This window comes from Salmonella sp. 2020_1395, assembly GCF_043848115.1.
In the GTDB taxonomy this organism is placed as follows: Bacteria; Pseudomonadota; Gammaproteobacteria; order Enterobacterales; family Enterobacteriaceae; genus Salmonella; species Salmonella enterica.
In genome coordinates this window covers 1-56183 of record NZ_JBCMFH010000006.1, presented here as the reverse complement: position 1 = coordinate 56183, position 56183 = coordinate 1, and the positions used below count along the sequence as shown (strand labels likewise).

Sequence of the window (56183 nt, the reverse complement as noted above, 5' to 3'; positions counted from 1 at the left end):
CTGACGGTCTTGACCGTTGGCATATTGGTGCAATGGCAGGTTATGCCAACAGCCAGAACCGCACGCTGTCGTCCGTGAGTGACTATCATTCCCGTGGTCAAGTCACCGGTTACAGCGTCGGCCTTTACGGCACCTGGTATGCTAACAATATCGATCGGTCTGGGGCTTATGTGGATACCTGGATGCTGTACAACTGGTTTGATAACAAGGTCATGGGTCAGGATCAGGCCGCTGAGAAATATAAATCCAAAGGAATTACCGCCTCGGTTGAAGCCGGTTACAGCTTCAGGTTAGGTGAAAGCGCGCATCAAAGCTACTGGTTGCAGCCCAAAGCGCAGGTGGTATGGATGGGCGTGCAGGCTGACGACAATCGCGAAGCCAATGGTACCCTCGTCAAGGATGATACCGCCGGTAATCTGCTAACCCGCATGGGCGTAAAAGCCTATATTAACGGCCACAATGCTATTGATGACAATAAATCTCGAGAGTTCCAGCCGTTCGTGGAGGCGAACTGGATCCATAATACGCAGCCTGCCAGCGTGAAGATGGACGATGTCAGCAGCGATATGCGTGGTACAAAAAATATTGGTGAACTGAAAGTGGGTATTGAAGGGCAAATTACCCCGCGCCTGAACGTATGGGGTAACGTGGCGCAGCAGATAGGTGACCAGGGCTATAGTAATACCCAAGGCCTACTGGGGGTTAAATACAGTTTTTGATTCAGGTAACAACAGAGCCGCTGATCTTCAGCGGCTTTTACCCGGAAACGCTTTCATTTGGCTGATAGGTTTCATGAACGGCTCCAAAAAAGCTTAATGTGTACAGAAAAATATCGGGCGTTTCCCGATGGTGAACATAAAGCCACGATGGCCCTGAGTCAGGATGGTGTAACTGATACTTTTCCCTGGATAGACATAAAAATCGGGTAAAACCGTCTCGATAACCGCATCGGACAGTGTTTCGTCACGCGTGACTTTGTTGATATCCGTCGATATAAAATGGGTGCTGTCTTTATTTTCACTCCATACATAGGAAACATCACGGCGGATCACGCCGCTCATTTTATTATCGACGTAATACGTTCCGCTGATGGAAACCACCCCAGTGCGTTTTTTCAGCGAATACATAAAGTCCAGCGTCAGGTTAGCCTGAGTGTTGTTATAAAACACAATCACAGGCGCCGTACATTTCTCTGGATCCCGGTTCTTTTCCGTATATAAATGAAAAAGATGCCCAAGCCCTACACCCAGAAACAGTAGCGTCAGGCAGGCTAACATCAGTGCCTTTTTACCCATGTGTCACCCCGCGGAAAAAAAGCGTCACGCAGCCTGTATCACCGCGCGTTTTATAAGGTTGCTGACAAATCAATGCCGTAACCGCTGGGGTGCGACTGCTGGAAGGGAAATAGACCCATGGGTATTTCTGACAATCCATACCGGTTTTTAGAATCATTGACTTATAGCTTGCAAAGCGGCTGCCGCTTTCGATATCTTCATTTCGCGAGAAAAAATGACAGCCCTGAGTTGTTTCAACCAGCGTGTAGCGATCGTAAAAATCCTTATCGGGAACGGTTTGCCAGCTGATAGTGCCAAGCAAATACCGACAGCAAATGTCCCGGTCATCCAAAGTACAGGTACATAATGTTTAAACCAACGCCCTGACGTACGCGGCGGCGTCTCACCCTTTTTTTCTATTGTCTGAGCGAAGTCTTTGCGGATGGTCATGAGGCTCACGCCAGGCTCAATCTGAAAGCCTCTACGCGGAACCGTGATTATCAGCGTATCTTCATTTTCGCCAACGGTACGTAATCCGCGGCGAATAATGGAGATATTCTGATAAAGCGTATTTGCCGACACCACCATGCCGTCTTCTTCCCACACTTTTTGAAAGAATGTTTGTTGTGAGACGACGGAGGGGGCGTTTTCCAGCAGAAGGCGCAAGCAGCGGCTGGCGGGCGTTGTCAGAATAATGTTGAGATCTGGCCTCGATAATGACGCCAGGCGATTCATTTCTGGATTAAATTCAATATTATCGTTAATTATCCATAACATCGCATTGTTACCATGCCAAAACATAACGTAGTTGGAGAGGGTTAATAGACACCACTGAGTATAGTCTGATGCTGTGGCTGCGTAGCAGGACATGGATTGTCCCCTGCACATACCGATCATATAGAAGAGCGAGAGGCATAAGACATTAACAGGTAAGCGTAGACACCGCTTTTCTCATTATAGCAGACTCAGGAGTGAAAGTACGTTTGGTTTTCTTGTTCATTAAGTCTCCTGTTTTGTATTGAGGTGAGAATATCACCTTTAATCAAGTGGCCAAATTTACTGTGCCACTACGCTTTAATATCTCATAGATAAATCATGAGAAAAAATATCCTGATAATCTACCCCACATGAAAGACAAGGTTTTATTCAATGTGTTCCTATAATGGCTTGTAATATCCCAAAAAGCAGCACTCGTTATATAGGGATGGTTTCCAATTTATTAAGAGTTACAGTAGCCATACTTAATAAAAGCACGCGTCCCACTTAATATTTAAGCTGTGCTTTATGTTATTTAAATATAAATAAGTTAATCCTTAACCCACATATTTCAAATTTATACCAAATAATTTTAAAACTATCTATCAGAAACAATTTGCAGGGACATAGTTTGCTTTTTCAATCAATAATCCTCTCTGACATGTAAAATAGAAACATTTATTCATAATATGAATATTGTTGTGATAACAAATTCGCGTGAAAGTAAATCGACTGAAGGTGATGCCGATGAATATTCCTTCAGAAAGAACTCAACAGGGTAATCCAGAATCGGCAACGGATTACTGTCATCAGCTTAAAAACGGAAATCGCCCCGGCGATTAATGACTTTAACACTGATAGTGACTATCAGTGAAAGGCAACAACAAGGAATGAATTATGTCTACACCCGCGAATTTTAACGGTCAACGCCCTGCCATTGATGCTAACGACGCAGTAATGCTGCTGATTGATCACCAAAGTGGCCTGTTTCAGACCGTCGGCGACATGCCGATGCCGGAATTACGCGCGCGCGCCGCGGCGCTGGCTAAGATCGCTACCTTATGCAATATGCCGGTCATTACTACCGCATCCGTACCACAGGGACCGAATGGTCCGCTGATTCCGGAAATCCATGCGAATGCGCCCCACGCGCAATATGTCGCGCGTAAAGGGGAAATTAATGCCTGGGATAATGCCGATTTTGTACAAGCGGTAAAAGCGACAGGCCGTAAAACGCTGATCATCGCCGGTACTATTACCAGTGTCTGCATGGCTTTTCCAGCCATCAGCGCCGTCGCGGAAGGGTACAAGGTATTTGCGGTAATTGATGCCTCCGGCACGTACAGTAAAATGGCGCAGGAAATTACGATGGCCCGCGTGGTGCAGGCGGGCGTAGTACCAATGGATACCGCGGCGGTAGCCTCTGAGCTGCAACGTACCTGGAATAGGGAAGATGCCGCAGAATGGGCGGATGTATATACCAAAATATTCCCGGCCTATCAGCTACTGATTGAAAGTTATACCAAAGCGCAGGAAGTAGTAAAAAATAATGAACTGCTGGATTCTCAACGCGCATAAATAACGCCCTGAAGCGGCTAAATAGCCCCATTTAATGGGGCTATTTTACTTGCCATTTTGGACCTGGGCAGTGCTCGCCAAAACGCGTTAGCGTTTTGAACGCCGCTTGCGGCGGCCCGAAGGGCGAGCGTAGCGAGTCAAACCTCACGTACTACGTGTACTCTCCGGTTTTTGCGCGCTGTCCGTGTCCAAACTGGCTGCGCCAATAACGCCTGGTGGGATAGGCTCTTAATCAAATACGCCATTAATAATCGCCGTGACCACCGCGGTACTGAGCGCGATCAGCACCAGATTATCCCCAACGATTTTCCACTCATAGCCCGGATAATAAGGTAATTGTCCCAGCATAGACGCTGGCACCGTTTTTTTAGCGATTCCCGGCGGTAGCGGTTTTCCTCTCGCCAGATTTTTCGCAATCCCCGGAGGTAAAGACTGATAACCCGTCAGCCCTAAATTCACTGCCAGTTGCCTGGCGACAGCATAGCTAATGTCCGACTCGACGTGATCCGGTTTACCGCCATTTTTACGGTGTTCCGTTTTTTGCCCGGCATTTCCTTTATGTCCGTTACCGTTATTACCCTGATTAGCCGCGTTATTACCCTGATTAGCCGCGTTATTACCATGTCCGCCGCCATTGCCATTTCCCGGATTCGCCAGCACAGGCGTAGCGCTCAGGGAAAACGTAATCAACGTCGCCAGGACGGCGGTTAAACCACGACGATTATTCATGATATTGCCCTTCTGATGTGGGATACCATGAAAATAGCGCCCCGCCATAAAAAGAACAACTACATCGATTCTTATTTTAAGCGGGGCTCGCCAACAGCAGCTTATCGTATCCAGATAGTCAGTAAAATCAGGATGATTGCTATCAGGACAACCTGATAAAAAATTTTGTCCAACCCTCTTTTTTGCATGGCGTCACCTCGTTATAAAACGATTTGCCAGAGGGCTAAACACAACACCAACAGGCTAATCAGTAAAAATATCAGCGCGATGATTTTATCGGGTGAGCGATTCATCTGGGCGATCCTCAAACATCATTAAAACCACTGGCCAAAGCGTTTGATATAAAAGCGCTTCATGCCTTGCGCCACCAGACAGTAGCTCAATAATGTCGCCACCAACCACGGGAAGTAGCTCAGTGGCAGCGGCTCCAGTCCAACCATCGCGCCCAGAGGTGAGAATGGAATATAAATGCCTATCGCCATAATCAAGCCGGTCGTCAATAATACCGGCAACGTCGCCCGACTTTGGATAAACGGTATTTTCTGCGTCCTTAGCATATGCACGACCAGTGTCTGCGAGAGCAGCCCCTCAATAAACCAGCCGGACTGAAAGAGCGCCTGCGCCTCTACGTTATTAGCCGCAAAAACGTACCACATCAGCGCAAAGGTTGTGATATCGAAAATAGAAGACGTTGGGCCAATCCATAGCATAAAACGACCAATATTTTTCGCGTCCCATTTCCGCGGCTTACGCAGGAACTCTTTATCCATTTTGTCCCACGGCAACGACAACTGCGAAATATCGTACATCAAATTCTGGATCAACAGATGAATCGCCAGCATCGGCAGAAACGGAATAAACGCGCTGGCTACCAGTACCGAAAAAACATTGCCGAAATTAGAGCTGGCGGTCATATTCAGATATTTAATGATATTGCCAAAGGTTTCCCGCCCTTTGATAACGCCTTCCTCAAGCACCATGAGATCTTTTTCCAGCAGAATAATATCTGATGACTCTTTAGCAATATCGGCGGCGCTATCGACGGAAATTCCCACATCCGCATCACGAAGCGCGGGCGCGTCGTTGATCCCATCTCCAAGAAAACCAACGGTATGACCATTTTTCTGTAGCGCTTGCAAAATACGCGTTTTTTGTAACGGCGTCAGCCGGGCGAATACTGCGCGTTTCTCCACCTCAGGCGCCAGTTCGGCATCTGACATCGCCTCAACCTGGGTTCCGGTCAGGATATCGTGCGTATCAATACCCACTTCCAGACAGATACGCGCCGTCACAACCGGATTATCGCCGGTGAGGACTTTGACCGCCACGCCGTTATCCCGCAACGCGGCAATCGCTTTTCCGGCGCTTTCTTTCGGCGGATCGAGAAAAGTGAGCATCCCTTCGATGGTAAGTTCGGTCTCATCCTCCACACTTAATGTCGGATTGTTCCCGGAACCATCCAGCTTACGTGTCGCTATCAGCAATACACGGAATCCCTGCGCATTGTAATCTTCGGTTTTCGCCAGCAGTAGCTCGCGGCGTGTTTCCGTCAGCGCCACCACACGATCGCCTTCGCGAAGATGGGTGGCTACCATCATCATCTCTTCAACGGCGCCTTTGCAGATCAGGCATCTGTCTCCATGCTGCGCATCCTCCACCAGGACCGATACCCGGCGACGTACAAAGTCGAATGGCAGTTCATCGCGTTTAATGAAGCGCGCTTTTGTCGATGGTGCGATTCGACCCTCGCCAAAACGCAGTATGGCGCGATCCATCACATTCCGGGCGCCGCTCTGGCTGCTACTATTCAGCCAGGCCAGCATCAATACCCGGCCGCTTTTTACACCGCTCACATCCAGATGATGCTCCAGAAAAATATTGTCCTGGGTTAAGGTACCGGTTTTATCTGTACACAGCACATCCATCGCGCCGAAGTTTTGAATAGCGTTCAGGCGTTTGACGATCACTTTGCGCCGCGACATCGCAATCGCGCCTTTTGCCAGGTTGGAACTGACAATCATGGGCAACATTTCCGGCGTCAACCCCACCGCAACCGCCAGCGCGAACAGCGAAGCCTCTACCCAGTCTCCCTTACTGAAACCATTGATCAGCAGGACAACCGGCACCATGATCAGCATAAAGCGTATCAACAGCCAGCTCACGCTGTTGACTCCGCGATCGAAAGCCGTCTGGGTACGCGTACCCACAATGGATTTCGCCAGCGAGCCGAACCAGGTACGGCTTCCCGTCGCAACCACGACCGCTTGCGCTCTGCCGCTGGTTACATTGGTTCCCATCAGACAGATATTGCCCAAATCTAACAGGCTTTTATCTTTGTCAGGCAATTGCTCGCTGTCTTTACCTGCCACATCAGCCATAACATCGTATTTTTCTACGGGTAATGATTCACCACTAAGAATTGACTGACTGATAAAGAGATCGCGCGACGCCAGCAGTCGGACGTCGGCGGGCACCAGATCGCCTGCGGCCAGAAAAACCACATCGCCCGGCACCAGTTCTTCAATGGGAATCTCTTCCTGCACCGCGCCTATATTGCCCGGCCCACGACGCAACACCGTGGCGGTGGTGCGCACCATCTTTTTCAGCGCCTGTGCTGCTCTGTTAGTGCGAAACTCCTGCCAGAAACGCAATAACCCGCTCAAACTGACCATCGTCAGGATAATCAGCACGCCGGTGAGATCGGTCTCTTCACCACGGCGTAACGGGAGCCAGTAATCCGTGATGAAACTGACCCCTGCCAGTGCCATCAGAACGTAAATAAACGGGTTATTGAATGCCTGCAGAAGCTGAACCAGCACCGGAGGAACTTGCTCATGCGCCACTTCATTGCGCCCATACACTTTCAACCGTTCGCTGGCCTCCTCCGTCGTGAGGCCCTGACGATGGCTGTTCAGCCGCGCCAGTGTCTCCTCCGGGCTATGAAAAGCTTCCGCTTCGATCGGAAATACTTTTTTATGCTGCTTATCATTTTCTGACGCCGGGCGATTGAGTTTCCGGTTTTCAATGTTCATGTCAGTCATGATGAATCCCCAAAATTAAGGTGTAGTGTTTCCTGCATATCACGCCCAGGGAATAGTAAACTCACGATTTGAAGGTGAATGCCCCGGGAGAATTATCTATGCATAAAAAAGAGTTATTGCTTACTCACTATTTTGAGTGGGTTTTATTTTATCGACTCGGGAATATCCATCATTCCCTCCTTATACGCCTGGCGTAATGTTGCAATTGAATAAAAACTATTATTGACTATCAATGCTCCAGTGAATTGCGGTGATATTATCGTTATCACCTATTCTGGATATAATCAGTTCTCGCGTTTTACGATAATCAGCATGATCCACGAGCTCGGCACGAATTTCTTTATAGCCCTGTTCCTGAGCGGGGACCGAACCTAACCCTTGTAAACAGATCGCGGCCTCTTTTACGATATTCAGTAACCACTGACGAACCGCGCTCTCATCTTCTTTATTACAGGTTACTTTCAGGATATAACGTTTTTCTCCCTCGGCGGATACCGGGAGTTGATTTATACGCTGCGCCGCTTCACGCAATAAAATATTGGCACAAAGAATAATGATCGTCGCCGCCAGCGCATTTTTGAACTGCCCTAAGCCGCATAACACGCCGATGCCCGCCGAACACCATAGCGTTGCCGCAGTGTTCAGTCCGCGCACATTCATCCCTTCGCGCATGATGACGCCCGCCCCCAGAAAGCCAATACCAGAGACAATCTGCGCCGCAATTCTCCCGGGGCTGTCTGGCGATGTCGTCATGGAACTCAGAATAAAAACGGCGGCGCCTGTCGCCACCAGCGCATTAGTGCGTAATCCCGCCATACGTTGACGCCATTGTCTTTCCGCGCCAATCAGCGCGCCCAACAGCATAGCGGCCAGTAAATTCAAAATATAAGGAAACATTAACATACGTTCCTCCATTTTTTCTGGAAGAATAAGTACGTGCTATATTTAGCACACGACAAATTTCTGCCCTGAGGCAATTAGCGTCGTGTTGACGGCGGAGGAAATAAAGCGTGTTTAAACATGAACATGACGATTACCTCGCGACAATGCGCGTGTTGTAACATTATTGGGATGACAATCGTCACAAGGGGAGATTGCTGCCCACCGGTTCGGCAAGCAGCGCAGGAATAGCGTGCGTTAACTTGCCAGATGATTTACGTAAAAGTGACTGTCCAACATATTACTCCTGCATGAATTTGCGCTTATTATAGTCAGTCAATATGTTCTGTAAAGTGCAAAGGCGGGGATAGTGACGATTTGTTTAAGTTTGTTTGATATTTCCTATGGCAAAAAAATGACAATATTATGTCAATAACAGGCTCGTCTGAAATCATTAAACAATAAATTCCTGCTTAATACCGACGATAGCTCTGTTATGATGCCTGCACGTAAAAAAATAAAACAACATGACGAGGAAAAAATGGGTTCCACCAGAAAAGGGATGCTAAACGTCCTGATTGCCGCCGTATTGTGGGGGAGTTCAGGCGTTTGCGCGCAGTACATCATGGAGCAAAGCCGTATGTCGTCACAGTTCCTGACGATGATACGTTTGTTATTCGCCGGGCTGATACTGGTGACATTCTCCTTTATGCACGGCGATAAGATATTTTCAATTCTTAAAAACCGCAAAGATGCCCTGAGTCTGCTGATTTTCTCCGTGGTGGGCGCGCTCACCGTTCAGCTAACCTTCCTGCTCACGATTGAAAAATCCAATGCCGCCACCGCGACAGTGCTGCAATTTTTATCGCCGACCATTATTGTAGCGTGGTTTGCATTAGCGCGAAGAACACGACCAGGCATTCTGGTCTTAACCGCCATTCTTACATCGCTTATCGGCACCTTTTTACTGGTGACTCACGGCAATCCAACATCGCTGTCGATCTCTTCAGGCGCGCTGTTCTGGGGTATCGCCTCCGCATTTGCCGCCGCCTTTTATACGACCTGGCCTTCCAGGCTAATCGCCCAATACGGCACGCTGCCAGTGGTCGGCTGGAGTATGTCCTTTGGCGGCCTTATTCTGCTGCCCTTCTACGCTAAAGAAGGAACGCACTTTGCGGTGAGCGGCAGTCTGATTCTGGCCTTTTTCTACCTTGTGGTGATCGGTACGTCGCTGACGTTCAGCCTCTATTTGAAAGGCGCGCAACTGATTGGTGGCCCCAAAGCCAGCATTTTAAGCTGCGCGGAACCGTTAAGTAGCGCCCTGCTGTCGCTACTGCTGTTGGGGATTAGTTTTACCTTGCCGGACTGGCTGGGCACGCTGCTCATTCTCTCGTCAGTGATTCTGATCTCCCTCGATTCCCGTCGACGCGCGCGGGCCGCTTAACGCCGTTGATAATCACGATGACCGGGCGGAAGAGGGAAAAGTTTAATGGCGCTTTGCCTTAATCTCTTCGTCAGAAAGCCCGGTAATCATCAGCACCATCTCTCGCTCGATCCCCTGTTCCAGCATCGTATGCGCAATACGCAAGGCTTCCTCCTGCTTACCTTGATGTATACCTTGCTGTATGCCTTGTTGCACGCCTTCACGCTTACCTTTTCTGCGCCCCGATTCACGTATTCTGTCTACGATCGTCATTAATCTCTCCTTGTGTTGGGGAACACGACGCGCCACCTCGCGGATAAACTTGCCAAAACGAGGCGTGCTGCCATGCTGTATTAGCAAATAATTAAACAGCGCTTTTAGCTGACTGTCATTAGCGTTTCCCGTAATCAGAAGTACCGCTAAGCGCTCGACCAATCCCATCAGGTCGCGCTGACGTATATGCTTTTGTACCAGCTCCAGCATCGCGATACGTCGATGCTGCATAATCTCGTTATCCGGCACCACCGTAATGTCTACCAGTGGAAATGCCGTCGCATAAAGCTGACGCGCCAGTGCAGGATCGTCAAACTCATCCAGCCAGCACAGCGAAAAGGGATACGGGCTTTTCGCGCCATGGTAAAACAGCATGGGAATCACCAGCGGTAACGTTTTATGGCCAGCATCCAGATGGCGCTGCATCGCGGCAGTCGCGTAACGCATTAACCGGAACGCCATATGCGCGTCTGGCGTACTCTGATGCTCTATAACGACATAGATATAACCGTCGCCTTCACACGTTTTTAGTGACCAAAGGACATCGGAATAAAACGCGCGTAAATTTTTCTCGATAAAACTGTCCGGCGCCAGTTTCAACGTCGTCAGATCGCAACGTATTCTTAGCGAATGGGGAAGATGAATATTGAGAAAATCCCGCGCGGTATCCGGATGGCGTAAAAACGTTTTGAATACCGCATCATGAGGCGTGGACGTGGGGCTTTTTTTCATGGCGATCCGTCACCTGAGGCATAAGATGACGCCACTGTACTCGCCAAAAATACAGACAGCATTCAGGAAAATTTACCCCTGCGAGGAGGCTCGAAAGGGAATCACTGACGGCTGCAATACGTACATTTTTGCCCGGCCTGCTACGCATTATCGACCGGTAGCGTAACGCTAACCGGGCCTACAAATACACGTCATCTGTAGGCCAGGTGAACGCAGCGCTCTTCGGCGATAAATCTCACACCAGCGCTTTGACTATCTCCATCAACCGAATGACCTCTTCGGGGCGCGTATTGCCGGTTTGCGGATCGATAATCGAGCTGTAAACATGCGGCATGACGCGCGGCACGCCTGCTTCCAGGCAGGTTTGCAGGATAATACCGAAATTATCCAGTGAGATACCGCCGGTCGGCTCGATAAGCGTCATGCCGTGGCGGGCAGCGGTTGTCGCCAGCGCATAGAGTTCCGGTAACGACTTTTCGCCGCCCATCGGGAAAAACTTCGCCGCATGTGCGCCCATATCCTGCATCATGCGTACCGCCGCTTCACAGGAAACGCGGGCTGGCGTTCCCTGGCTGCTGCTGACGCCGGTAGAAATCACCACCTCGCCAGGCGTTCCCGTCGGGCTGACCAGGGCGTTAATATGTGTTTGCTCGCCGCCTGTCGCCGCCAGTGCGCCCGCTGCGAAGCCGCTACCGGTAAAGGTCTGGTTAACGTGGGCCGGGTGAGTATGGGCGGCAATCATCGCCGCTTTGTAGTACTGCGCCGGGTCGCCTGCGCCCAGACCCACTGAGATAGACGGCACCTCCGCCATCCAGCGTTTCACCTCCGGCACGCCCTCTTCTACCGTAGCGAACTGCGCGGAAAGTACGCCAATGACCGCATGGCCTTCGGCGGCTTCATAGATAGCCTTCGCGTTGGCGATATCCTTTGCCAGCACGTTAATCGCTACCCGCTGACGATAAAAATTAATCTGCTGCATGTTCTGCAATCTCCCTGAGTCGCGCCACAATCAATGCCATTTCCCCTTCAGCTACCGTGCGTGGATCGAGGCTAAAAACCCCCTGATGAAGCTGATATTTGCGGGCGTAAATCGCTATCTCGCCGCCGCGCAACTGCGCTTCGACGTCCTGCGCGTTCAGCCCCAATTCAGATGCGTTCACCCGCACACGAATACGCCAGATTGCACGCCCGGCCTCATCCTGTTCGATATCGGCATAAAGTCCATGGATGGCGGAAATCGCTTCCGCGACCGGCTGTAACTGTGCTGCGGTCACGGTCGTCTGGCCCTGGTGGTAATTCTCCAGCGCATACACCAGCCCAACCATGTTTTCCTTGCCGATTTTCATTGCCCTGGCAATCCCCTGGTGCTGCGCTTTGCAGGCGGCAATCCACGTTTTCTTACCAGTGATAAAGCCGGAGGTTGGCGCATTAAAGGCTTTCGCGCCGCTATAGATAACCATATCCGCGCCGCTCGCCACCCAGCCGCGCAAATCCTCTTCCGCCGCGGCATCGACAATCAACGGCAGGTGGTTGGCCTGCGCCACCTGTACAAAATCGTCAATGCTCAACATGCCTTTCTGTACGCAATGGTGTGATTTCACATACAGTAGCGCGGCGGTCTTTTCGTTAATGGCGCTTTCCAGTTGCCAGTGGGCCGCCAGATTGCTCGACCCCACTTCCACTATGCGCCCGCCGCCAAGACGAATGGCGCTGGTGACTGGCGCGCCGTAGTCCACATTATGCCCGCGCAGCATCACTACCTCATTGGCCATACCGGTACTGTCCGGCATCAGGGCGACGCGCGCCCGATCGCCGTGGGTGATAGCGGCAGCGACGGCAATGGCAATACCCGCCGAGGCGCACGAGGTGATATAGCTATCTTCAGCACCCGTATAGCGCGATACCAGTTCGCCGGTTTTTTCCACCAGCGCATCAATCTCGACGAAAGCGGAAGCCGCGCGCGCGGTGGCCTGCATGACCTCCGGCGCGACGCTTGAGACGCCCAGAATGGTCATTTTGCCGCAGGCGTTAATGACCTTTTTCAACCCCAGTTGTTGATAGATATTCGGCGTCATGATTTACAGCACTCCCAACAACGAACAGACTATGCTCAGTGCGACAATCGACAGCAAAATGGTGGTGTAGCGCGGCCCTTTTTTTACCAGATAGAAGTAGATGGCGAATACCGCCGCCAGTGGCAGTAAGCCCGGCGCGATAGAGTCGAGGATCTGCTGAACCACCACTTCAGATCCTTTCAAAGCGCTAATTTTTAACGGCGTGGTGATTTTGACGTAGCTGGCGGAAAGCGCGCCCATCATGATCAAACCCAGCACGTTGGCCCCGTAGATCAGTTCTTTGATTCGCCCCCCTTGCAGCAGGCCGATAATCGAATCACGCCCCAGCGTATATCCCTTGTGGACCATGCCGTAGCTGATCGCCAGGGTGATCGCCGGGTAGAGAATCAGCGGGATAATACCGCCCATTGCGCTGCCATTTGCCGCGAACGGAATAAAGATCGCTATCAACAGCGGCATCACCGCCGCCCAGATAATCGAGTCGCCCATCCCGGCAAGCGGCCCCATCAGGCCAGTTTTAATGCCGGTGATAGACGAGTCGTTAATCGGCTCGCCGCGCGTTTTTTGTTCTTCCATGGCAATAGAGATGCCCTGAATCACCGCGCCGAAGGTCTGCTCGGAGTTAAAGAAGTTAAGGTGGCGTTTTAGCGCTTCTACCTGCTCCTCTTTTTGTGGGTAAAGTTTTTTGATGATCGGCGTCATCGAGGCGCAGAAAATCAGGCTTTGTAAGCGCTCATAGGAGCTGGAAACCTCGGCGCCCAGCCAGTAGATAAACCAGGCTTTGGTGATGTCTGCTTTGGTCAGCGCCCCGCTTTCCCGCGCGCGCTCAACCAGTTCATGTTGCATTACGTCACTGCTCATCATGCTGCTCCTTCATTTTTCGCCAGGCCTTTAATCAGGAAGGCGACACAGGTGCCGAAGATGGCCATCGCCATGATGTCGACCTTGAGGTACAACACCGCGAAGAACCCGCCGATAAACCACGGCAACAGGCTCTTTTTACCGATCACCATAATGGTGATGGCAAAGCCCAGCGCCGGCAGAATGCCGCCCATGATTTCAAAGGAGTGGGTTAACCAGTGCGGCATCAGTTTAAGGAAACTTTCCACCACATCCTGGCCAAAGTAGTTAGCGGCAAAGACCACCGGGAAGCGCAGCACCAGCCCCAGCAATGCCGGGTAAAGAAAGGCGCAACGCATGATGCCCGCCATGTTTGCCGTTTCCGCGTGTTTATCCGCCATATGCACCCAGGCGGCATTCAGCGTGCGCCTCAGCTGATCGAGAAACACGCCAATCACGCCAAACGGGATTGCCAGCGCGATCGCCAGGTTTGGGTCCATACCGGCCTTCACCGCGATAGGAATGGAGATACAGGCCGCCAGCGCCGGGTCCGACGGCACGTTGCCGCCCGGCGTTGAGGTCACGCCCAAATAAACGAGCTGCATCCCTGCGCCGATGATCATCGCGGTCTGCATATTGCCAAGCAAAAGCCCGACAAATACCGCGATCACCACCGGTTGTAACAGCATCGCGGAGAAGGTGTAGCCGAGGCGTAAACGGGCAAACCAGTAATACAACCCCATCAGGCTTGCAAAGAGTAAGGTATCCATAGTGTTATCCTATACACTTCATCCTTCAGGCTGCCTCTTTGTTGGCTGCCTTCGCTCACCCCAGTCACTTACTTTAGTAAGCTCCAGGGGATTCACTCAGTTGCCGCCTCGATGCATCCAGAATGATTTTGTGTCTATTAAAGGGTTAGAATTTTTTCAGGATATCGTCGAGCGGCTGCGGCTTATCTTCCGGAATGGTCTGGAAAAATACCTGAACGCCACGGTTTTTCAGGTCGTTAAGAATGCCGACGTCTTTTTCATCCAGCGTAATATTCTGAAAAACCGCTTTGCGGTTTGGCCCGCCGCCGAGACCACCAACCTGAATGCGGGTGACGTCAAAGCCCAGTTGTATGGCGTCCTGCACCGCCGCCAGTGAGGGAAAAAGCACCAGCACGTTACCGTCGCCAAGCTGATTTTCTTTCCATGCGGCGGCAAAACTCTGGTTGCCGAAGCAATCCACTTTGATATTTGGCGGCGCGGCCATCAGGTAGATATTTTTCATAAACGGATCGGCATCCAGTTCATCACTCACAACGGCTATCCGGTTCGCCTGAGATTGTCCGACCCACTTCGTGACAACCTGCCCATGAATGAGACGGCTGTCGATGCGGCATAAAACGATATTGGCCATGATGTTTTCCTTAGAGTGATTGTTGTAGCTGACGTACATGGGCGACCACATCCAGGCAGCTACTGCGCCCGGCCTCAACTAACTCATCCACGCAGGCGGTTAGCATCCCTTGTTCACGCCTGTCCAGCGCCTCCAGCAGTAGCGACGCATTCAATCCGGCAATCACCGCCACCGGATAATCGGCGCTTAGCCGCGCCGCGACGTTGGACGTCGTGCCGCCGACAAAATCCGTCAGGATCAGCGAGCCTTCCGGCAGCGTTTTCACCACGGCCTCGACGCGTTGATAAAACTCGCCCAGCGTATCGACAGGCATTAGCGCGATTTCCGTCACGCCTTTAATTTCGCCCGTGACCATACGCAGGCTGTTGCAAAGCGGTTGTCCCCAGCCGCCATGCGTCAGCAGCAGGATGTGGGGCAACGGTTGTGTGGTAGTCAAAATGGCCTCCTGGCGCAATTACATGAGAACACCGGCATATATTGCCCGGTGGCACTGCGCTTACCGGGCCTACAGAACACTCCCGTTAGGCCGGATAAGGCGTTTACGCCGCTATCCGGCCTAACGCATCATCAGAAGAGCAAAGGTTGTGCCAAAATTTGTGTCACGCGAGGAAGAAGAAAGGTCTGGCGAGGCGCGAAGCCCCGCCAGTAAAAGGATTAGCTATAGAGCAGTTCGTAGATATAAAAATATTCCGCATCCGATAAACGGATGGCGTAGGCGTCTTCGATCGGCAGAAAAGCGGATTTGATGACACTAAAAGCGCGCGCGTCCAGATTCGGCTGACTTTCCAGCGCCATCTGTAACGGTTTACGGTTAATCACAATACGCTCTACCATACAGCAGCAGTGGATCAGGAAGCGCAGTGTCACCTGGCGGCTTGGTTTCAGGGAAAGCGAAGACGTCAGATGGTTAAAAACGCCCTCCATCTCTTTCAGAATACGCTGCGGGTTAAGCACGGAAATATGGTTGATGATGCTCTCCATCGTTAGCGCGCTGATAAAGCGCATGGCGCTGCGCTCCATCTCCAGACGGCGTTCAGCGTTGGACAGATCGGGCGTTAACAGGCTCAACACCAGTTCAGGCCCTTGTTCGGAGAAAAGCTCTTCCAGCGAAATAAACGGAATATCCGGCAGCCCCGGCTGGAAAGTGCCGACAATCCCCGCCAGCCGCTCGCTGGCATTCAATGCCTGCTGAACGCGCTCCAGACTACGTACCTCGTTATAATCAAGGATCACCATCCTGGTGTCCTGCGACATCAGTTCGCCAAAGCTCTCCTCCAGCACCTTTTTGATTTTTTCCGCCGTTCCCATGCCGGTAATACAGGAGATGACCAGCACTTTGCCGCCGTTCTCCTGCTGCGGCGTACAAAGCTGGCAGGGGATATTTTTACTCTGCAGGAGCGCCGTCAGCTGTGGTAAGTCGCTGGTTTCATAGCTTAAATCCAGCCCGACTTCCAGCAGACTGGTCAGCGTGATGTTCGGCATGAGCAAAACATCTATCTGGAATAACTTACTGATCGTACTGCCGAAATGGATCAATGAACCGATGTCCACCAACAGGATAAGCCGCCGATATTGGCGGGTTTGAATCATTTGGGTCAGCGTTTCCAGCGTGTCATGCACCGACTGTTCAAACGGCATGTCGATGGCGCTGAACAGCTCGCGCTCCAGCACGCGGTTGACATATTGCGCCTGGCTGGTGGCGGTGGTCGCGCCGTGGGCGATCAAAATGACCCCGCAGTCGGGGCTGGCATCGATACGCTGACGATAATGGCGGCACTCTTTCAGGAACAGGCATAGCCAGACCACTTCCGTCGCCGGACACTGAATATGCAGCAGTTCGTTGATTTTCCGACACAGCAGCGTGGCGTTGTCATATTCGTCTTTGCAGCGATCCAGGATCAAACTGGAAGAGTAAAGCTGCGGGATCAGGCCGCGCTGCACGTAGCCTATCAGCGCCAGGAAGTGTTTACGCAGTGGGTTAACCAGATTTTCCGGCAGCGAAAATCCCAACACCTGCTCTACGCAGCCAATCAGCAGCGTCACGCGCTCTTCAATCTGGTCGCCATAGCGCGGCGGATGCGCCACGCTGTCGCGGCTGTAGAGACCGTATTCAAAAATCGAGCTGAGTTTATTTTTCAGGATCGCCAGCGTCTCCGCCGGGGGGACGTTACTGTTGCGCAAATTAACATACTCGCGCGTCAGGAAGCTGTAAAAGAGGTCGCTCTCTTCAATTTCCGCCCCGGTCGCCAGCGACGTCTTCAATGCGGGCAGCGTGCGCGCGTCTATATTTAGCCGCGCTTTACCGTCAAACAGAGTATCCACCAATAGACGCTGTTCCGGCGTCGGGTTAACCGACATCTCCGCCAGCCGCTTATCCAGCTGTAGCGTGTCGTTATGCTCGGTCATTCCCGATGCCCACGCCTGAGCGCAAAGAAACTGAATATCGCTTTTTAGCTGACCGATATTGCCTTCCAGGGGTTTATTCAGCAACCAGAGCAACAACGGTTTATCAATGCTGACCGTACGTTCTATTTTGCGGCTTTCCCGCTGTAAGAACCCCACGATCAGTTCGATCTGTTCTTCAACGGAGCGCTGGCGAATGCCCGGCAAATCAATGCATACCTGAATACGCCGCTGGAAAGTACGTAACAGCGCCGACCCGACCGGCTCGGTAGTGGCGCAAATCAGGCGTACCGAAATTGATCGCGGCTGGCTGCTCACGCCAAGCGGACGGTACTCGCCTTTATCCAGAATAGAGAACAGCTTTTCCTGCCCTTCATAAGACAGACGGTGCACCTCGTCCAGCAGCAGATAACCACCGTCCGCCTGCTCCACGAGGCCTGTTTTATGTTCATTCGCGCCGGTAAACGCCCCCTGCCGATGACCAAACAGATGCGAGGAGAGCAGTTCCGGGTTATGGGCGTATTCCGCGCAGTTAAAGTAGACCAGCGGCGGGATAGCGCCGCTCGCCTGTTCACAGGCGAAACGGTGCATCAGTTCCGCAAAAAAGGTTTTACCGACGCCGGACGGCCCGGTAAGCAGAACGTGTAAACCGTGCGGATAGAGCACCGCCGCACGGCCTTTTTCTACCGCATCGCGCAGGCTGCGATCGTAACCAATCAGGCTGGTAAACGGATCGTCGGGCGCATAATGCTCTTCATGCGGCAGCACATCCGCCACCGACCGCACCTCGCGTTCAGACTCTTCCAGCTGTCGTCCCAGCAACATTTCCAGCGCCTGGCGATGCAGAAAATAGACCGGGCGGCCACGGCTTTTGATTGCCAGGCCGTCATTCCATAACTGATTGAGATCTTTGCTGACGGAGTTACGCGCCAGCCCAAGATTGAAACCTATCGCCTCCGCCGTAAACGCCGTCTCCTGCGCCAAATCGGCAAGACATAGCCCGCGCGTCAGCCGTTCCAGCTCTCCCAGTACGATCTCAATACGTCTCATTACACTACCGCTTACGAAATAAAAGAGTAGTCAGAACATACACTATTCTGCCACGCAAGAAAGTGAAGGCGCAGCGAGAAACCGCCTTCCCACTTTTGCCTGACTTCAACGCCAACGGATAGCACGCCCCGATGAGTGAACGTCGCACGGTCTACACTTACTCTTGAAAAAGTGCAAACCGATAAGGATACCGTTTATGAAACGAAAAACGCTTCTGCTTATTGCCACACTTGTCGCGCTACCGGGCGTCACGTATGCCGACTCTCCGTTTAGCTCACTCCAGTCGGCGCATGAAAAAACCACGATTTTAAAGGATTTGCGCAAAATGTGTACGCCCAAAGGCGCGCTAACCGATGAAGCCTGGGAGAAAAAAATCATGGCGAGCGAGGGGAACCAGCAGCATATTCGGGAGGCGATGATCGCGATAGAGCGCAACAATCAGCATAACTACTGGCAGGCTCTCGGCAAGGTGGAATGCCCGGAGATGTAGCACCGCTTTTCCGCTTTTTGGTCGCGAAAATGCGGACTGTAACCGGTTTCTGTTCGCTAAAAGCGCGTATTCTGGAGCGAATTTACGCGATCAAGGAGTACGACAATGCGATACCGTTTTCCCGATAACTTCTGGTGGGGCAGCGCCTGCTCAGCGTTGCAAACCGAAGGGGATAGTCTGAATGGCGGTAAAAGCCAGACCACGTGGGATGTGTGGTTCGAGCGCCAGCCGGGTCGTTTTCATCAGGGCATCGGTCCAGCGGAAACCTCAACGTTCTATCGCCACTGGAAGCAAGACATCGCGCTACTGAAACAGTTAAAACACAACAGTTTTCGCACCTCGCTAAGCTGGGCGCGGCTCATTCCAGACGGTGTAGGCGAGGTGAATCCACAAGCGGTGAGCTTCTACAATCACGTCATCGACGAGCTACTGGCGCAGGGCATCACGCCGTTTATTACGCTGTTCCATTTTGATATGCCGATGGTCATGCAGGAGAAAGGCGGCTGGGAAAATCGCGACGTCGTAGAGGCGTTTGGTCGGTACGCGCAAACGTGTTTTACCTTGTTTGGCGACCGCGTGAAGCACTGGTTTACCTTTAACGAGCCGATTGTGCCGGTGGAAGGCGGCTATTTGTACGACTTCCACTATCCCAATGTGGTGGATTTTAAACGTGCGGCCACCGTGGCGTACCATACCGTGCTGGCGCACTCGACCGCCGTGCGCGCCTGGCGCGCCGGGCGCTACGACGGTGAAATCGGCGTAGTGCTGAATCTGACGCCGTCCTACCCACGCTCGCAGCATCCCGCCGATGTGCAAGCCGCGCATCATGCGGATCTGTTATTCAACCGCAGTTTTCTTGACCCGGTATTAAAGGGAGAATACCCGGCGGACTTGGTGGCGCTGCTGAAAACCTATGACCAGCTGCCTGCCTGTCAGCCAGGCGACCGTCAGCTTATTGCCGACGGCAAAATCGATTTACTGGGGATTAACTATTATCAGCCGCGCCGCGTGAAATGCCGTGATACGGCGGTGAATCCGCAAGCGCCGTTTATGCCGGAGTGGTTATTTGACTATTACGACATGCCGGGGCGCAAGATGAACCCTTACCGCGGCTGGGAAATTTACGCGCCAGGAATTTACGACATCATCACCAACCTACGGGATCATTACGGCAATCCGCGCTGTTTTATCTCCGAAAACGGGATGGGCGTTGAGAACGAGCAGCGTTTTGTGCAAGCGGGACAGATTCACGATGATTACCGGATTGACTTTATCTCTGAGCATCTTAAATGGCTGCATAAAGGCATTAGCGAGGGCTGTCACTGTCTTGGCTACCACATGTGGACCTTTATCGATAACTGGTCATGGCTGAACGGCTATAAAAATCGCTATGGTTTTGTACAACTGGATTTAGCCACCCAAACGCGCACGGTGAAAAAAAGCGGAGAATGGTTTGCCGCCACCGCAGAGCATAACGGTTTTGATTAAGCGTTTATTATTGCCGGATAACGACTAACGTCGTATCCGGCCTACAAATGGCAGCAATATCAACTCATTGGCGTAATACGGACTTTCGCCGCCACGACTAACGCCGTCAACAGCATCAGTCCGCCGGAAAGCGCCAGCGGCGAAAGCAGCCCGAAATTGTCGAGCGCATAACCGCCCACCGCCGCGCCACAGGTATTTGCCAGTTGAATCACCGCGACCTGGATGGAACCGGCTTTTTCCGCCTGATCGGCAAGGGAACGAGTGATCCACGTTGACCATCCCACCGGCACCAGCGCAAACGCCAGCCCCCAGATAATCGCTATGACCGCCGCCACGGTTTTATCGCCTCCCCACACAATGAGCGTCAGCGCGCTCAGCGCCAGTAGCAGCGGCGCACCGGCCAGCGCCAGTTTTACCGAACGTTTCAGGACATAAGATGAGAAAGAAGTGCCAACGAAGCTGGCAATACCAAAACTGAGCAACACCAGCGTCAGACCATCAACGTCAAAGCCCGCCAGATTCATATAGACCGGGCGAATATAGGTAAAGAAAGCGAACTGCCCGGCAAAAGACATAAAGATGGCGATCATCCCGGCCATCACGCCAGGGCGTTGCAACAGGCTAAACATATTCTGTTTCTGGTGAGAAGGTTCGCCCGGCAGCGACGGCAGTGATTTCACCACCCAGATGACGCACAGTACGCCCATCACCGCAGCGGCGTTAAAGACATTACGCCAGCCAATAATACCGCCCAAAAAACTGCCCAGCGGCGCGGCGATCACTAACGCGATGGAAACCGCGCCAAAAATCACCGACAGCGCTTTCGGCACGGTACGCGCGGGAACCAGTCGCATGGTCAGCGACGCCGACATCGCCCAGAATCCGCCCAGCGCCAACCCAAGACAGGCGCGGCCCAGCAATAGCAGCGTAAAGCTGTTGGCAAAGGAGACCATCAGACAAGAAGCCGTCAGCAAAACGGCGAACAGAATAACGATATAACGCCTGTCGGTCGCCTGAATAATCTGGGTAATGAACAGGCTGGAAAACATCGCGACAAACGCCGTAACGGTGACCGACTGACCGGCGACGCCCTCGGAGATCCCCAGATCCTGCGCCATCGGCGTCAACAGACTAACGGGCAAAAACTCAACGGTAATCAGGCAGGCGACACAAAACGCCACGGCAAAAACGGCTGACCAGTTAGGCCTGGCAACCCCATCAGCGCGGAATTTTTCTGCGATATTTTCATTCATTGTGGTCACCTGCGTCGTTTTAGTGCGGAAAATCCACGCAGTGTAACATTACAAAATGTGATCTGATTAACGTTTTAGCAACTGACATTGTTGCGCTGCATTTTGCGAGGCTGGTCGAGCGTTGAGAATTATCTTCTCTCGCTGCGTGTAAAACCAAAAGGTAAGACATAGTGTATCACCTGGTGCTATACTTTAGATTACAGGATGTCAACCTGATGCGAATCTTCAAAACCAGGTGGTTTAACAGAGAAGCGAAGTCCCACACGATAAAAGACGACGAGTTAAGCGAGGCCATCAACGCCGTACTGCAAGGAAAAGCAGATAATCTCGGCGGCGGAGTTTATAAAAAACGTCTCAATCAAAACCGCGATCGCGCAATCGTGTTGGCAAAGGGAGGCGAACATTGGTTTTACACCTTCCTGTATGCCAAACAGGATATGGCCAACATTAGCTATCGCGAACTCGCGGGTTTCCGTGAGTTAGCAAAACACTATGCTTGCCTGACCGAAGATCAGATAACGGCACTCATTAATAACAAAGAACTGGTAGAGGTGCGCCATGTCAGCAAAAACTAAATTCAAAAGCCCTGCCTTTGAAGCGATTCATAGCGCGGCATCTGGATTATTTAGCGTGGATGCCATTCCCCAGGAGACAATGCGCAGTTTTGACACGACCTGCTTAAGCAGCATCAAAGACCTGCAGCCACTTGAAATAAAAGCGTTACGAGAAGAACTCAACGTTAGCCAGCCGGTTTTCGCTCGGTACCTGAATACCAGCGTATCAACGGTTCAAAAGTGGGAAAGCGGCGCCAAGCGTCCCAGCGGGATGTCACTGAAACTACTTAATGTTGTCCAAAAACACGGGCTAAAGGTGCTGGTATGAGGGTTTTACCGATGGTCTGTTAAGGCTATTCATACGATCATGAGTGCAGGAAGCCTCTACAACTTCCTGCGCCGTTTGATGGGAATTGCACTATACTGACTCACCAAAGCCATCAGCAAATGCAGATTTTAATTCATCCATAAAAGCCAGTTCATCCTGTCCATCACAAATTAAATCAATCATTGTGTTTCCCTTTACGCCAGCCCCCAAAATACTCATCATTCCTTTAATGGGAATTTCTTTGTCATTATTAACTAGCGTTAATGAAGACTGGTATTTTTTGACAATTTTCGCAAGTGTAGCGGCTGGCCGCGCATGAAGCCCCGTACTGTTCATAACGCGTACTGTTTGTCTAATCATATATTTTCCTTAAGAGACTTTGCGGAATGCTGAGTGATTTTTATTCATCATCTTAATTTTAGAATAAACATCATCCTCAACTGCCTGTTTTGCGTTCGCCATGACACGTGCCAGATTAGCCTCGTTGTTATTATTTACCCAAGCCTTACCGACAGTAGTAATAAAGGCTTTACGCAAATCACTCGCAATATTCACTTTGGCTACTTTGTAATTAACAAAGCTGCGAAGAATATCCGCGTCAATACCAGAACCTCCATGAATAACCAAAGGTACCGGACTGACAGACGCGATGCGTTGTAATAGCGGGATATCAATGCGTGGGATATCTTCAAGACCATGTACATTACCAATTGACACTGCCAGCATGTCGCACCCTGTCTCCTCAACAAAGCGCTGAACCTTCTCAGGTTCAGTTTTGCAGTCAGCCTCGCTGACATGATCATCTTCCTTACCCAGAATAGCGCCTAATTCCGCTTCGACGGGAACACCAAATGATTTACAGAAATCGACAGCTTCTCGGGTAAATGCAATATTTTCTTCGAACGGTAGCGCCGCGCCATCAATCATTACTGAGGTAAATCCGGCCCGGACAGCCTGCTTAACATCTTCCAGAGTTTTCCCATGATCCAGATGCAGGCTGACAGGAATATCCATTTTGTCGGCATGCCGCTTAACAATTTCATAAATGTAATCGTAACCTGAAAGCTGTGCATTAGTAGGAGCAATTTGAATAAAATTGGGCAATCCGGAACGTTCTATTGCATTAAGAATGGAAATTGTTGTCTCCAGGTTCGTTGTATTAAATGCACCCGCAAGGACATGTTTTTCCTGAATACAATTGAGCAGGATCCTACCATTGACTAAAGGCATATTAACTCCAGATATTTATGTGAGCAGTGTAAGTAAATTATCGAACTATTGAGTTATCACAGTTATTCACCAATAAGCGCCCCTTCTTGCCGCAGTTTAAATTGATAAAATGACAGCCATTGCTGCTGATATATTTTCAACTTTGCAGAACGAACCGCGTCAGGAAAATATCGATCAGCCACAGGAACAGTCGGGGGGACAACATTCGGACAGGCTATCAACAATGCTCCAAGGGAGACGGTTTCATCAAAAGCAATGGCCTCAATTGGACACTGGAGGATGTCAGCCTTCAACTGGAGCCAGTATGGGTTTTTCACCGCAGGACCAATGACTTTTACTGTCCTGCCCGCCGGGATATTAAAGCACCCGTGACAGTGTGCAAACTCCATCGCCAGGCCAATAAAGACACTCTCAAGCAGAGACTCCGGAGGAAGTGAATCCGTCAGACCAAAAAGCAGGCCACGAGTGTGCCGATTTTTATTTGGCGAACCCGAGCCCCGCAAATGAGGAATAAATACCGGCACATGCTCGACAGACCAGGAAGGTTTGAGGTATTGCTCCATGGCTTTTTCCAGGCCTGTGCTTATTTCCTTATCAGTTAAACGAAAGGTTTTTTTCACCCATTCAAGCGCATAACCGCCGACAGGCAGAGAAGCGAAAAGCGTGAAAAATTCACCATCGGAGTAACAACCATTTGCCAGCTTATCCCTGCGAGCCTGCACATCAAGCGTTGGCTGTGTATTCAGCAGTAAAATACCCTCTGTCGTGCCGGTAGAATTCAGCACATCGCCCGGTTGCATCTGTAATGCGCGGGCACCGACCATATGATCGTGTCCGGCCAGGGTGACTTTTACCTCATGTGGTAATCCCAACTCCTGCCTGAGCGTTGCAGTCACCCATCCGGCCACTTCACCCGGCTTTATCAACGGAGCCAGTACACCGAACGGTATGCCGAGAATCCCGGCAGCATTACGAGACCAGGTACGGCGAGCAATGTCCAGACACAACGTTCTACTGGCCAGGGATATTTCCGTCTTTTTCGCACCTGTCATTCGCCACAACAACACTTCTGGAGCATGTAACCAGCAGATATCTTTTCTTTCATGCAAGGAGTAGTTATCAAGCAACCATCTCATTTTAAATGCTGAGTAATTACTGTGAGGTGGCAATCCCGTTATAGAATACAGTTCTTCAGCCTCTGCCTTGCTTAATGACGAGAGATAAGATTCACCACGTCGATCATACCAGGCCAGCATCGGGGTAAGAATGACGCCCTCCTTATCCACAAAGACGCCAGACTCACCGAAACTCGCAATACTGATATTTTTTACCGGAAACGGTACTGAAGCCACCAGTTCAGCCATTACCAGTCGCAGTGCCTGCCACAGCGCTTCGATATCGAAATCTACCTCGCCTTTGTCCGACGATATTGTTGGCGTCGGAAACTTGCGGACTTCCAGAACTGACACGTCATGACAGGAATAACAGCTGACTTTGCAGTTAGTTGTGCCAATGTCAATGACAAGCGCTGCGTGGTAATCAGGCATAAACCGTTCCTTTTGTCAGGCGAAAAACACCATAAATAACCAGCGCAAGCACAGGAATCAGCCCGATAGCAATAATATTTCCGTTGAATATTTCAAGCAGCCAGAAACGGAAGGGGTTACCGCCATCAAGGAAGCTTGATACCTGACCACTTGACCCCTCAGCCATTTTGAAATTGACATCCTTAGCCATACCGGTAATAAATGGCGCAATTTTGGTCGCAATCCACAAGTCGGCGACAATAACAGGAATTGCGGTTATCACAGCCCGGAAAATATTGCCACGACATGCCAGTACAATCATGGAAGCCATGACTGCCAGGTTCGCAAGGTCTCCCAGTGGCAGGACTTTATTGCCGGGAAGAAGGAATGCAATAAAGACAGAGATGGGTGTCAGAATCAGTGCTGTAGATATAATGGCTGGGTTACCTACTGCTACCGCGATATCCAGTCCGATAAAGAGATCATCACGGCCAGGATATTTGGCATTCAAATATTTCTTAATGGCTTCAGACAGAGGTAATAAACCTTCCATCAAAATTCGTACCATACGCGGAAGAATGAACATGACACCGCCAATGCTGATCCCCAGCAACAGGATATGTTTAAAGTCATACCCGGCAATGATGCCCAACAAGACCCCCAGAATAGTACCCACCATCATAGGCTCGCCGAAGATTCCCATTTTTTTCTGAACGTTTTCCGGATCAATATGAATACGGTTAACACCAGGGATCTTGTCGATAATTTTGTCGAACAGCAATCCAATCGGAAAGAAGACGACAGATGACAGGGTCGGAAGTGAAATACCTTCCAGACCGAAGTACTTTGCCACTAATGGCGCAGACCAGTCCGCCAGTTTGAGAACCACGATCGCGGCAATAGCGGCTGCGGACAGACCCAAAACAAAACTCCCTGTGCTGTAGTAAACCAGCGTTCCAGCCAGGGCAAAGTGCCAGTAGTTCCACATGTCGACATCAACAGTACGTGTCTTATTCAGGGCCAGCATGGCGACATTAATCAGCATCGTCAGCGGAATGACAAAGGGTGCGATTGGTGAGCCCCAGGTAATTGCGGCCAATGGTGGCCAGCCTAAATCGACAACAGGAAGGCTAATACCAGTTCGCTCAACCATTGCCTGTGCAGCCGGGCCTACGTTGCTGGTAAGTATGTCAAAGATGGCATAAATTCCGACAAACCCTATTCCGACAATTAACGATGAGCGAAGTGCTTTAGCGGGTTTTACTTTGAAGAACAATGCCAGGAAAAAAAGGACCAGCGGCAATAAAACCGTTGGGCCAAACCCCAGGACATATTGCACAACGGTATAGAGAGTATGTGCTATATCATTCATATCCGACCTCTTATTCAGATGTGACCAGACCTCGCGTTAGCGCCTGGATAATTTATCTGTTTTTTATTTATGAAATCAGGCTTGGCCTTTAAGGATTGAAACTATTTTTTCAAGAACTTTATCTTCACCTACTCCGGTAATGATTGGCAGACCACTAACAACCGGAATATCCAGTTCATAAGGAACTTTCGTTGTTGATACAACCAAAGCTGCACCATCGGTATTGTTTGGCAATGAGGCTACATTAGTTTGGGAATAATTAACATCAAGCCCATTGTCTTTACAATATTCCATTACTTTTTCTGCCACAGCCGTGGAAGTAGCAACACCCGTTGCGCAAACAAATAGTATCATTTTACTCATACTTCACCTCTTTCAGATATGCGTGTGTAAATTGACTGATAAATTTCATCATCATTCATGACCAGTAACTGCTGCATAAAATCCTCATCCTGGATCACATCCATAATCCAACCCAGTACGTTGAGCTGCTTATTGCTTTCACCTAAAGCAAGCATAAACACCACCCTGACAGGTACGGGATCTGGTTCCCCGCCCATATCTTCGAAATTGACGGGTTCTGCCAGTATTCCAACGCTAATGGCGTTTTGGCGAACATACTTGTGATCAGTATGTGGAATAGCGACGCCTACAGGCTCAACCGGTAGACCCGTTGGAAAATTCTGTTCTCGCGTAATGACGTGATCGGCAAAATCAGATACAACCATACCATCGTTAATTAACGGACTGGCAAGAGCCTTGATTATGTCATTCTGACTCACCTCTTTAGGGAGGTGGCGAACATAATGACGGCGAAAATGAATATCCTGCATAGATTCCTCTTTGCTAGTTAGGCATCCAGGCGCTGTAAAATAGTGCCAAGATAATATTTATTACCTTTTAACCAGACGTTACCAAAATCAATGGCCAATCCTCTAGAGAAAAATACCAACTGTTCCAAATGCAAAACAGGTGCGTCTTCACCAATATCAAGATAATGGCCTCGCTCATTACCAATTAATTTAGCTGCGTAACGGCTTTCAGAAAAACTTATTTTCTTATCAGATAATCTTTCTATTGCTGAAAATAAATTCTCCCTGGTAAAATCTACATCAATAATACCGGGGCAGAGATCAATGTTGATACGATTTTCAATCAACATGACTTTTTCATCGCCAATACAACGAAGGCGTTTAAGAAATAAAACATCTTGTCCCGGTTTGATACTCAGTTTCTCTGCTACAAAGCGGTTAGCGGGCTCCAGTCGGGAGGTTATAACACTGGTTGTGAAGTTTATCTTCTGGCTGGCTAAGGCTTCAGCAAAGGAGAGCAAACCTTCACCCAGTGGGTAAGCAACATTTTCCTTCTTTACGAAAGTTCCTTTACCCTGCACTTGCACAAGAACACCTTCCCGGACAAGTTGGTCAACCGCTTTTTTAACGGTACCGCGACTCACCTCCAGCATATCCATGATTTGAAACTCTGAAGGTATCCGGTCATCCTCAACCAATTCTCCGCTATAAATACTTTCCCTTATCCACTCCACAACCTGTTGATACAGTGGGATGTGTGAACTTTTACTCAATGTTTTCATGGTGCGCGCCTAAACATTTAGAGTTGTCTATAGACAATCATGTACAACTTCGAGTTTATGATAAGAAATTTTGAGACAGGAGGTATGGCAAGGAGTCACAGTTTTAGTGTTCAAAACAAGATCACATTTCCGTGATATATGTCACGGAAATGATGAGCTATAAGCCTCTGATGTTTTGGCGTCGTTAGCGGTTATTCGGTGCGTTACTTCTGTGGTTCACCCTTAGCAAATACGATGGCGGCTACGCTTTATTTAGTTAACGATGAATCGCGCCACCCGGCCGTTAATCGTGGCTCGCCGCCCTTGCCAGCCTCATTCATCTCGTCTTTTGTTAACGAGATAGTGAAGAGTATCAATGCAGCCAGTGGACACCCTCTTCCGGCTGAAAAAAGGCGTTATAGCGCAGTTGAAACGCGTTGATCTCCTGCATATCGGGTTCCATTTCGCGCAAAAAGCCCAGCGCCAGCCGTACCTGTGTATCGGTGATCGGCGCGGCTAAACGCGCTTTTTGCAGCAACCGATGCCACCGCTGCAAATTCTGATCGCCGCCATCGACAATCACCATTTGCCAGATCAGTAACACCTGAGCGGCATTTTGCAAATGCGACTCATCAGGGCGATGCAGATACTGTAAAAATTCACCGCCCGCCGTTTTACCCATTTGATCAATCATCGATTCTATCGGCACTACATCAATATTCAGACGTTCGCTCAAACGGCGAATCGCCCGGCGGGTATCCGATGTCAGCACCCGAAACCCCACAATAAACACCACCACAAACGTGGCCAGAATCAACCAAATCATGCGCACATCCGTCACCAAACAGGATGCCCATCATAACGGTAAATTTATAACTGTCGACGTTCTGGCCTGTCAGGATGTGATTTATTAACGCCTGTCTTCATTTACGCCAGACGCCGGATGTCCTGTCTGACGAACGCAAGGCATAAAAAAGCCCGGCGTTAAGCCGGGCAAAACGTTACCAAATGCACACATTTAAGCGATATTGACTTGCTGAATTTTTTTCTCACGGCGGATTTTGCGCTCTTCCATCACGGCGACCATCGCCATCAGGCAGATACAGCCGATCGCGGCGGCGTCCAGCGCGGCGAAGGTGCCCGCCCAGCCGGTCAGACCAAAAACGGGAGTGCCGTCGGCAATCATGCCCAGACCCAGCTTGGCAAAGCTATCGCCGATAAGATAAGCGAAGGTTCCTTTGATACCGTCCGCAGCGCCGATGGCTTTTTTCGGTACGAAACCGACAGCCGCCACGCCAATTAACAGCTGCGGCCCAAACACCAGGAAACCGAGCGCGAACAGCGAGGCCAGATAGACATACTGGTTGCTGGCGTGCTGGTAGACGCCGAGGGTGGCGATGATTAACGCCAGCGCCACACAGGCTACCAGCGCACGACGACCGTTCGCCAGGTCAGAGAGCCAGCCCCACAGCAACGTGCCGACCAGCGCGCCCACTTCAAACAAGGTAAAGCCCTGAATCGCCACTTCTTTGGAGAGCTTCAGTTCCTGGAAGGCGTAGACGGTTGACCACTGGTCGATACCAATACGCACCACATACAGGAAGATATTGGAGAAACACAGCAGCCAGATCACTTTGTTTTTCAACACATATTCAACAAAGATCTGCCACTTGGTCATTTCGTTTTCTTCAGTCTCTTTATCCTCTTCGCTGATCTCTTCGCCGAACAGTTCTTCAGCTTTGCCCAGACCGTAAGACTCCGGGGAGTCGCTGCCAAAACGCAGACCGATAAAGCCAACAATCAGCGCGATAATCGACGGGAAGATAAACATGCCGATGACGTGACCGTCGAACAGGTAGTTGGCGCCGAACAGCGCCACGCCTGCCGCGCCCGCGCCGCCGAGGTTGTGGGAGATATTCCAGAAGCCGAGAAAGGTGCCGCGTTTACGACGCGGAGTCCATTTGGTGATGGTCGAGTAGCTGCACGATCCGCCGGTACTCTGGAAGAAACCGCTCAGGGCATAGAAAGCGATCATCAGAAACAGACTGGTTGACCCCGCGCCCATACTGGCGCTGAAGCCGAGCATACAGATAGCGGAGAGGATCAACATAAACGGTAGAAACTGCTTGGTATTTTTACCGTCAGCGTAGTAGGAAACCAGCGTTTTCCCCACGCCGTAGGTGATCGAAAAGCCCAGGCCAATCATCCCCAGCTCGGTCATGCTCAACCCGTAGGTAGAGATCATGTCGTTCTGCGCGATGTTAAAGTTTTTGCGGATCAGGTACATGGTCAGGTAGCCGATAAAAACCACCAGATAGGACTGCATGAACGGCTTGAACCACATTTTACGCCGCACATCGAGCGGCAGATCCAGGGTCGGCTTGCGCACCTGGTTTAAGAAGGCCAGCATGGATTACTCCTGAGCTAATTTTTATACCTGCGAATGGCAGGCATTGTAAAAATCCACAGGAAAAGTGGCCTGCGACAGCGTCCAGGCAAAACCGGGAAAATTTCTTAGTTTTGCCCCATTCAGCGCAAAAAGGTGAGGTGCGTCACGCTTCGCTGGTCTCGCGTGGGGCCTGGGCGTTCAGAAATGGCAGCAGCAATAGCGCGGAGATCCCCGCCGCGATGGCGATGACCGCAAAAAAACCGGTCCAGTGCCAGATCTCCAGCACTTTCGCTAACGGCCAGCCGGAAAGCGACGCGCCGAGATAGGCGAACAGGCCGACAAAGCCGGTGGCCGCGCCCGCCGCCTCTTTATGCGAGCACTCCGCCGCCGCCATGCCAATGAGCATCTGCGGGCCGAAAACAAAGAAACCGGTGGTGAAGAAACAGGCCGCCTGCATCACGTAACTGGCGAACGGCATCAGCCACAGCGAACCCACAGAGAGCAGAATCCCGGCGGCGAAGATTAAATTCATCGGTCCGCGGTTGCCGTTGAAGAGTTTGTCCGAGCCCCAGCCCGCCACCAGCGCGCCGATAAATCCCCCCAGCTCAAACATCGATACTGCCGTGTTGGCCGTGACCAAATCCACGCCCAGCGTCTCGGACATATACAGGTTGCCCCAGTCATTGATCGCCGCACGCACCACGTACACTAAGACGTAACACAGCGAAAGCAGCCAGATATAGGGATTCAACAGCACATATTTAGCGAGGATTTCTTTGCGGCTTAGCCCCGCGCCCTCTTGCTGTTGGGCGACCTCCAGCGCATCGTGCCGCCAGTCGCCTACCGGCGGTAAACCAATCGCCTGCGGACGGTCGCGCAGCCGCCAGCAGAGGACCATGCCCACCCCGATGGCAAGCAATCCGGCCACCATCATCCCGACACGCCAGCCATAATGCAGGGCGACAGCGGCAATAACGAGAGGGATCAGCGCCCCGCCGACATTGTGCGCGGTGTTCCATAACGCCCACCAGCCGCCGCGTTCGGTACGCGAGTACCAGGCGGTCAGCAAACGGGCGCAAACCGGCGATCCAAACCCCTGGAAAAAGGCATTCAACGCCCATAGCAGAGCAAAGGCCCACAGCGAGGTCGAGAAGCCGAACAGAATATTCACTACGCCGGTCGCAATCAGCCCGATGCCCATAAAATAGCGAGCGTTAGAGCGATCGCTAACGATGCCGGAAACAAATTTCGACACCCCGTAGGTGATGTAAAACAGCGTCGCCAGCAGGCCGATATCGCTGCGACTCAGAATGCCGCTGGCAAGGATTTCCGGCGCGGCGGCGTTAAAGCTTTTACGGGTGAAATAGAACAGCGCGTAACCCAACCAAATGGTGATCAGGATGTGCCGCCGCCAGTAGCGATAGCGGGCGTCAACCTCGTGCTTATCGGTGATGAGCGGCGCGTTGGCCGGGGCTTTTAAAAACGAAAGCATTATCCTTCCTTAAACGTAACGCTGGGGCAACGAGACGCTCACCCGCGTACCGTGGGTACAAGAGATGGTTAGCGTCCCGCCGAGCGCCGACACGCGTTCGCGCATTCCGGTCAGGCCGAAGCCCTGCTGCTGAGAGCCCGGCGGCAGGCCGCTGCCGTCATCCTCAATCACCAACATCAGCCGCTCATCCTGCTGCCAGCCCTGGAGCGTCACCGCGCTGGCATTGGCATGTTTTACGATGTTATTCAGCCCTTCCTGACAGACGCGAAACAGCGTCACGCGCTGACTTTCACTCAGCGCCGTTTCGTCAATTCGCCAGTCGAGGTGACTGACAATACCGCGGCTTTCCAGCTCCATTTCGCGCAGCAGCGAACGGATGGCCTGCGCCAGCGTTAAGTCGTCTAGCTGGCGCGGGCGCAAGCGCCCCAGCAGGCGACGCACGGCGTCATACACGCCCAGCGAAAGCTGCTCGATAAGTTGCCCGCTCTGCTTCACGCCGCCGTTATCCGCCGCCAGTCGTTGCACAATGCCCGCCTGGGTTCGAATCGCGGTGATGGTCTGCCCGATGTCATCGTGAAGCTCACGCGCAACATCGCGCCGCACGCTCTCTTCGGTCTCCAGAAGACGCTCCGCCAGCCGATGGTTGCGCGCCAGCTCCTTTTGCAACGACTGGTTCAGCTCGCGCAGACGCTGAATGCCCGCGCCAAGCAGTAGCCCGGTCAGGCTTTGCGCCAACAGCGAAAGTAATAAATCGACGGGATGATCGTGCCAGGTCTGGCTGGCGATCAGCGCGATAGCGTTCATCAGTGTGGCAATGAGCGCGCCCTGCCAGCCATAATGCCAGGCGAGCGCGATAATCGGCAACGCCAGGCAGAACGGCGTGAAGCGCGAAAGTTCAGCAGGTAAACCCAGTTGCAGCCACAGACTGACGATAAACAGCAGCAGATACCAGATCAGATGCCGCCCGCGCCAGTTTACCGGCTGCGACACCAGCGATGGTCCCAGCGGCAGCCAGGTAGTGCTGGTGAGATAGTGCCAGAAAACCAGGCAGATGGGGGCCAGCGTCAGACCACCCGTGAGGGTCAGCAGTAGCGCGTTCCATGCCGCTTCCCCCTGCCACAGCCAGGGCAGGGATTGCAGTAGCGCCGCGGCGGTGAGGGCCGCGCCCTGAAGCAATAACGTGCGCCAGTCGCGCTGATGGCGGTAACGCGAAGTCAGCGCCACGGGCAGTAGCGTCAACACACTACCGATCATCAAAAGCGGCAGATGGGCCAACGCAACTTCCTGCGCCAACCAGTACACCAGCAGCCACTCCGCGCCCAGCAATACTGGCCAGTATCCGCGCGGGCATTGCAGCATAAGTCCCAGGCGCAGGCCGAAGGGAAAGAGTAGCGCCGCCAGCTCCGGGCGCTCTACCAGATGCAGGCTGATGCTCCACAGGCAGAACCATGCGGCGGAGAAAATAAAAAAGCAGGCAACAACGGTGATTAAACGGGAAAAAAAGGTGTTCATTACCAACCATCAAACATGCGATGCGCCAGTTCAACGTCATTGCTGACGCCTAATTTTTCCAGCAGATTCGCGCGATGGACATGCACCGTTTTTGGCGACAACCCCAGCTCGGCGGCAATCTCTTTTACCGCCATACCTTGGGCGAGTTTTTCCGCCACCTGACGCTCGCGTTTGGTCAGCGGATCTTGCCGACCCGCCGCCAGTTTCACGGCAATATCGGGGGTCAAATAGCAGCCGCCCGTCGCCACCGTATGCACCGCGGCGATCAGTTCATCCGGACTACAGCGTTTAGAGAGGAAACCGCGCGCGCCGGCGTTCAACGCCTGTTCCACCAGCGCCGGGCTATCGTGAACCGAGAGCATGATCGTCGCCATCCCTTTTGGCAGTTGGCTTAGCAGCTCCAGTCCGGAAATATCCGGCATCGAGATATCGCAGATACACACCTGTACGCCGCGCCCCGGCAAGCCTGCCAACGCTTCGCGCCCGGAACCAAATTCGGCGACCACCTGCAAATCAGGTTCCAGCCCCAGTAGCTGTGCAAAGCCGGAGCGGACGATAAGGTGGTCGTCGATAAGGGCAACGGTAATCATGGGTTCTGTCCTGATGGATAAAAAAAACGCGCTTACCTTAACGATAAGCGCGCGGCTGTTCAAGCCTTGAGCGGTCAGACAATGCCTGTCGTGACGGTGAACGTCCGGGTTTGCTGCGGTTCCAGTTGAAGCAAGGTTCCATTTCGCTGCGCCGCGAGAAAACCTTCAGGCCGACAGGTCGCGGGCAGGGCAAAGGCGGCTACCTGCTGATCGCCGTTATAAAGAATCCAGCGGGTCACGTAATTCAGCTCCGCGCTGGCGAAACGTGTCACGAACGTGGTGCCATCCGGGGCGATCATACTGAATTCCGGGGTATCCGTATACCTGTCCAGTTCATCGGCGAAGAACACGATTTCCGGGTCGTAAAAGCCAGGCTCGTTGAGCGTTGCCAGCGAGGCTTCACCCTGCAAAAGTCGTTGATTAAACGCCAGCCACTGCGCCGTGGGTTTGACATGCGCCGGCACCGACTCGCGTAGCTTCAGCGCGGTATCCGGGATATTCTGGCGGAACGTGGCGTTCGGCACATAGGCATAGTTCATGTGGCACATGTACTGTAGCGGCATGGCGACTGAAGCCAGGTTAGTCACGGTCATCTGAATATCAAACAGCGCGCTTGCTTTACGCATTACCACCGCAGGTTGCGCCTGATAATGATGACCGAACCCCATCACATACTCGTAGCGCCCGGTCACGCGCAGACTGTCGCCCTCTAACTCCAGCCAGGCGTCGTCCATAGCAGCGCAGGGCATCTCGCCGTGCAGCGGATGTGTATCTTCCGGCGACGGGCAGCCATTCGCCAATAGTCCGGAATGGAAAGCAAAGCAACCATACGTTGCCACCACTTCCGCAGCCGGCTTCGGCTGGCGGAACATGTTGCGCATAGTCAGATCATGACCGTCAAACTGCGCGTCCCAAATCATCTGCCCCATCCAGGGCAGAATCACCAGATGACCGCGGCTGTTTTGTATTTTCAGTCCTTCCACGCCGCTGGCGTAACGAAACGCCGTAACCGTAAAATCATCATTTTCCAGCAAGATACGCGGCTGCTCGCTAAAAAGCTCCCGCCATAATGTAATACGTGTTGTCATGGTTGATCTCCTCAGGACGCGGCGACTTCAGCCAGGTTGCCGCGTACTTTGCTTTCGCGCCAGAAGTAAACGCCAACGTAAACAAAGCACAGCATGGAAACCAGGAATGAGAGCTGTAGCGAGTGGAACATGTCCGCCACGTAGCCCTGAATCGCGGGAACTACCGCCGCGCCGACAATCGCCATCACGATCACCGCCCCCGCCATTTCGGTATGTTCGTTATCGACGGTATCGAGCGTTCCGGCATAAATGGTCGCCCAGCAGGGGCCAAACAGAACACTGACCAGCACCGCCACGTATACCGCGCTAAAGCTGGGCGCCAGCGCCACATAGGCCAGGAACAGCGCGCCGATCACAGAGTAAAGGATCAGGACTTTTTCCGGGTTAAAGCGTGTCATCAGAATGTTGGCGATAAACTTGCCGATAAAAAAGCAGGCGAAGCTGTAGACCATAAAGGTAGAGGCATCGCGCTCATTGATATCGCCTAACTCCAGCGCCAGACGGATAGTGAACGACCAGACCGCCACCTGCATTCCCACATACAGGAACTGCGCCACAATACCGCGACGGAAGCGGGCGTTGCTGGCGAGATAGCGTAGCGTATCCAGCGCCGAGGGACGTTTATGACTCGCGGTTTGCGCGACTTTACAGGTCGGGAAACGCGTCAGCAGGAACAGTACCATCACCACTACCAGGACCATAATCATGTACTTATAGGGTTCCAGAGTGTTTTCCAGCATCAGCACCTTGAAGTTGTGGACTTGCTCGGCATTCATGCCCGCCATCTGTTTTTCCAGGCTTTCCCCTTCGGAAAAGACCAGATATTTACCCAATAAAATGCCTGCCGCCGCGCCGATCGGATAAAAGGTCTGGCTGATATTCAGCCGCAGCGTGGCGTAGGCTTTCGGCCCGATCATCGAACTGTAGGTATTCGCCGCCGTTTCCAGGAAACTCAGGCCAATCGCAATGGCGAAAATCGCCGCGAGGAACATGGTGTAGGTCGCCATGTGCGACGCCGGGAAAAAGAGCGTACAGCCGACAATGTATAGCGTCAGGCCGATAAGTATCGCCACTTTATAACTGGTTTTTTTAATGACCAGCGAGGCCGGAATAGCAATTAAAAAATAACCGCCATAAAAGGCGCTTTGTACTAATGCCGAAGCAAAGTTGCTCAGCGAAAATACACTTTTAAATTGCGTAATCAGAATATCATTTAACGCGGCTGCGCATCCCCATAATGGGAATAAACAGGATAACAAAATAAACTGGAACAGAGGTGTCTTATTCAGATACCCGTCGGGCATCTGAACGATGTTTTTATCGTTCATAGTGCTACCTTTAACAGTGCAGGGTGATTGTTATTCGTTCAACGAAAGATACTCATTAAATTGCTCAATGCTTGGATAAGAGGATTGGGTGCCTTTCCCGGTGACGCTGAAAGCGGCAAAAAGAACGGCTTTTTTCATGGCGGCTTCCACATCCCCGCTCTGGACGTAGTAATGCGCGAAACAGCCGATAAAGGCATCGCCCGCGCCGCTGGTATCGACAGCGTTCACTCTAAACGCCGGAACATGGACTTCCTGGTCACGCGTCATCCACAGCGCGCCTTTCTCACCCATGGTGACGATAATATTGTTCAGCCCTTTATCTACCAGCGAACGTGCCGCTGCGCGAATATGGTCATAGGTATCCACTGGCATACCGGTTAATATTTCCAGCTCGGTTTCATTGGGTACAAAGAAATCGCATTTACAGGCATAAGACATATCTAATTCCCGTAATGCTGGCGCAGGGTTTAATAACACTTCAATCCCGTGTTTCTTGCCAAATTCTATTGCGTGATAAACCGTTTCAAGCTGAACTTCCAGTTGCAGAACAATAAGCTGGCATTTTTTTAAATCTTCCGCCGCGCGATCGATATCTTCCGGCGAGAGAAACTTGTTAGCGCCTTTGATGATCAGAATGCTGTTGCTGGAGTTGGCGTTGACGAAAATCGGCGCTACGCCGCTGCTGGTACACGGTACTTTTTCTACATACGTCGTATTGATCCCCCAGGATTCGAGATTACGAATGGTGTTGTCGGCAAAAATATCGTCGCCCACTTTGGTCAACATCAATACTTTTGAATTGAGCTTAGCGGCCGCCACGGCCTGGTTCGCCCCTTTTCCGCCGCAGCCGATTTTAAACGCCGGCGCTTCCAGAGTTTCCCCTTCTTTGGGCATCTGGTTGGTGTAGGTGATAAGGTCCACCATGTTAGAGCCAATAACCGCGATATCCATTTTACTCCCTCTCAGAAATCGTCACACGACAATGATATTAAAATAACATTATCATGTTACTTCCGTATCATTTGTGACTATGATCGCGATTAGAGGATCATTTTGCCATTTACTGCGTGAACAATCCCTGGCGGAACAAATCATTTTTAGGGTTACAATTTACTGAAAATTAACTATTTATTGTTATAAAACGCGAATAAACCCACTTTTATTTCCTGACGGCCAGACGTATAGTAGTGCCACACTGTAATGTTCTCAGAAACACATAAATGTTACTGATGGAACATAACAACATGATTTGCGGAGAGGGTGAATGGAGACCAAGCAAAAAGAACGTATCCGACGCTTGATGGAGTTACTGAAAAAGACCGATCGAATCCATCTGAAAGACGCCGCGCGGATGCTGGAAGTTTCGGTGATGACCATTCGCCGCGATCTCAGCCAGGATGATGACCCTTTACCGCTGACGCTGCTCGGCGGCTATATCGTCATGGTAAATAAGCCTACGTCTTCAACCAATATGCCGCTGCCGGCGAAAAAGACGCATCATAGGGACGACCTTCCCGTTGCGATCCTGGCCGCCGGCCTGGTGCGTGAAAACGATTTGGTTTTTTTTGATAACGGTCCGGAAATGCCATTAGTTATCAGCATGATACCGGATGATATTACCTTTACCGGGATTTGCTACTCGCATCGGGTATTTATCGCGCTGAATGAAAAGCCTAATGCCACGGCGATTTTGTGCGGCGGCACCTATCGGGCCAAGAGCGATGCCTTTTATGATGCCAATAATCCTTCGGCGCTGGATTCGCTCAATCCGCGCAAAGTGTTTATTTCCGCCAGCGGCGTACATGAACATTTTGGCGTGAGCTGGTTTAACCCGGATGATCTTGCCGCCAAACGTAAAGCGATGGAGCGCGGTCTGCGCAAAATTTTGCTGGCGCGTCACGCCCTGTTTGATGAGGTCGCGCCTGCCAGCATTGGTCCGCTTTCTGCCTTTGATGTCCTGATTAGCGATCGCCCATTACCGACAGATTATGCCGCTCACTGTCGGAATGGTTCCGTCAAAGTCATCACGCCTGATTCGGAAAGTGAATAACTTACTCAAAAAAGACGGCAATTTTATTGAACATGGTGGGATCGGACTGGTTTCGTACCACCTTCGCCACGTCTTCCAGTTTATCGATCTGACTGATCATCTGTTCAAGCCGCTGATCGTCATTGACCAGAAGCCAGATGCGGCTCTGATCGCTGCCCTGAATCGGTAAACAGAGAATACCCTCAACGTTGAAAGCGCGTCGGGCGAACAGCCCGCAGACGTGGGTCATCACGCCAGGATGGTTGCGAACGGTCAGCTCCAGAATAACGTTATCATGTGATTGTTTCTGCATGGCTTATTCCCCCACCATCTCTGTATTTGCCGCGCCCGGCGGCACCATCGGATACACTTTTTCTTCTGCATCAATGCGCACATGGATCAACGCCGGTCCAGGACGACGAATGATAGCCTGCAACGCCGCCTGCGGATCGGCTTCGTTATTCAAATCACAGGTATCCAGACCAAACCCGGCGGCAATCTGCATAAAGTTGATGCTTCCCGGATAGGTTGCCGCAAAAACGCCCTGTTTATAGAACAGACTCTGTTGCTGATGTACCAGTCCCAGCGCGTCGTTATTCATCAGGATAATTTTCACATCCAACTGGTTTTCACTGGCGGTAGCCATCTCCTGAATATTCATCATCAAACTACCGTCGCCGGAAAAACACAGTACCTTGTGGCCCGGATTCGCCAGCGCCGCGCCAATCGCCGCGGGCAGACCAAACCCCATGGTGCCCAGCCCGCCGGAAGTCAGCCACTGACGCGGACGGTTGAGCGGATAAGCCTGCGCGGTCCACATCTGATGCTGACCTACGTCAGTGGTAATAATCGCGTTGTCGTCCACACAGGCGGCGACCGCATTAATCAGCCCATAGTGACTAAGCGGGTTATTTTCCTGGGGAATACTGCAAGGGAATTCTTGCTGCAAGTCCGCCACCAACTGATGCCATGCTTCCCGCGGCTGTGCCTCGATATGGGGAATTAACTGTGCCAGTACATCATCGACATCCGCCTGAATAGCCACATGCGGCTGCTTGATTTTGCCTAACTCGGCGCGATCGATATCCACATGGATGATTTTGGCATTCGGACAAAACTGCTCCGTTTTGCCAATCGCCCGGTCATCAAAACGCGCGCCCAGGACAATCAGTAAATCGGCCTCTTGCAGAATAAAATTGGTACTGCGCGCGCCGTGCATCCCCAGCATTCCTAACGACAGCGGATGCGCCTTAGGCAGCATTCCCAGCGCCATTAAGGTCATTGTCGTCGGCAGTTGCGCTTTTTCCGCCAGTTCGCGCACGCGTGTCGGCGCATTGATCACGCCGCCGCCCAGATACAGCACCGGACGCTTCGCCGCGTTAATCATTGCGGCGGCCTCGCGGATACTCTCCGCGCTAAACTCCGGCGGGGGTGATTTTTCCGCCGGCGACGGCAACGCATCCAGCTCAATTGTCGCCGTCTGCACATCTTTAGGAACGTCTATCCACACCGGGCCGGGACGCCCCGACTGCGCCAGACGAAAAGCATCGCTCATCACCTGAGGCAGCTCGTTGATATTTCTGACCAGATAGTTGTGCTTGGTGATGGGGATAGAGATACCGTAGGTATCCACTTCCTGAAACGCGTCAGTACCGATCATGGACGCCGGAACTTGCCCGGTAATGCAGATTAACGGAATGGAATCCAGGCGCGCATCGGCAATAGCCGTGACCAGATTGGTCGCGCCCGGCCCGCTACAGGCCATACAAACAGCAGGTTTACCCTCCGTTCGCGCCATCCCCTGCGCAATAAACCCCGCGCCTTGTTCGTGGCGCGCCAGAATATGACGAATTTGCGTGCTTTGGCTTAACGCGTCGTAAACGGGGAGGATCGAACCACCAGGAATGCCGGTGACGATACGAATCCCCTGGCGCTCCAGAAAATGAACAATAAATTCCGCGCCCGTAAAGCGCTGAGGTGTAGATGTTGTGCCCGAACTTGCCATGCTCCATTCCTTTTATTCTGAGCCGACGTTCCGGGAAGGTGTCTTAAACAAAAAACCCCGCCCGGTTTGCGCCGGCGGGGTTTTGGAATCGTGTGTGTTCCGGACCCTACGGCGCATTGCCGACGACCACCACCACACGCACGACGACCACTGCGCGAGATGGCGCAGTTGTTAGTAGGGTCGCGTTCAGCATGGAAGGGTTCATTAGGGGCCTTGTCTGTTTGTTATTAACACGTTTTATACAAGCACAGCGCTTTCAGCATGACAACGGAAAAATTTTCATCTGCACAAAAATGCGTCAGCGATCACATTTTTCTACGAATTTACACGTTTTGAGTATAGGCGTGATAAGCGTAGCGCCCTCCGGTAATCGCCAGGATTGATGATTACGCGTTTCACAATGCCGGAAAACAAAAAACCTCGCCGAAGCGAGGTTCTTACAGCGTAATGCGGGTGGTAGCCGCGAAGCACACTGTGTTATGTCAACAGCAGAAGTATACGCGTTCTGTGCAGAACGCGCAATTTCGGCGCGAATTTTGATGAATTTGAGTATGGATCAGAAGCTCCGTTCTGTCTATAAATTACTGTTAATTTATACAGTACTTAACTATAATGTCTTTGACACAATGTGTTATGCGGGGGCCGCATCGTAAACCGGCGCAACGAAGTCCTGGCTGAAACGGGTGGTGCCGTCAGCGCCTTAACCCCCTCGTGAGCACACTGTGTTATGTCAACACGCACACTATTCCTCGCAAAAGGGATCGCGTGCGCAACAGCTGACAACAGGCAGCGGAAAGGTACGTCGGCTGGCAGTGCTCCTTAACCACAGGAGACGCGTATGAGCGTAGTGGATATCACCATTCTTATCCTGAAACTCATTGTTGCAGCACTGCAACTGCTTGATGCTGTTCTGAAATACCTTAAGTAATTCAGATTCAAGCCGCACCGAAGGGGAGCGGGCAACCGCTCCCCTTTCACCTTATCCGCTGGTCTTTCGCTTCCCGGGTATGTTACGTTTTTATGACACCCTCAACGACGCCTGACGCTATGACCCTTTCCGTTTTCTGCATTTTGCTGTTCGCCGCGCTGCTACATGCCAGCTGGAACGCCATTGTCAAAGCGGGAAACGATAAGCTCTACGCCGCGATCGGCGTCAGCGGTTCCGCGGCGGTCATGGCATTGATCCTTTTGCCCTTCTCACCGCAGCCAGCTCACGCCAGTATCCCTTTTTTAGCGGCCTCTACCGCGCTCCAGGTGGTGTATACCGTCCTGGTCGCGAAAACCTATCAGGTCTCGGACATGAGCCAGACCTATCCTCTTATGCGCGGCACCGCGCCGCTGCTGGTGGCGCTCATTAGCGTTCTGTTTCTTGGCGACAGCCTGTCGTCGATGGCCTGGGTCGGCATCGCAGTGATCTGCATGGCGATACTTGGGATGGCCTGTAATGGCCGCGCCAGCTCTCAACGTGGTGTCGTGCTGGCATTAACTAACGCCTGTTTTATTGCCGGATATACGCTGGTGGACGGGACCGGCGTAAGACTCTCCGAAACGGCGCTGGGCTATACGCTATGGTCATTTTTTCTCAACGGCGCCTGCCTGTTAACCTGGGCGATGATTGCGCGGCGGCGGGAAGCGTCGCGTTATCTGGCGCAACAGTGGAAAAAAGGCATTTTTGGCGGGATTGGCACTATGGGATCTTATGGGCTGGCGCTATGGGCCATGACCCAGGCGCCGCTGGCGGTGGTCGCCGCGCTGCGTGAGACATCGATTTTATTCGGCGCGCTGATAGCCTGGCTGTTGCTTAAAGAGAAAGTGGCCGGGCTACGTCTGGTGGCGGCAGGAGGGATTGCCCTCGGGGCGATTTTACTCCGTCTGTCATGATTGCCCAATGACAGCCGCAGACGTAACACATTCTCGGCAACATTTGTTGCCGCTTTTGTTTACATATCCTGCCGTTCCTTCGTCTGCCATTGCTGGTCGCTGTCTGGCCTTCTTTTTCTGGTGTGATAGATTCCTCTCGCATTTATGGGAATGCGCAGCAAGTTATTCTTATTTTTTCTTTTTTTGAAAAGTAATCAGCGAAATGAAAAGGCAGAGAAACGTCAATTTGTTGTTGATGTTGGTGTTACTGGTAGCCGTAGGGCAGATGGCGCAAACCATTTATATTCCCGCCATCGCCGATATGGCACAAGCGCTAAACGTCCGGGAAGGCGCCGTCCAGAGCGTAATGGCTGCTTACCTCCTGACCTACGGCGTCTCGCAACTGTTTTACGGCCCGCTTTCCGACCGGGTTGGGCGCCGCCCGGTAATCCTCGTCGGCATGTCTATTTTTATGGTAGCGACTCTGATCGCCATGACCACGCATAGTTTGACGGTGTTGATTGCCGCCAGCGCCATGCAAGGGATGGGAACCGGCGTTGGCGGAGTAATGGCGAGAACGCTCCCGCGCGATCTGTATGAAGGAACGCAACTTCGTCACGCCAATAGCCTGTTAAATATGGGGATTCTGGTCAGCCCGCTGTTAGCGCCGCTGATTGGCGGTCTGCTGGACACCCTGTGGAACTGGCGCGCGTGTTACGCTTTCCTGCTGGTGCTTTGCGCTGGCGTCACCTTCAGCATGGCGCGCTGGATGCCGGAAACCCGCCCCGCCGGCGCGCCGCGCACACGGCTGATCGCCAGCTATAAAACGCTGTTTGGCAACGGCGCATTTAACTGTTATCTGCTGATGCTAATCGGCGGGCTGGCTGGCATTGCGGTCTTTGAAGCCTGTTCCGGCGTGCTGATGGGGGCAGTATTAGGTCTCAGCAGTATGGTGGTAAGCATTCTGTTTATTCTGCCGATTCCGGCGGCGTTCTTCGGCGCCTGGTTTGCCGGACGCCCGAATAAACGCTTCTCAACCCTGATGTGGCAGTCAGTTATTTGCTGTCTGCTGGCAGGCCTTATGATGTGGATTCCCGGCTGGTTTGGCGTGATGAACGTCTGGACGCTACTCATCCCCGCTGCGCTGTTTTTCTTCGGTGCCGGGATGTTATTTCCACTGGCCACCAGCGGCGCGATGGAGCCGTTTCCTTTCCTCGCAGGCACCGCTGGCGCGCTGGTCGGCGGGCTGCAAAATATTGGTTCCGGCGTACTGGCGTGGCTTTCGGCAATGCTGCCGCAAACCGGTCAGGGCAGTCTGGGACTGTTGATGACCCTTATGGGATTGCTGATCCTGGCGTGCTGGCTGCCGCTGGCGTCACGGATATCGCATCAGGGACAGACGGTTTAACGTTTCCCTCGCCAGGCTTTTTGCCGGGCGTTTCACATTCCGGCGCGATCATCGCATTGAGCAGGGACTCCTGCGCCGGACGCCACGCTCCTTCTTCGCCGTCATAAAACTGAGTGTCCGCATTTATCGCATACGGAATATGCGCTTTTTTCAGCTCGCAGGCCATAAAACGGGCAAACGCGAACTGTGAAGCGACCGGCGTGATTTTTATCGACTCTCCCGGCGCCCATCCTCCCACCCAGCTTGCATGGCCGGTCTTATGCTGCCAGCGAACCGCAGCGTTAATCCGTGCCCGAATCGCCGCTTTTTCCGCCGCCGTGCCTGACGTCCACGGATATTTACCGCCGCTTTTCAGGGGTCCCCACGGGAAGATGTGCCACTCCGCCAGTACATAGTTCTGGCTTTGCGCCGGCAGTTTAAGCGCCGACAAATCCTCCGGCGCGGCGCGCATGCGGGGGGCAACGAAAATCATCCGCTGTGGGTCAATGGCGTGAATCAGGCGAATGGTTTTGTCATATACGCGATTCAGCGACGCCATATTATGATTAAGTTTGTCGGCAGGCTCATAAATGAGATCGAACCCCAGAAGCGGGGATGTCTGACCAAAATAGCGCGCGACCACGCTCCACCAGTTGATCAGCTCCTTTTCATGGCTGGCGCTGGGATCGGTTTTATACGCATCCGCCTGATAGGCAATAATGGGTATGACGCCATAGTATTCGCAGGCTTCTACCAGCTTACGCAAATGGATGAGGCGCGCTTCCGTCGGCGCGCCTGCCACACGAATACGGACATGCGTTAACCCTTTTGCCTTAAAATCCCGCACGACCAGCGGATCAAACTCGCGGATACCCCGTTCCGTTCGCGCCCAGTCAACATCCATCCCAACGCCAAGCTGCTGCGCATAGCGCGCCGCCGTCAAAGGCATCGGTTTCGCATAGACGACCGCGCTGGTCAGCATGAGAGAGGCAATAAGCGGTTTAAACACGACGCCCCCTAAAATTTTTACCACGGTGATAGCACGTATTTAGCATATTCACTCCCGGCAGGTGTAGCGACAAAGCGTAATAAATCTTCACACCTGTTCCTGCAACCAGCGAATAAATGCCTCGATTTTCGGCCACTGCCTGCCAGGCAGAGTGGTGACATAATAATGCTGATGACATTTCAGCCTCATGTCACCAAAAGGCGCAATCAGTTCACCGCTGTCGAGACGCTTTTGCACCAGCCGTTTACGCCCCATCGCCACGCCAATGTGGTTCATCGCGGCAATCACCGCTAAATCAGAACGATCGAAGCCAATGCCGGATGAATCCGGCAAATTTACTGCAAAATGCTGCGCCCAACTGTGCCACTCATCGGTGCCCGAATCGTTACTCCACGCCTGTCTGTCGTGTAAGAGCGTACAGTGCCGTAGGTTATTCAGGTTGTCCTGCAAGGCGAAACGACGGGCGTAATCCGGGCTGCAAACGGGCAAAATCGCCTCATCCATTAAAAAATGGTGCGTGAGCTGCGCCGACGGCGCATCGTCAAAATAGATAGCCAGGTCAATGCCGGCACGCTGTAGGTTAACGTTATCGTTGCCGGTCAGCATAGTGAGAGAAATTGACGGATAGCGGCGGGTAAAGTCCCCCAGCGCAGGTACCAGCCAGCACTGGGCGATAGAGGGACGGGAATACACGGTCAACGTGCCGGACAGTTCCTGATTTTTGATATCGAGAATTTCCTGATTCAACGTATCCAGCGACGATTTCAGCGCCCAGAATACCCGTTTGCCTTCATGGGTAAGCTCCACTTTACGGTGAGAGCGGACAAATAGCTGGATTCCCAACTCGGCTTCCAGTTGATTGATACGATGGCTTACCGCACTTGGGCTTAACGACAGCTCATCTGCCGCCAGAGCAAAGGACTGGTGTCTGGCCGCGACTTCAAAAGTATAGAGTTTGGATAACTGCCAACCGTTGAGTAAGCGGTTTCGGGTATCGCGAAGGGGTTCCATGGCAACCTCAGTCATCTTTTAATTTCCCGAAGTGTAAAAAAACACGCTGAAAAAATCCGCACATAGATGAAGTAAAATGAACCATATCGCAAAATAAAGGCAATATTAGATGGAAATCACATAGTTGATTCAATTTACATCATGTGAATGGCAAATTATATCGTTTGTCAGGAGGTGCTGTTTTTCTGTCCAATAAGAACAGATTAATCACAGGGTAGGTGAGATATGCACGCTCAAATCTGGGTAGTGAGCACGCTGCTGATCAGCATCGTGTTAATCGTATTGACCATCGTGAAGTTTAAATTCCACCCCTTCCTGGCGTTACTGCTCGCCAGTTTCTTTGTCGGCGCGATGATGGGCATGGGGCCGCTGGAGATGGTCACGGCGATAGAAAACGGAATAGGCGGTACGCTCGGTTTTCTGGCCGCCGTTATCGGTCTTGGCACCATCCTCGGCAAAATGATGGAGGTTTCCGGCGCGGCGGAACGCATCGGGCTTACGCTCCAGCGCTGCCGCTGGCTCTCTGCTGACGTGATCATGGTACTGGTGGGGCTGATTTGCGGTATCACGTTGTTCGTGGAAGTGGGCGTCGTGTTGCTCATCCCACTGGCGTTTTCTATCGCTAAAAAGACCCATACCTCGCTGCTGAAGCTGGCCATTCCGCTGTGTACCGCGCTGATGGCCGTCCATTGCGTGGTACCGCCGCATCCTGCTGCGCTGTTTGTCGCAAATAAACTGGGGGCGGATATCGGCTCGGTGATTGTCTACGGTCTGCTGGTCGGACTGATGGCATCATTGGTCGGCGGTCCGCTGTTCTTAAAGTTTCTGGGTAATCGTCTGCCGTTCAAGCCCGTACCGACAGAGTTTGCGGATCTTGAAGTGCGCGCCGAAAACACCCTGCCATCGCTGGGCGCAACGCTGTTTACCGTTCTGCTGCCGATTGGCCTGATGCTGGTGAAAACCGTCGCTGAACTGAATATGGCGAAAGACGGCACGTTGTATACGCTGCTGGAGTTTATCGGTAATCCGATCACCGCAATGTTTATCGCTGTCTTTGTGGCGTATTACATACTCGGTCTGCGCCAGCATATGGGTATGAGCGCGCTACTTACCCACACCGAAAACGGCTTTGGCGCCATTGCGAACATCCTGCTGATTATCGGCGCGGGCGGCGCGTTCAACGCCATTCTCAAAAGTAGCGGGCTGGCGGACACGCTGGCGGTGATCCTCTCAAATATGCATATGCACCCGATTCTGCTGGCATGGCTGGTAGCGCTGATTCTGCACGCGGCGGTCGGCTCTGCGACGGTGGCGATGATGGGCGCCACCGCGATTGTTGCGCCCATGCTGCCGCTCTATCCTGACGTCAGCCCGGAGATCATTGCGATTGCCATTGGTTCCGGCGCCATTGGCTGCACGATCGTGACCGATTCCCTGTTCTGGCTGGTCAAGCAGTATTGCGGCGCTACGCTGAATGAAACGTTTAAATACTATACGACGGCCACGTTTATCGCATCTGTCGTTGCACTGGCTGGCACATTCCTGCTTTCCTTTATCATCTGATCGTAAAGAGACGTACTATGGAAAACATACAAAAGCTCATCGCCCGGTATCCTTTGGTCGAGGATCTGGTCGCCCTCAAAGAAACCACCTGGTTTAACCCGGGCGCCACCTCTCTTGCACAAGGTCTACCGTATGTCGGCCTGACGGAGCAGGACGTAAACGCCGCCCATGACCGTCTGGCGCGCTTTGCGCCGTATCTGGCGAAAGCGTTTCCGCAAACCGCTGCCGCTGGCGGCATGATCGAATCTGACGTGGTCGCTATTCCGGCCATGCAAAAGCGGCTGGAAAAAGAGTATGGGCAAACGATCGACGGTGAAATGCTGTTAAAAAAAGACAGTCACCTGGCAATCTCTGGTTCCATTAAAGCGCGCGGCGGCATCTACGAGGTGCTAACGCACGCGGAAAAACTGGCGCTGGAGGCGGGTCTGTTAACCACCGACGATGACTATAGCGTGTTGCTTTCGCCGGAATTTAAACAATTCTTCAGCCAGTACAGTATCGCCGTCGGTTCAACCGGCAATCTGGGGCTATCGATCGGTATCATGAGCGCCTGCATCGGTTTTAAAGTGACGGTACATATGTCTGCCGACGCCCGCGCCTGGAAAAAAGCGAAGCTGCGTAGCCACGGCGTGACGGTCGTGGAATACGAGGATGATTACGGCGTGGCGGTTGAGCAGGGCCGAAAAGCAGCACAATCCGATCCAAACTGTTTCTTTATCGACGATGAAAACTCTCGCACGCTATTTCTGGGCTATGCGGTAGCGGGTCAGCGTCTGAAAGCGCAATTCGCGCAGCAGGGACGCGTCGTTGACGCCAGCCACCCACTGTTTGTTTATCTACCGTGCGGCGTTGGCGGCGGCCCTGGCGGCGTCGCCTTTGGCCTGAAACTGGCATTTGGCGACAACGTCCACTGTTTCTTTGCCGAACCGACCCATTCACCCTGCATGTTACTCGGCGTTTATACCGGTCTGCACGATGCCATCTCAGTACAAGATATCGGTATTGATAACCTGACGGCGGCTGACGGCCTGGCGGTAGGTCGCGCTTCGGGCTTTGTTGGTCGGGCAATGGAGCGTCTGCTTGACGGCCTTTATACCTTAGACGATCAAACAATGTATGACATGCTGGGCTGGCTGGCGCAGGAGGAAGGAATTCGACTGGAGCCATCAGCTCTGGCGGGGATGGCCGGGCCACAGCGCATTTGCGCCGCCGCCGAGTATCAGCAAAGGCATGGATTCAGTCAGACGCAGCTCGGCAACGCGACGCATCTGGTATGGGCAACCGGGGGCGGCATGGTGCCGGAGGATGAAATGGAACAATACCTGGCAAAAGGACGCTAATACTCGCTCAGTGCCGGAAAGACGGCTGCGCCATCCGGCACGCCATCGCCTGATGGCGCTACGCTTATCAGGCCTGTGACGTTAACGCAGCATCGCCATCAACTCCTCCGGCGAGCGATGCTGCTTCAGTAAATCCCGCATCACCCGCATATGCGGCGAGGAGTAGTTAAAAAAGGTCTGGTAGCCCTCGCAAAGCTGATTTTTCCCCTGGCTATCCCGATGCTCAGGGCATCCGCCGCCGCAAAATCGTAATAAAGAACACTTCTGACATTCAGCGCTTAGCGGCGCCTTGTCCGGCGCTTCAGCGCCACTCCTGCCGCCGCACCACTGCTGTAGCGTCTCATCAAAAAGGCGAACCGAGATACGCTGAATATCTTCACGTACCCAAATATCAAATACGCTATTTAAAAACCGCCCCCAGTCTGCTGAACACAATGAATCCTCGGTCAACATTCCGTTCCGGTCATGTTCCAACAATGGGATAAAATGGACATTGCGAATGCCGAGCCGTTGTAAGTTACGGTACAGTTGCTGAGGGCGCTGGCTATTCTGGCGATTTACGACGACCTGAATCTGGTCATCACTCACGACAATGTCCTGACGTCCTGTCATATAAAATTCCCGATAAATGCAATAAGTTGGCGAATATGGGTAACAGCAAACAGGATTGCGAGCGACAACACCGCGAGGGAGATCAAAAATTTGTCACGCACGACATGAGTTTCGGAAAAATCGCTATGCGCGACATCCATCAAATTACGACTCAGGGTATAACGCCAAAGAATCACCGCCACTATCGCCAGAACGCTGATCGACACCCAGAACAAGAACCCCGCCTGATGCCAGTGGTGCCTGACGGCTAATGCCATTAACGCCCCGTATCCCAGCAGCGTGCGAAACCAGGCCAGCGACGTACGCTCCGGTTGCAGTCCCGGATCGTTCTGCCGACGGGCTTTACGACTATCCGGCATACAGTACCAGCCCCATCACTATCACCGCGACAATCATCAAAATAACGCTGATGATCAACAGGCTATGGGTATAGGGCAAATCCTCTTTCAGACGCATCGCTTTTTCATTACGTAACCAGCGTAGATAGCCATAAATCGCCAGGCCGCCCGCAAACAGACACAACAGTAGCGCCAGCAGTTCACGGATCACCGGCGTGGCAAAATCCGGGGCGAGCTGATCAAGACCGACGCCTGCCGCCAGAAATCCCAGCGAGGTGCGAATCCACGCCAGAAAGGTGCGCTCATTTGCCAGTGAGAAGCGATAATCCGGCGCTTCTCCGAGGCGGGAAATCTTCATGACGACTCCTTTTACGTTCTTATGTATTCCCGTTCGTTTTCAGAATACCACTCACGTTGTTGCTGATATGCTTCACATTATCCCGCAGCAAGGGAGTCTTATTGCAAAATAACTGTAGTTCACTGGTGATGCGTTTTGGCGCAACCACGCTCATTGCCGCTATTTTTCATTTCAGTTACGACCTTTTTCAACGCCACCGCCAGGAAAGGCATTATTGCCGAATTAAAAGCTGAAAAACCACCCGTCGCGACGAAAAAAAAGGCGATGAAGATTGATAACTAACTGAAAAAAATTGGAATTATGCTCGTTGCCATTACGCTGATTAGCGCGTTCATTGAGGAAGAAGATAAGAAGAAGAGCAGAAGTGTGACCGGTGCGGCGCGCGTTATCCAGCCTGGATTTAACACAGTGCATAGGCCGGATAAGCAACGCGCCATCAGGCGCTAACCCATTCCCCAAAAAATCACCGCCAGCAGTTGTGGCGTGATAATACGCAGGAACATCACTAACGGATAGACGGTCGCGTAAGAGAGCGCCGCCGCGCCGCTGGTGGCATGAAGATTGTTGGCAAATGCCAGCGCTGGCGGATCGGTCATCGAACCGGCCAGCATCCCGCACAGCGTCAGATAGTTCATTTTGGCAAAAATCCGCGCCAGCAGACCGACGGTAATCAGCGGAATAGCGGTGATGAAAATACCATAGCCAATCCAGCTTAATCCTTCGCCCTGCGTCAGCGTATCGACAAAATCGCCGCCGGATTTCAGCCCAACGACCGCCAGAAACAAAACGATGCCTAACTCACGCAGCGCGAGGTTGGCGCTCGGCGGCATAAACCAGTACAGCTTACCGATGCTGCCGATACGCCCCAAAATTAGCGCCATGATCAGCGGCCCGCCGGCCAGCCCCAGTTTTAACGCGACCGGGAATCCCGGCACAAACAACGGGATTGACCCAAGCAGAACCCCTAATCCGATGCCGATAAACACCGGCAGCATCTGCACCTGCTGGAGTTTTTGCTGCGCGTTGCCGACCACATTGGCTACCGCATCAATCGAGGCTGGACGCCCCACCAGATTGAGAATGTCGCCAAACTGCAGGCTAGCGTCACTACTGGCGACCAGCTCAACGCCCGCGCGGTTAAGGCGGGAGATAACCACGTCATAACGCTCTTTAAAGTGCAAATCGCGGATACGTTTGCCGAGCACTTTTTCGTTGGTGACGACCACACGCTCGACGCGTAAATCCGTGCCACGCGTCGACAACGAGGTGTCCACTTCCTTGCCGATCACCAGTTGCGCGTTATGCAGGTCGGTAGATTGGCCGACGAGGTGCAGCAGGTCGCCTGCCTGGATAATCGTCCCCGGCGACGGCACCATCAGCGTGTCGTCGCGTTTCAGGCGTGAGCAAATGATTTTATCGCTGTTCAGGATCGGCACATCCTGGATAGCCATATTATTGAGGTTCGGATTCTCGACACGGATATTCATTGTCTGAATTAATGAATGGCCGTTAGCGAGAGAGGATTCATGCTTCTGCGCCTCCGCCTCGACGTTAACGCGAAAAATCAGCCGCATCAGCCACATGGTGAGCAAAATACCGCAGATGCCAAACGGATACGCCATCGCATAGCTCATCCCCATCTGATCCACCAGATCCACTGGCGTTCCCAGATCGCGCAGGATTTGCTGACCCGCCCCTAACGCAGGCGTATTGGTGACTGCGCCGGAGAAAATCCCCAGCACCACCGGCAGCGGAATAGCGAAAATTTTATGCAGAATCGCGGTGACCAACCCGCCCATAATCACAATCAGAATGGCAAACAGATTGAGACGCAGCCCGGAAACACGCAGCGAGGCGAAAAACCCCGGCCCCACCTGTATGCCGATGGTATAAACAAAAAGGATCAGGCCGAATTCCTGGATAAAGTGCAGCATATCGCCGCTCAGCGTCACCCCAGCCTGATCGACGAAGTGGCCGACGATAATACCGCCGAACAGAACGCCGCCAATACCAAAGCCGACACCGCGCACTTTAATGTTGCCGATCCATAAACCGACAACCGCCACCAACGCCAGAACGCTGACCGTCAATGCGATATCACTCATCTTTTCTTCCCTGTGAGTAACATTTCAATTTATAGGGATTATGACTGAACCGTTAAGGCATATATACAGCATGGCGCACATTCTCATGTTACAAAACCGTCCTGACGTCGGCAGCGTCTTACCCTTTTTCGTGGCACAAAAAAGCCCCGCCATCTCTGGCGGGGCAAGGCAAGGAGCTCATTAGCTATTTAATGCGGAGCGTTCGTTAATGGCGATACGCTGCGGCGCAATGGTTTCCGGCTCGTTGCGGGTTAAATCAATATGCAGCAGGCCGTTGGTAAACGTCGCGCCGGAAACTTCCATATTTTCAGCCAGCGTAAAGCTCAGGCTAAAAGGCTGCATGACCAGGCCCTGATGTAACCATTTGGGCTCGTTTTCCGGCTGTTCCGGCGTGCCTTTCACCGTCAGGCGCGTGCCTTCCAGTTGAATATCCAGATCTTCCTGACGGAAACCGGCTAACGCTAAGGTAATGCGATAATGGTTATCGTCGCTTTTTTCGATGTTATAGGGCGGGAAGCTCTGGCTTTCGCCGCTGTTTTGCAGCGCATTGGCCAGCTTGTCAAAACCGATCCATTGACGCAGCAGTGGGGATAAATCGTAGTTACGCATAATCATTTCTCCTTCTAAGAAGCGAGTTTTTACCTTCACACTTTACGTGCGAATATGCTCCCTGACGGCGAGCATGGGATGACAGGCCGCGCAACGCGACCCGACGGAATCAGTTAATTTCGATACGGCGCGGTTTGTTCGCTTCCGGAATCACGCGCTCCAGTTCGATATACAGCAGCCCGTTGACCAGGTTTGCGCCGCGAACGTGAATGTTCTCCGCTAACTGGAACTTACGCTCAAAGTTACGCTCGGCAATGCCCTGATACAGGTAAGTACGTTCTTTCTGCTCGTCCGCATGAGCGCCTTTTACCACCAGTAAATTATCCTGGGCAGTAATCTCCAGTTCGCTTTCCGCGAAACCGGCAACGGCAATGGCGATGCGGTAGTGGTTTTCGTCTACCAGCTCAACGTTATACGGAGGGTAGCCGCCATTACTTTGGCTTTGGTTATTTTCAAGCAGGTTAAACAGACGGTCAAAACCAATGGCAGAACGGTACAGCGGGGATAAATCAAAGTTACGCATAATCATAAACTCCTGAAATCAGCGAGAATGTCAGACCTTCCATCATGGACAGGCCAGGATTGCCAGAACACCCATCAGGCGTGCCCTCCTATTCACTACGTCTTATAAATGGGTCTGAATACGTACTTTTCAAGTATTTTAATCCGACTTTTTTTTGCAGTTTATTGGCTATTGCATAGACTGGTTGGGACAGCACTGATTGTTAAAGTGCGATTACCGCCACAGTGCCACGTACTGGTGATGTTATTTTTAGCAACGGATCGCTATAACTCATCATGCAAATAACGACAACCAACAGATGAATGAGTGATGATAAAAAACGTGTGGTTAACGCTGATAATATGGAATGGGATGCTTTTATTAAGCGGTTGTTCAAGCGTCATGTCGCACACCGGCGGTAAAGAGGGTACTTATCCTGGCACGCGCGCCAGCGCTACGATGATCGGTAACGATGAGACAAACTGGGGCACCAAATCGTTGGCCATCCTGGATATGCCGTTTACCGCCGTGATGGATACGATCCTTCTGCCGTGGGACATCTTCCGCAAAGACAGTTCGGTAAGATCGCGCGTCGAGAAAAGCGAGGAGGAGACGAAAATGACCAATGCCGTCATCCCCCCGGCGAAGATGCCTCCTCCCTGATTTATCGCCCGGTTTCCGTCACCCATAGCTGACGGAACCCTTTCACCTCTTCCATCCATGCGACGTGTCGCCCATCCGGTGAAAAAACGACGGCGTCCGCAGACGGCGGGTTGTCGTGCCTGGCGGTTAAGAAGTCGATCCTCCCACTTTGTGCGTCGCAGCAGGCAATCCGGTTTTCCAGCACCAGTCCCAGCCATTTACCCGACGGATGCCAGTTAAACGCTGACTGTACGCCGGTCGCATGATGCGTTAACTGCCGGGGCTCGCCTCCCTGAGGCGATATCAGCCACAGTTGCGCTACGCCGTTATCGTCCCGCATCAAAAAGGCGATCGCCGTCGCCTGCGGATTACTGCGGACCCAGTGGCGTGGTTCGTTAGTGAGTCCAGGATAAACACGCTGGTGAGTGAAGGTAAGACGCCGCTGAACTACGCCCAACGGCGGCGATGGCATCGTTGATTCGGTTCCCGTCAGCGGCGTGTCGCCTGCCTGTTTCCAGCTGTTTTCATGACACGGTAAATCGACAATAAACAGCTCCGGGACTTTTTTGCCCGTCAGCGACAGCGTATCGCCAATAAAGGCGATCTGGCTGTTGCCCACCCAGCCCTCTTCATAGGCGCGGTTAATGTCATCGCTGCCAGGTCTCGGCGCAGGCGTCGTGCGGCTAACCAGTACGCACCAGTAGCTACCGCTGTATTCGCGCGCATGCTGAATCGGCACCGTTACCGGCCCATACGGCACGGCCACGCCGACATTACGTAGATCCAGCGCCGGATCTCGCTCATGCAGAACGTGGTCATTATAGGTAAAACTCACCAGCTCGCCGTTCGGGCTAAATACATGGACGTGACTGCCGCCGCGCAGCGCGCCGGGAGTATACGGCGCAGTAATATCCATCGCATCGAGGTTAGTCACGCCCCCCGGCGTTGCAATAACGCCCCGGCGGTGGTGGAAATCGTAATGCCACGTCTCATCAGGGTTTTCAGGGCCATGAATAAACACATAGTGATTGTCGGCAGGATGCACCGTCACCACGCCGACATGCGCGCCCTGCACGGCGCGATAAATCACCTCCACGTCGCCGGTATGCACATTGACACGCTCAATAGTCTTGCCCGTAAATGACGCGCCTGAAGGCCGTACATCAAAGACCAGCCACTGGCTGTCAGGTGTCCAGGTATTGGTGTTGGTAAGCTGGTGATGGCGCGGCGTAAAGGTGATTTGTTTCATAGGATGTCCTGATAAGAGACGATGCTCGTCATCATACTTCACACGGGCTTCACTTTCAGGCTTTAGCGTATCGTTGGGATAGCCAGGCCCGGTGGCGCCACGCCACCGGGCCGTCAGGGTCTTATTTCTCCTGCGCCAGCCGGATACTGCGCTCTATCACCGCCCGCCGGGCGTCACCCGCCGGCAGCAGCTTCAGCATCATCTCCCAGGCCGCCACCGCCTCATCAAAGCGCTGCTGCTCAAAGGCGCTGAACGCATACAGGCTTAACACCCGGATATCCGTGTGGTCACTTCTCACCAGCTGACGCAGCAGCTCCCCGCCGCGGCGGTTATCCTCCGGGTCGGACGAGCGCGTCAGCGCCTCCGCGTAGCCCAGCGCCGCATCGCGGTTTTTCGGGTCCAGCCGGTAGGCGTTCGCATAGGCCCCGGTGGCGGTACCGGCATTACCCAGTACCATGCCAATGCGCCCCAGCATGAGCCAGCCCTCAACATTGCCGGCATCATTCTGCAGGCGGGTACGCAGCCCCAGCGCCAGCCGCGCCATCTCCTCCTCATTCAGCGGCTGCGCCTGCGGGTCCAGCGCCCGCGCCAGCAGCCCGGGCGTCTGTGCCGTCGCCTGCTGCCAGGCCCTGACCTGCTGATAGCTGCCGGTCTGTGAGTAACTGATGGCGGCCACGACCAGCGCCATAACCACGCCCGGCACGTAAACGCCCCACCCGGCGCGCGGTCCCGCCGCCGGAATGGCATCAGCCAGGACGTCCTGTCTGATACGCACCCGCCGGCGCGTGCGGGCGACGATTATCCACCCGCCCGCCACGATGGCGGCCAGCGGCAGCACCCACAGCAGCACCGTCAGCGGGGTCAGCGGCGGGTCGTAGGTGACAAAGTTGCCGTAGC

At 52.6% G+C, this 56183-nt stretch carries 57 protein-coding genes, 2 pseudogenes and 1 other annotated feature (1 of these 60 running past the window's edge); of the genes and pseudogenes, 15 read left to right on the top strand and 44 right to left on the bottom strand.

Going from position 1 to position 56183, the window contains the following annotated elements; genetic code table 11:
• Positions 1-719 carry the final stretch of an intestinal colonization autotransporter adhesin MisL gene (gene misL / locus ACH0WD_RS11310; protein ID WP_001143046.1) on the top strand. Its footprint begins 2149 nt before the window's first position, so 719 of the gene's 2868 nt are visible here — the last part of the coding sequence; its start codon lies off the left edge, out of view; the stop codon is at positions 717-719.
• Positions 720-812: 93 nt separating this feature from the next.
• On the opposite strand, the gene ACH0WD_RS11305 is transcribed toward misL, so the two are convergent.
• Together ACH0WD_RS11305 and ACH0WD_RS11300 are read right to left on the bottom strand one after the other, a co-directional pair.
• The gene (locus tag ACH0WD_RS11305; protein WP_001521985.1) at positions 813-1277 is read right to left on the bottom strand and encodes a hypothetical protein; all 465 of its coding nucleotides are present in this window, start codon (positions 1275-1277) and stop codon (positions 813-815) included.
• 10 nt (positions 1278-1287) lie between these two features.
• Positions 1288-2144: pseudogene (locus ACH0WD_RS11300) on the bottom strand (transcriptional regulator).
• 783 nt (positions 2145-2927) lie between these two features.
• On the opposite strand from ACH0WD_RS11300, the gene ACH0WD_RS11295 reads away from it, so the two are divergent.
• Positions 2928-3608 carry an isochorismatase family protein gene (locus ACH0WD_RS11295; RefSeq protein WP_000106461.1) on the top strand — a complete coding sequence of 227 codons (681 nt, stop codon included), beginning with the start codon at positions 2928-2930 and terminating at the stop codon, positions 3606-3608.
• Between the two features lie 228 nt (positions 3609-3836).
• On the opposite strand, the gene cigR is transcribed toward ACH0WD_RS11295, so the two are convergent.
• The 5 genes from cigR to ACH0WD_RS11270 form a co-directional block, all read right to left on the bottom strand.
• Positions 3837-4337, bottom strand: coding sequence for an anti-virulence regulatory inner membrane protein CigR (gene cigR, locus ACH0WD_RS11290; protein WP_001065321.1), 501 nt, complete (start codon positions 4335-4337; stop codon positions 3837-3839).
• Positions 4338-4438: 101 nt separating this feature from the next.
• A complete protein-coding gene (gene mgtU / locus ACH0WD_RS11285) occupies positions 4439-4525 on the bottom strand; it encodes a magnesium transporter protection protein MgtU (RefSeq protein ID WP_252515021.1) in 87 nt (28 codons plus the stop codon).
• A 12-nt stretch (positions 4526-4537) separates the two neighbouring features.
• The gene (gene mgtR / locus ACH0WD_RS11280) at positions 4538-4630 is read right to left on the bottom strand and encodes a protein MgtR (protein ID WP_001082118.1); all 93 of its coding nucleotides are present in this window, start codon (positions 4628-4630) and stop codon (positions 4538-4540) included.
• Between the two features lie 21 nt (positions 4631-4651).
• Positions 4652-7378, bottom strand: coding sequence for a magnesium-translocating P-type ATPase (mgtA, locus tag ACH0WD_RS11275; protein ID WP_000131302.1), 2727 nt, complete (start codon positions 7376-7378; stop codon positions 4652-4654).
• 219 nt (positions 7379-7597) lie between these two features.
• Positions 7598-8293 (bottom strand): MgtC family protein, encoded by a 696-nt coding sequence (locus ACH0WD_RS11270; RefSeq protein WP_000392698.1) that lies wholly within the window; start codon positions 8291-8293, stop codon positions 7598-7600.
• 505 nt (positions 8294-8798) lie between these two features.
• On the opposite strand from ACH0WD_RS11270, the gene ACH0WD_RS11265 reads away from it, so the two are divergent.
• Positions 8799-9701: an EamA family transporter gene (locus ACH0WD_RS11265; RefSeq protein ID WP_000535970.1), complete on the top strand. Its 903-nt coding sequence runs from the start codon at positions 8799-8801 to the stop codon at positions 9699-9701.
• A gap of 42 nt (positions 9702-9743) precedes the next feature.
• On the opposite strand, the gene ACH0WD_RS11260 is transcribed toward ACH0WD_RS11265, so the two are convergent.
• The 8 genes from ACH0WD_RS11260 to dagR all read right to left on the bottom strand — a co-directional run bounded on the left by ACH0WD_RS11260 (position 9744) and on the right by dagR (position 18454).
• Complete coding sequence (locus ACH0WD_RS11260; protein ID WP_000749540.1) at positions 9744-10685, bottom strand: Rpn family recombination-promoting nuclease/putative transposase; 942 nt, start codon at positions 10683-10685, stop codon at positions 9744-9746.
• A gap of 235 nt (positions 10686-10920) precedes the next feature.
• The gene (locus ACH0WD_RS11255; protein ID WP_001186148.1) at positions 10921-11664 is read right to left on the bottom strand and encodes a 2-dehydro-3-deoxy-phosphogluconate aldolase; all 744 of its coding nucleotides are present in this window, start codon (positions 11662-11664) and stop codon (positions 10921-10923) included.
• Positions 11651-12760: a D-glucosaminate-6-phosphate ammonia lyase gene (gene dgaE / locus ACH0WD_RS11250; RefSeq protein ID WP_000188466.1), complete on the bottom strand. Its 1110-nt coding sequence runs from the start codon at positions 12758-12760 to the stop codon at positions 11651-11653. The genes ACH0WD_RS11255 and dgaE overlap by 14 nt, the downstream gene beginning before the upstream one ends.
• A 3-nt stretch (positions 12761-12763) precedes the next feature.
• Positions 12764-13624, bottom strand: a complete 861-nt coding sequence (locus ACH0WD_RS11245) for a PTS system mannose/fructose/sorbose family transporter subunit IID (protein WP_001526325.1) — start codon at positions 13622-13624, stop codon at positions 12764-12766.
• Positions 13621-14370 carry a PTS sugar transporter subunit IIC gene (locus ACH0WD_RS11240; RefSeq protein WP_000380259.1) on the bottom strand — a complete coding sequence of 250 codons (750 nt, stop codon included), beginning with the start codon at positions 14368-14370 and terminating at the stop codon, positions 13621-13623. Before ACH0WD_RS11240 ends, ACH0WD_RS11245 begins: the two co-directional genes overlap by 4 nt.
• Before the next feature lie 145 nt (positions 14371-14515).
• Complete coding sequence (locus ACH0WD_RS11235; protein WP_001284295.1) at positions 14516-15001, bottom strand: PTS system mannose/fructose/N-acetylgalactosamine-transporter subunit IIB; 486 nt, start codon at positions 14999-15001, stop codon at positions 14516-14518.
• 10 nt (positions 15002-15011) lie between these two features.
• Positions 15012-15437 carry a PTS sugar transporter subunit IIA gene (locus tag ACH0WD_RS11230; protein ID WP_000214106.1) on the bottom strand — a complete coding sequence of 142 codons (426 nt, stop codon included), beginning with the start codon at positions 15435-15437 and terminating at the stop codon, positions 15012-15014.
• Between the two features lie 218 nt (positions 15438-15655).
• Positions 15656-18454 (bottom strand): transcriptional regulator DagR, encoded by a 2799-nt coding sequence (dagR, locus tag ACH0WD_RS11225; protein WP_001252658.1) that lies wholly within the window; start codon positions 18452-18454, stop codon positions 15656-15658.
• Between the two features lie 196 nt (positions 18455-18650).
• On the opposite strand from dagR, the gene ACH0WD_RS11220 reads away from it, so the two are divergent.
• Positions 18651-18944 (top strand): YicS family protein, encoded by a 294-nt coding sequence (locus ACH0WD_RS11220; RefSeq protein WP_000824220.1) that lies wholly within the window; start codon positions 18651-18653, stop codon positions 18942-18944.
• Between the two features lie 105 nt (positions 18945-19049).
• Complete coding sequence (locus ACH0WD_RS11215; protein ID WP_001270478.1) at positions 19050-20432, top strand: glycoside hydrolase family 1 protein; 1383 nt, start codon at positions 19050-19052, stop codon at positions 20430-20432.
• A 59-nt stretch (positions 20433-20491) separates the two neighbouring features.
• Here ACH0WD_RS11215 and nepI read toward each other — a convergent pair whose 3' ends face one another.
• Positions 20492-21685 carry a purine ribonucleoside efflux pump NepI gene (gene nepI, locus ACH0WD_RS11210; RefSeq protein ID WP_001004796.1) on the bottom strand — a complete coding sequence of 398 codons (1194 nt, stop codon included), beginning with the start codon at positions 21683-21685 and terminating at the stop codon, positions 20492-20494.
• Between the two features lie 215 nt (positions 21686-21900).
• Between nepI and ACH0WD_RS11205 the strand changes: the two genes are divergently transcribed.
• Positions 21901-22260: a type II toxin-antitoxin system RelE/ParE family toxin gene (locus ACH0WD_RS11205; protein WP_001217953.1), complete on the top strand. Its 360-nt coding sequence runs from the start codon at positions 21901-21903 to the stop codon at positions 22258-22260.
• Positions 22244-22567, top strand: a complete 324-nt coding sequence (locus tag ACH0WD_RS11200; protein WP_001274846.1) for a DNA-binding transcriptional regulator — start codon at positions 22244-22246, stop codon at positions 22565-22567. Before ACH0WD_RS11205 ends, ACH0WD_RS11200 begins: the two co-directional genes overlap by 17 nt.
• A gap of 90 nt (positions 22568-22657) precedes the next feature.
• On the opposite strand, the gene ACH0WD_RS11195 is transcribed toward ACH0WD_RS11200, so the two are convergent.
• The 15 genes from ACH0WD_RS11195 to rbsK all read right to left on the bottom strand — a co-directional run bounded on the left by ACH0WD_RS11195 (position 22658) and on the right by rbsK (position 37618).
• Positions 22658-22927 (bottom strand): HPr family phosphocarrier protein, encoded by a 270-nt coding sequence (locus ACH0WD_RS11195; protein WP_000621109.1) that lies wholly within the window; start codon positions 22925-22927, stop codon positions 22658-22660.
• Positions 22928-22936: 9 nt separating this feature from the next.
• Positions 22937-23797, bottom strand: a complete 861-nt coding sequence (locus ACH0WD_RS11190) for a class II aldolase (RefSeq protein WP_001131798.1) — start codon at positions 23795-23797, stop codon at positions 22937-22939.
• 62 nt (positions 23798-23859) lie between these two features.
• A complete protein-coding gene (locus tag ACH0WD_RS11185) occupies positions 23860-25344 on the bottom strand; it encodes an L-fuculokinase (protein WP_001113560.1) in 1485 nt (494 codons plus the stop codon).
• Entirely contained in the window at positions 25337-26695 is a 1359-nt protein-coding gene (locus ACH0WD_RS11180) for a PTS galactitol transporter subunit IIC (RefSeq protein ID WP_000997825.1), read from the bottom strand. The genes ACH0WD_RS11185 and ACH0WD_RS11180 overlap by 8 nt, the downstream gene beginning before the upstream one ends.
• A gap of 75 nt (positions 26696-26770) precedes the next feature.
• A complete protein-coding gene (locus tag ACH0WD_RS11175) occupies positions 26771-27058 on the bottom strand; it encodes a PTS sugar transporter subunit IIB (RefSeq protein WP_000041396.1) in 288 nt (95 codons plus the stop codon).
• Positions 27055-27528, bottom strand: coding sequence for a PTS sugar transporter subunit IIA (locus ACH0WD_RS11170; protein ID WP_001152234.1), 474 nt, complete (start codon positions 27526-27528; stop codon positions 27055-27057). Before ACH0WD_RS11170 ends, ACH0WD_RS11175 begins: the two co-directional genes overlap by 4 nt.
• A gap of 17 nt (positions 27529-27545) precedes the next feature.
• On the bottom strand, positions 27546-28289 hold the full coding sequence (locus tag ACH0WD_RS11165) for a GntR family transcriptional regulator (RefSeq protein ID WP_000854956.1): 744 nt from the start codon (positions 28287-28289) through the stop codon (positions 27546-27548).
• 352 nt (positions 28290-28641) lie between these two features.
• Positions 28642-29094: a DUF1198 domain-containing protein gene (locus ACH0WD_RS11160; RefSeq protein ID WP_001519640.1), complete on the bottom strand. Its 453-nt coding sequence runs from the start codon at positions 29092-29094 to the stop codon at positions 28642-28644.
• Between the two features lie 192 nt (positions 29095-29286).
• Entirely contained in the window at positions 29287-30678 is a 1392-nt protein-coding gene (gene uhpT, locus ACH0WD_RS11155) for a hexose-6-phosphate:phosphate antiporter (protein ID WP_000879181.1), read from the bottom strand.
• 142 nt (positions 30679-30820) lie between these two features.
• Complete coding sequence (locus tag ACH0WD_RS11150) at positions 30821-32149, bottom strand: MFS transporter (RefSeq protein ID WP_000948161.1); 1329 nt, start codon at positions 32147-32149, stop codon at positions 30821-30823.
• 9 nt (positions 32150-32158) lie between these two features.
• Positions 32159-33661 carry a signal transduction histidine-protein kinase/phosphatase UhpB gene (uhpB, locus tag ACH0WD_RS11145; protein WP_001091265.1) on the bottom strand — a complete coding sequence of 501 codons (1503 nt, stop codon included), beginning with the start codon at positions 33659-33661 and terminating at the stop codon, positions 32159-32161.
• Positions 33661-34251: a transcriptional regulator UhpA gene (gene uhpA, locus ACH0WD_RS11140; RefSeq protein ID WP_000633672.1), complete on the bottom strand. Its 591-nt coding sequence runs from the start codon at positions 34249-34251 to the stop codon at positions 33661-33663. Before uhpA ends, uhpB begins: the two co-directional genes overlap by 1 nt.
• Before the next feature lie 74 nt (positions 34252-34325).
• Complete coding sequence (locus ACH0WD_RS11135; RefSeq protein WP_000213206.1) at positions 34326-35339, bottom strand: aldose 1-epimerase family protein; 1014 nt, start codon at positions 35337-35339, stop codon at positions 34326-34328.
• Positions 35340-35350: 11 nt separating this feature from the next.
• The gene (fucP, locus tag ACH0WD_RS11130) at positions 35351-36667 is read right to left on the bottom strand and encodes an L-fucose:H+ symporter permease (protein ID WP_000998359.1); all 1317 of its coding nucleotides are present in this window, start codon (positions 36665-36667) and stop codon (positions 35351-35353) included.
• Positions 36668-36697: 30 nt separating this feature from the next.
• On the bottom strand, positions 36698-37618 hold the full coding sequence (rbsK, locus tag ACH0WD_RS11125; RefSeq protein ID WP_000350272.1) for a ribokinase: 921 nt from the start codon (positions 37616-37618) through the stop codon (positions 36698-36700).
• A 313-nt stretch (positions 37619-37931) separates the two neighbouring features.
• Here rbsK and ACH0WD_RS11120 point away from each other — a divergent pair, with 313 nt between their 5' ends.
• Positions 37932-38717 (top strand): DeoR family transcriptional regulator, encoded by a 786-nt coding sequence (locus ACH0WD_RS11120; protein WP_000448641.1) that lies wholly within the window; start codon positions 37932-37934, stop codon positions 38715-38717.
• Position 38718: 1 nt separating this feature from the next.
• Here ACH0WD_RS11120 and ilvN read toward each other — a convergent pair whose 3' ends face one another.
• From ilvN to ivbL, 3 genes are all read right to left on the bottom strand, one after another.
• The gene (ilvN, locus tag ACH0WD_RS11115; protein WP_001171826.1) at positions 38719-39009 is read right to left on the bottom strand and encodes an acetolactate synthase small subunit; all 291 of its coding nucleotides are present in this window, start codon (positions 39007-39009) and stop codon (positions 38719-38721) included.
• Positions 39010-39012: 3 nt separating this feature from the next.
• Positions 39013-40701, bottom strand: coding sequence for an acetolactate synthase large subunit (gene ilvB / locus ACH0WD_RS11110; protein ID WP_000168438.1), 1689 nt, complete (start codon positions 40699-40701; stop codon positions 39013-39015).
• Positions 40702-40807: 106 nt separating this feature from the next.
• Positions 40808-40906 carry an ilvB operon leader peptide IvbL gene (ivbL, locus tag ACH0WD_RS11105; RefSeq protein WP_001541152.1) on the bottom strand — a complete coding sequence of 33 codons (99 nt, stop codon included), beginning with the start codon at positions 40904-40906 and terminating at the stop codon, positions 40808-40810.
• Between the two features lie 522 nt (positions 40907-41428).
• Here ivbL and ACH0WD_RS11100 point away from each other — a divergent pair.
• The 4 genes and pseudogenes from ACH0WD_RS11100 to emrD all read left to right on the top strand — a co-directional run bounded on the left by ACH0WD_RS11100 (position 41429) and on the right by emrD (position 43969).
• Positions 41429-41543 (top strand): annotated as a pseudogene (locus ACH0WD_RS11100) (hypothetical protein).
• Positions 41540-41629 (top strand): type I toxin-antitoxin system toxin TisB, encoded by a 90-nt coding sequence (tisB, locus tag ACH0WD_RS11095; RefSeq protein ID WP_000117642.1) that lies wholly within the window; start codon positions 41540-41542, stop codon positions 41627-41629. Before ACH0WD_RS11100 ends, tisB begins: the two are co-directional and overlap by 4 nt.
• Positions 41630-41721: 92 nt before the next feature.
• Positions 41722-42582 (top strand): DMT family transporter, encoded by an 861-nt coding sequence (locus ACH0WD_RS11090; protein ID WP_001531658.1) that lies wholly within the window; start codon positions 41722-41724, stop codon positions 42580-42582.
• 202 nt (positions 42583-42784) lie between these two features.
• Positions 42785-43969, top strand: a complete 1185-nt coding sequence (gene emrD, locus ACH0WD_RS11085; protein WP_000828744.1) for a multidrug efflux MFS transporter EmrD — start codon at positions 42785-42787, stop codon at positions 43967-43969.
• Here the strand turns inward: emrD and ACH0WD_RS11080 are convergent.
• Both ACH0WD_RS11080 and dsdC read right to left on the bottom strand, forming a co-directional pair.
• Positions 43896-44981, bottom strand: a complete 1086-nt coding sequence (locus ACH0WD_RS11080; protein ID WP_000238922.1) for a cellulase family glycosylhydrolase — start codon at positions 44979-44981, stop codon at positions 43896-43898. The two genes, emrD and ACH0WD_RS11080, sit on opposite strands and share 74 nt — an antisense overlap.
• A gap of 63 nt (positions 44982-45044) precedes the next feature.
• Positions 45045-45968 carry a DNA-binding transcriptional regulator DsdC gene (dsdC, locus tag ACH0WD_RS11075; protein WP_001541637.1) on the bottom strand — a complete coding sequence of 308 codons (924 nt, stop codon included), beginning with the start codon at positions 45966-45968 and terminating at the stop codon, positions 45045-45047.
• 225 nt (positions 45969-46193) lie between these two features.
• Between dsdC and dsdX the strand changes: the two genes are divergently transcribed.
• Both dsdX and dsdA read left to right on the top strand, forming a co-directional pair.
• Positions 46194-47531 carry a D-serine transporter DsdX gene (gene dsdX / locus ACH0WD_RS11070; protein WP_000543317.1) on the top strand — a complete coding sequence of 446 codons (1338 nt, stop codon included), beginning with the start codon at positions 46194-46196 and terminating at the stop codon, positions 47529-47531.
• 17 nt (positions 47532-47548) lie between these two features.
• The gene (gene dsdA / locus ACH0WD_RS11065; protein ID WP_000427987.1) at positions 47549-48871 is read left to right on the top strand and encodes a D-serine ammonia-lyase; all 1323 of its coding nucleotides are present in this window, start codon (positions 47549-47551) and stop codon (positions 48869-48871) included.
• A gap of 81 nt (positions 48872-48952) precedes the next feature.
• Here the strand turns inward: dsdA and ACH0WD_RS11060 are convergent, their stop codons facing one another.
• The 6 genes from ACH0WD_RS11060 to ibpA all read right to left on the bottom strand — a co-directional run bounded on the left by ACH0WD_RS11060 (position 48953) and on the right by ibpA (position 53416).
• Positions 48953-49483, bottom strand: a complete 531-nt coding sequence (locus tag ACH0WD_RS11060) for a radical SAM protein (RefSeq protein WP_000147837.1) — start codon at positions 49481-49483, stop codon at positions 48953-48955.
• Positions 49480-49842 (bottom strand): DUF202 domain-containing protein, encoded by a 363-nt coding sequence (locus ACH0WD_RS11055; RefSeq protein ID WP_001113454.1) that lies wholly within the window; start codon positions 49840-49842, stop codon positions 49480-49482. Before ACH0WD_RS11055 ends, ACH0WD_RS11060 begins: the two co-directional genes overlap by 4 nt.
• Positions 49832-50179, bottom strand: coding sequence for a YidH family protein (locus tag ACH0WD_RS11050; RefSeq protein ID WP_000703964.1), 348 nt, complete (start codon positions 50177-50179; stop codon positions 49832-49834). The genes ACH0WD_RS11055 and ACH0WD_RS11050 overlap by 11 nt, the downstream gene beginning before the upstream one ends.
• A 443-nt stretch (positions 50180-50622) precedes the next feature.
• A complete protein-coding gene (locus ACH0WD_RS11045; RefSeq protein ID WP_001279781.1) occupies positions 50623-52284 on the bottom strand; it encodes a putative transporter in 1662 nt (553 codons plus the stop codon).
• 180 nt (positions 52285-52464) lie between these two features.
• Positions 52465-52893, bottom strand: a complete 429-nt coding sequence (ibpB, locus tag ACH0WD_RS11040) for a small heat shock chaperone IbpB (protein ID WP_001246919.1) — start codon at positions 52891-52893, stop codon at positions 52465-52467.
• 109 nt (positions 52894-53002) lie between these two features.
• Complete coding sequence (ibpA, locus tag ACH0WD_RS11035) at positions 53003-53416, bottom strand: small heat shock chaperone IbpA (protein WP_001532742.1); 414 nt, start codon at positions 53414-53416, stop codon at positions 53003-53005.
• Positions 53410-53483 (bottom strand) — a sequence feature (ROSE (Repression Of Heat Shock gene Expression) occurs in the 5'-region of heat shock genes and acts as an RNA thermometer to modulate expression.). It overlaps the preceding gene by 7 nt.
• Before the next feature lie 242 nt (positions 53484-53725).
• On the opposite strand from ibpA, the gene ACH0WD_RS11030 reads away from it, so the two are divergent.
• On the top strand, positions 53726-54058 hold the full coding sequence (locus ACH0WD_RS11030) for a YceK/YidQ family lipoprotein (RefSeq protein WP_001581211.1): 333 nt from the start codon (positions 53726-53728) through the stop codon (positions 54056-54058).
• Between the two features lies 1 nt (position 54059).
• On the opposite strand, the gene ACH0WD_RS11025 is transcribed toward ACH0WD_RS11030, so the two are convergent.
• Together ACH0WD_RS11025 and ACH0WD_RS11020 are read right to left on the bottom strand one after the other, a co-directional pair.
• Positions 54060-55286: a DUF3748 domain-containing protein gene (locus ACH0WD_RS11025; protein ID WP_000809939.1), complete on the bottom strand. Its 1227-nt coding sequence runs from the start codon at positions 55284-55286 to the stop codon at positions 54060-54062.
• A gap of 121 nt (positions 55287-55407) precedes the next feature.
• On the bottom strand, positions 55408-56183 hold a 776-nt coding region (locus ACH0WD_RS11020), incomplete at its 5' end, for a cytochrome c-type biogenesis protein CcmH (RefSeq protein WP_109183562.1).

What these genes read in the sequence shown, in the direction of transcription:
- uhpT (WP_000879181.1), bottom strand. Translation starts at nt 30,678, where the DNA reads ATGCTGGCCTTCTTAAACCAGGTGCGCAAGCCGACCCTGGATCTGCCG.
- ibpA (WP_001532742.1), bottom strand. Translation starts at nt 53,416, where the DNA reads ATGCGTAACTTTGATTTATCCCCGCTGTACCGTTCTGCCATTGGTTTT.
- ACH0WD_RS11055 (WP_001113454.1), bottom strand. Translation starts at nt 49,842, where the DNA reads ATGCCGGATAGTCGTAAAGCCCGTCGGCAGAACGATCCGGGACTGCAA.
- ACH0WD_RS11265 (WP_000535970.1), top strand. Translation starts at nt 8,799, where the DNA reads ATGGGTTCCACCAGAAAAGGGATGCTAAACGTCCTGATTGCCGCCGTA.
- ACH0WD_RS11295 (WP_000106461.1), top strand. Translation starts at nt 2,928, where the DNA reads ATGTCTACACCCGCGAATTTTAACGGTCAACGCCCTGCCATTGATGCT.
- ACH0WD_RS11030 (WP_001581211.1), top strand. Translation starts at nt 53,726, where the DNA reads ATGATAAAAAACGTGTGGTTAACGCTGATAATATGGAATGGGATGCTT.
- tisB (WP_000117642.1), top strand. Translation starts at nt 41,540, where the DNA reads ATGAGCGTAGTGGATATCACCATTCTTATCCTGAAACTCATTGTTGCA.
- dsdC (WP_001541637.1), bottom strand. Translation starts at nt 45,968, where the DNA reads ATGGAACCCCTTCGCGATACCCGAAACCGCTTACTCAACGGTTGGCAG.
- ibpB (WP_001246919.1), bottom strand. Translation starts at nt 52,893, where the DNA reads ATGCGTAACTACGATTTATCCCCACTGCTGCGTCAATGGATCGGTTTT.
- ilvN (WP_001171826.1), bottom strand. Translation starts at nt 39,009, where the DNA reads ATGCAGAAACAATCACATGATAACGTTATTCTGGAGCTGACCGTTCGC.
- ACH0WD_RS11135 (WP_000213206.1), bottom strand. Translation starts at nt 35,339, where the DNA reads ATGACAACACGTATTACATTATGGCGGGAGCTTTTTAGCGAGCAGCCG.
- rbsK (WP_000350272.1), bottom strand. Translation starts at nt 37,618, where the DNA reads ATGGATATCGCGGTTATTGGCTCTAACATGGTGGACCTTATCACCTAC.
- ACH0WD_RS11195 (WP_000621109.1), bottom strand. Translation starts at nt 22,927, where the DNA reads ATGATTAGACAAACAGTACGCGTTATGAACAGTACGGGGCTTCATGCG.
- dgaE (WP_000188466.1), bottom strand. Translation starts at nt 12,760, where the DNA reads ATGACGCCGAATATCTATCAACAACTGGGGTTGAAAAAGGTCATTAAC.
- ACH0WD_RS11165 (WP_000854956.1), bottom strand. Translation starts at nt 28,289, where the DNA reads ATGAAAACATTGAGTAAAAGTTCACACATCCCACTGTATCAACAGGTT.
- mgtA (WP_000131302.1), bottom strand. Translation starts at nt 7,378, where the DNA reads ATGACTGACATGAACATTGAAAACCGGAAACTCAATCGCCCGGCGTCA.
- ACH0WD_RS11200 (WP_001274846.1), top strand. Translation starts at nt 22,244, where the DNA reads ATGTCAGCAAAAACTAAATTCAAAAGCCCTGCCTTTGAAGCGATTCAT.
- ACH0WD_RS11245 (WP_001526325.1), bottom strand. Translation starts at nt 13,624, where the DNA reads ATGATGAGCAGTGACGTAATGCAACATGAACTGGTTGAGCGCGCGCGG.
- fucP (WP_000998359.1), bottom strand. Translation starts at nt 36,667, where the DNA reads ATGAACGATAAAAACATCGTTCAGATGCCCGACGGGTATCTGAATAAG.
- dsdA (WP_000427987.1), top strand. Translation starts at nt 47,549, where the DNA reads ATGGAAAACATACAAAAGCTCATCGCCCGGTATCCTTTGGTCGAGGAT.
- uhpA (WP_000633672.1), bottom strand. Translation starts at nt 34,251, where the DNA reads ATGATTACCGTTGCCCTTATCGACGACCACCTTATCGTCCGCTCCGGC.
- ACH0WD_RS11205 (WP_001217953.1), top strand. Translation starts at nt 21,901, where the DNA reads ATGCGAATCTTCAAAACCAGGTGGTTTAACAGAGAAGCGAAGTCCCAC.
- emrD (WP_000828744.1), top strand. Translation starts at nt 42,785, where the DNA reads ATGAAAAGGCAGAGAAACGTCAATTTGTTGTTGATGTTGGTGTTACTG.
- ACH0WD_RS11050 (WP_000703964.1), bottom strand. Translation starts at nt 50,179, where the DNA reads ATGAAGATTTCCCGCCTCGGAGAAGCGCCGGATTATCGCTTCTCACTG.
- ACH0WD_RS11270 (WP_000392698.1), bottom strand. Translation starts at nt 8,293, where the DNA reads ATGGAGGAACGTATGTTAATGTTTCCTTATATTTTGAATTTACTGGCC.
- ACH0WD_RS11120 (WP_000448641.1), top strand. Translation starts at nt 37,932, where the DNA reads ATGGAGACCAAGCAAAAAGAACGTATCCGACGCTTGATGGAGTTACTG.
- ACH0WD_RS11025 (WP_000809939.1), bottom strand. Translation starts at nt 55,286, where the DNA reads ATGAAACAAATCACCTTTACGCCGCGCCATCACCAGCTTACCAACACC.
- ACH0WD_RS11160 (WP_001519640.1), bottom strand. Translation starts at nt 29,094, where the DNA reads ATGATTTGGTTGATTCTGGCCACGTTTGTGGTGGTGTTTATTGTGGGG.
- dsdX (WP_000543317.1), top strand. Translation starts at nt 46,194, where the DNA reads ATGCACGCTCAAATCTGGGTAGTGAGCACGCTGCTGATCAGCATCGTG.
- cigR (WP_001065321.1), bottom strand. Translation starts at nt 4,337, where the DNA reads ATGAATAATCGTCGTGGTTTAACCGCCGTCCTGGCGACGTTGATTACG.
- ACH0WD_RS11305 (WP_001521985.1), bottom strand. Translation starts at nt 1,277, where the DNA reads ATGTTAGCCTGCCTGACGCTACTGTTTCTGGGTGTAGGGCTTGGGCAT.
- ACH0WD_RS11170 (WP_001152234.1), bottom strand. Translation starts at nt 27,528, where the DNA reads ATGCAGGATATTCATTTTCGCCGTCATTATGTTCGCCACCTCCCTAAA.
- ACH0WD_RS11255 (WP_001186148.1), bottom strand. Translation starts at nt 11,664, where the DNA reads ATGCAGCAGATTAATTTTTATCGTCAGCGGGTAGCGATTAACGTGCTG.
- ACH0WD_RS11215 (WP_001270478.1), top strand. Translation starts at nt 19,050, where the DNA reads ATGCGATACCGTTTTCCCGATAACTTCTGGTGGGGCAGCGCCTGCTCA.
- ilvB (WP_000168438.1), bottom strand. Translation starts at nt 40,701, where the DNA reads ATGGCAAGTTCGGGCACAACATCTACACCTCAGCGCTTTACGGGCGCG.
- ACH0WD_RS11220 (WP_000824220.1), top strand. Translation starts at nt 18,651, where the DNA reads ATGAAACGAAAAACGCTTCTGCTTATTGCCACACTTGTCGCGCTACCG.
- dagR (WP_001252658.1), bottom strand. Translation starts at nt 18,454, where the DNA reads ATGAGACGTATTGAGATCGTACTGGGAGAGCTGGAACGGCTGACGCGC.
- ACH0WD_RS11190 (WP_001131798.1), bottom strand. Translation starts at nt 23,797, where the DNA reads ATGCCTTTAGTCAATGGTAGGATCCTGCTCAATTGTATTCAGGAAAAA.
- uhpB (WP_001091265.1), bottom strand. Translation starts at nt 33,661, where the DNA reads ATGAACACCTTTTTTTCCCGTTTAATCACCGTTGTTGCCTGCTTTTTT.
- ACH0WD_RS11185 (WP_001113560.1), bottom strand. Translation starts at nt 25,344, where the DNA reads ATGCCTGATTACCACGCAGCGCTTGTCATTGACATTGGCACAACTAAC.
- ACH0WD_RS11180 (WP_000997825.1), bottom strand. Translation starts at nt 26,695, where the DNA reads ATGAATGATATAGCACATACTCTCTATACCGTTGTGCAATATGTCCTG.
- ACH0WD_RS11240 (WP_000380259.1), bottom strand. Translation starts at nt 14,370, where the DNA reads ATGGATACCTTACTCTTTGCAAGCCTGATGGGGTTGTATTACTGGTTT.
- ACH0WD_RS11090 (WP_001531658.1), top strand. Translation starts at nt 41,722, where the DNA reads ATGACACCCTCAACGACGCCTGACGCTATGACCCTTTCCGTTTTCTGC.
- ivbL (WP_001541152.1), bottom strand. Translation starts at nt 40,906, where the DNA reads ATGAACCCTTCCATGCTGAACGCGACCCTACTAACAACTGCGCCATCT.
- mgtU (WP_252515021.1), bottom strand. Translation starts at nt 4,525, where the DNA reads ATGCAAAAAAGAGGGTTGGACAAAATTTTTTATCAGGTTGTCCTGATA.
- ACH0WD_RS11060 (WP_000147837.1), bottom strand. Translation starts at nt 49,483, where the DNA reads ATGACAGGACGTCAGGACATTGTCGTGAGTGATGACCAGATTCAGGTC.
- ACH0WD_RS11235 (WP_001284295.1), bottom strand. Translation starts at nt 15,001, where the DNA reads ATGGCCAATATCGTTTTATGCCGCATCGACAGCCGTCTCATTCATGGG.
- ACH0WD_RS11150 (WP_000948161.1), bottom strand. Translation starts at nt 32,149, where the DNA reads ATGCTTTCGTTTTTAAAAGCCCCGGCCAACGCGCCGCTCATCACCGAT.
- ACH0WD_RS11260 (WP_000749540.1), bottom strand. Translation starts at nt 10,685, where the DNA reads ATGAAAAAAAGCCCCACGTCCACGCCTCATGATGCGGTATTCAAAACG.
- mgtR (WP_001082118.1), bottom strand. Translation starts at nt 4,630, where the DNA reads ATGAATCGCTCACCCGATAAAATCATCGCGCTGATATTTTTACTGATT.
- ACH0WD_RS11045 (WP_001279781.1), bottom strand. Translation starts at nt 52,284, where the DNA reads ATGAGTGATATCGCATTGACGGTCAGCGTTCTGGCGTTGGTGGCGGTT.
- ACH0WD_RS11175 (WP_000041396.1), bottom strand. Translation starts at nt 27,058, where the DNA reads ATGAGTAAAATGATACTATTTGTTTGCGCAACGGGTGTTGCTACTTCC.
- nepI (WP_001004796.1), bottom strand. Translation starts at nt 21,685, where the DNA reads ATGAATGAAAATATCGCAGAAAAATTCCGCGCTGATGGGGTTGCCAGG.